The sequence below is a fragment of the Cupriavidus sp. GW823-FHT07A04 genome, from assembly GCF_058794615.1.
The window spans coordinates 55820-110699 of sequence record NZ_JBXAHA010000013.1; the positions used below are offsets into that span (position 1 = coordinate 55820).

Annotated in this window: 54 protein-coding genes (1 of these 54 only partly in view); 27 read left to right on the top strand and 27 right to left on the bottom strand. The window is 66.1% G+C overall.

The window, feature by feature from the left end:
• Positions 1-80 precede the first annotated feature (80 nt).
• The 4 genes from AC1Q7Q_RS22675 to AC1Q7Q_RS22690 form a co-directional block, all read right to left on the bottom strand.
• On the bottom strand, positions 81-1256 hold the full coding sequence (locus tag AC1Q7Q_RS22675) for an L-rhamnonate dehydratase (protein ID WP_492370940.1): 1176 nt from the start codon (positions 1254-1256) through the stop codon (positions 81-83).
• Positions 1257-1311: 55 nt separating this feature from the next.
• Positions 1312-2343, bottom strand: coding sequence for a 4-hydroxythreonine-4-phosphate dehydrogenase PdxA (locus AC1Q7Q_RS22680; protein WP_492370939.1), 1032 nt, complete (start codon positions 2341-2343; stop codon positions 1312-1314).
• Between the two features lie 31 nt (positions 2344-2374).
• Positions 2375-3340: a Bug family tripartite tricarboxylate transporter substrate binding protein gene (locus AC1Q7Q_RS22685; protein ID WP_492370938.1), complete on the bottom strand. Its 966-nt coding sequence runs from the start codon at positions 3338-3340 to the stop codon at positions 2375-2377.
• Between the two features lie 159 nt (positions 3341-3499).
• Positions 3500-4435, bottom strand: a complete 936-nt coding sequence (locus AC1Q7Q_RS22690; protein ID WP_492370937.1) for a LysR family transcriptional regulator — start codon at positions 4433-4435, stop codon at positions 3500-3502.
• Positions 4436-4607: 172 nt separating this feature from the next.
• Here AC1Q7Q_RS22690 and AC1Q7Q_RS22695 point away from each other — a divergent pair, with 172 nt between their 5' ends.
• Entirely contained in the window at positions 4608-5534 is a 927-nt protein-coding gene (locus tag AC1Q7Q_RS22695) for a dihydrodipicolinate synthase family protein (RefSeq protein WP_492370936.1), read from the top strand.
• A gap of 110 nt (positions 5535-5644) precedes the next feature.
• Positions 5645-7225, top strand: coding sequence for an aldehyde dehydrogenase (NADP(+)) (locus AC1Q7Q_RS22700; RefSeq protein ID WP_492370935.1), 1581 nt, complete (start codon positions 5645-5647; stop codon positions 7223-7225).
• A 104-nt stretch (positions 7226-7329) separates the two neighbouring features.
• On the opposite strand, the gene AC1Q7Q_RS22705 is transcribed toward AC1Q7Q_RS22700, so the two are convergent.
• Positions 7330-7788, bottom strand: a complete 459-nt coding sequence (locus AC1Q7Q_RS22705) for a hypothetical protein (RefSeq protein WP_492387216.1) — start codon at positions 7786-7788, stop codon at positions 7330-7332.
• 361 nt (positions 7789-8149) lie between these two features.
• On the opposite strand from AC1Q7Q_RS22705, the gene AC1Q7Q_RS22710 reads away from it, so the two are divergent.
• Both AC1Q7Q_RS22710 and AC1Q7Q_RS22715 read left to right on the top strand, forming a co-directional pair.
• On the top strand, positions 8150-8401 hold the full coding sequence (locus tag AC1Q7Q_RS22710) for an AbrB/MazE/SpoVT family DNA-binding domain-containing protein (RefSeq protein WP_492370933.1): 252 nt from the start codon (positions 8150-8152) through the stop codon (positions 8399-8401).
• Positions 8395-8751, top strand: coding sequence for a type II toxin-antitoxin system ChpB family toxin (locus AC1Q7Q_RS22715; RefSeq protein WP_492370932.1), 357 nt, complete (start codon positions 8395-8397; stop codon positions 8749-8751). Before AC1Q7Q_RS22710 ends, AC1Q7Q_RS22715 begins: the two co-directional genes overlap by 7 nt.
• 265 nt (positions 8752-9016) lie before the next feature.
• Here AC1Q7Q_RS22715 and AC1Q7Q_RS22720 read toward each other — a convergent pair whose 3' ends face one another.
• From AC1Q7Q_RS22720 to AC1Q7Q_RS22730, 3 genes are all read right to left on the bottom strand, one after another.
• Positions 9017-9349 (bottom strand): 4Fe-4S binding protein, encoded by a 333-nt coding sequence (locus AC1Q7Q_RS22720; protein ID WP_492370931.1) that lies wholly within the window; start codon positions 9347-9349, stop codon positions 9017-9019.
• Positions 9346-10977, bottom strand: coding sequence for an FAD-dependent oxidoreductase (locus AC1Q7Q_RS22725; RefSeq protein ID WP_492370930.1), 1632 nt, complete (start codon positions 10975-10977; stop codon positions 9346-9348). Before AC1Q7Q_RS22725 ends, AC1Q7Q_RS22720 begins: the two co-directional genes overlap by 4 nt.
• Positions 10978-11144: 167 nt before the next feature.
• On the bottom strand, positions 11145-11978 hold the full coding sequence (locus AC1Q7Q_RS22730; protein WP_492370929.1) for an oxidoreductase: 834 nt from the start codon (positions 11976-11978) through the stop codon (positions 11145-11147).
• 123 nt (positions 11979-12101) lie between these two features.
• Here AC1Q7Q_RS22730 and AC1Q7Q_RS22735 point away from each other — a divergent pair, with 123 nt between their 5' ends.
• Positions 12102-13004: a LysR family transcriptional regulator gene (locus AC1Q7Q_RS22735; RefSeq protein WP_492370928.1), complete on the top strand. Its 903-nt coding sequence runs from the start codon at positions 12102-12104 to the stop codon at positions 13002-13004.
• A 98-nt stretch (positions 13005-13102) separates the two neighbouring features.
• Here the strand turns inward: AC1Q7Q_RS22735 and AC1Q7Q_RS22740 are convergent, their stop codons facing one another.
• A complete protein-coding gene (locus AC1Q7Q_RS22740; protein WP_492370927.1) occupies positions 13103-14812 on the bottom strand; it encodes a serine hydrolase in 1710 nt (569 codons plus the stop codon).
• A gap of 284 nt (positions 14813-15096) precedes the next feature.
• Between AC1Q7Q_RS22740 and AC1Q7Q_RS22745 the strand changes: the two genes are divergently transcribed.
• From AC1Q7Q_RS22745 to AC1Q7Q_RS22755, 3 genes are all read left to right on the top strand, one after another.
• Positions 15097-15744, top strand: coding sequence for a TetR/AcrR family transcriptional regulator (locus tag AC1Q7Q_RS22745; RefSeq protein WP_492370926.1), 648 nt, complete (start codon positions 15097-15099; stop codon positions 15742-15744).
• Entirely contained in the window at positions 15741-16982 is a 1242-nt protein-coding gene (locus AC1Q7Q_RS22750; RefSeq protein WP_492370925.1) for a glycosyltransferase, read from the top strand. Before AC1Q7Q_RS22745 ends, AC1Q7Q_RS22750 begins: the two co-directional genes overlap by 4 nt.
• Positions 16983-17159: 177 nt before the next feature.
• Positions 17160-17486 carry a cupin domain-containing protein gene (locus AC1Q7Q_RS22755; RefSeq protein WP_492370924.1) on the top strand — a complete coding sequence of 109 codons (327 nt, stop codon included), beginning with the start codon at positions 17160-17162 and terminating at the stop codon, positions 17484-17486.
• A 9-nt stretch (positions 17487-17495) separates the two neighbouring features.
• Here AC1Q7Q_RS22755 and AC1Q7Q_RS22760 read toward each other — a convergent pair whose 3' ends face one another.
• The 5 genes from AC1Q7Q_RS22760 to AC1Q7Q_RS22780 form a co-directional block, all read right to left on the bottom strand.
• A complete protein-coding gene (locus AC1Q7Q_RS22760) occupies positions 17496-17783 on the bottom strand; it encodes a DUF6881 domain-containing protein (protein WP_492370923.1) in 288 nt (95 codons plus the stop codon).
• Between the two features lie 39 nt (positions 17784-17822).
• On the bottom strand, positions 17823-18188 hold the full coding sequence (locus AC1Q7Q_RS22765; protein WP_492370922.1) for a glyoxalase superfamily protein: 366 nt from the start codon (positions 18186-18188) through the stop codon (positions 17823-17825).
• Between the two features lie 17 nt (positions 18189-18205).
• Positions 18206-19402 (bottom strand): enoyl-ACP reductase FabV, encoded by a 1197-nt coding sequence (gene fabV, locus AC1Q7Q_RS22770; RefSeq protein WP_492370921.1) that lies wholly within the window; start codon positions 19400-19402, stop codon positions 18206-18208.
• Positions 19403-19480: 78 nt separating this feature from the next.
• Positions 19481-19822, bottom strand: coding sequence for an FKBP-type peptidyl-prolyl cis-trans isomerase (locus AC1Q7Q_RS22775; protein ID WP_150984937.1), 342 nt, complete (start codon positions 19820-19822; stop codon positions 19481-19483).
• A gap of 109 nt (positions 19823-19931) precedes the next feature.
• The gene (locus tag AC1Q7Q_RS22780) at positions 19932-20240 is read right to left on the bottom strand and encodes a DUF1272 domain-containing protein (protein ID WP_492370920.1); all 309 of its coding nucleotides are present in this window, start codon (positions 20238-20240) and stop codon (positions 19932-19934) included.
• Positions 20241-20379: 139 nt separating this feature from the next.
• Here AC1Q7Q_RS22780 and AC1Q7Q_RS22785 point away from each other — a divergent pair, with 139 nt between their 5' ends.
• Positions 20380-21339, top strand: coding sequence for a GlxA family transcriptional regulator (locus tag AC1Q7Q_RS22785; protein ID WP_492370964.1), 960 nt, complete (start codon positions 20380-20382; stop codon positions 21337-21339).
• Between the two features lie 15 nt (positions 21340-21354).
• On the opposite strand, the gene AC1Q7Q_RS22790 is transcribed toward AC1Q7Q_RS22785, so the two are convergent.
• The 5 genes from AC1Q7Q_RS22790 to AC1Q7Q_RS22810 form a co-directional block, all read right to left on the bottom strand.
• Entirely contained in the window at positions 21355-22716 is a 1362-nt protein-coding gene (locus tag AC1Q7Q_RS22790) for a serine hydrolase domain-containing protein (RefSeq protein ID WP_183034918.1), read from the bottom strand.
• A gap of 35 nt (positions 22717-22751) precedes the next feature.
• Positions 22752-23849: a CaiB/BaiF CoA transferase family protein gene (locus AC1Q7Q_RS22795; RefSeq protein WP_492370919.1), complete on the bottom strand. Its 1098-nt coding sequence runs from the start codon at positions 23847-23849 to the stop codon at positions 22752-22754.
• Between the two features lie 17 nt (positions 23850-23866).
• Positions 23867-24850 (bottom strand): Bug family tripartite tricarboxylate transporter substrate binding protein, encoded by a 984-nt coding sequence (locus AC1Q7Q_RS22800; RefSeq protein ID WP_492370918.1) that lies wholly within the window; start codon positions 24848-24850, stop codon positions 23867-23869.
• Positions 24851-24913: 63 nt separating this feature from the next.
• Positions 24914-26095: an acyl-CoA dehydrogenase family protein gene (locus tag AC1Q7Q_RS22805; RefSeq protein ID WP_183034921.1), complete on the bottom strand. Its 1182-nt coding sequence runs from the start codon at positions 26093-26095 to the stop codon at positions 24914-24916.
• 11 nt (positions 26096-26106) lie between these two features.
• Positions 26107-27660 (bottom strand): AMP-binding protein, encoded by a 1554-nt coding sequence (locus AC1Q7Q_RS22810; RefSeq protein ID WP_492370917.1) that lies wholly within the window; start codon positions 27658-27660, stop codon positions 26107-26109.
• Between the two features lie 100 nt (positions 27661-27760).
• Here AC1Q7Q_RS22810 and AC1Q7Q_RS22815 point away from each other — a divergent pair, with 100 nt between their 5' ends.
• The gene (locus tag AC1Q7Q_RS22815; RefSeq protein ID WP_492370916.1) at positions 27761-28651 is read left to right on the top strand and encodes a LysR family transcriptional regulator; all 891 of its coding nucleotides are present in this window, start codon (positions 27761-27763) and stop codon (positions 28649-28651) included.
• 9 nt (positions 28652-28660) lie between these two features.
• Here the strand turns inward: AC1Q7Q_RS22815 and AC1Q7Q_RS22820 are convergent, their stop codons facing one another.
• On the bottom strand, positions 28661-29596 hold the full coding sequence (locus AC1Q7Q_RS22820) for a LysR family transcriptional regulator (protein ID WP_492370915.1): 936 nt from the start codon (positions 29594-29596) through the stop codon (positions 28661-28663).
• Between the two features lie 192 nt (positions 29597-29788).
• Between AC1Q7Q_RS22820 and AC1Q7Q_RS22825 the strand changes: the two genes are divergently transcribed.
• Together AC1Q7Q_RS22825 and AC1Q7Q_RS22830 are read left to right on the top strand one after the other, a co-directional pair.
• Positions 29789-30958: a mandelate racemase/muconate lactonizing enzyme family protein gene (locus AC1Q7Q_RS22825; RefSeq protein ID WP_492370914.1), complete on the top strand. Its 1170-nt coding sequence runs from the start codon at positions 29789-29791 to the stop codon at positions 30956-30958.
• A gap of 215 nt (positions 30959-31173) precedes the next feature.
• Entirely contained in the window at positions 31174-33360 is a 2187-nt protein-coding gene (locus tag AC1Q7Q_RS22830) for a TonB-dependent siderophore receptor (RefSeq protein ID WP_492370913.1), read from the top strand.
• 44 nt (positions 33361-33404) lie between these two features.
• Here the strand turns inward: AC1Q7Q_RS22830 and AC1Q7Q_RS22835 are convergent, their stop codons facing one another.
• The 5 genes from AC1Q7Q_RS22835 to AC1Q7Q_RS22855 all read right to left on the bottom strand — a co-directional run bounded on the left by AC1Q7Q_RS22835 (position 33405) and on the right by AC1Q7Q_RS22855 (position 38237).
• On the bottom strand, positions 33405-34382 hold the full coding sequence (locus AC1Q7Q_RS22835) for a lysozyme inhibitor LprI family protein (protein WP_492370912.1): 978 nt from the start codon (positions 34380-34382) through the stop codon (positions 33405-33407).
• A complete protein-coding gene (locus tag AC1Q7Q_RS22840) occupies positions 34367-35059 on the bottom strand; it encodes an N-acetylmuramoyl-L-alanine amidase family protein (protein ID WP_492370911.1) in 693 nt (230 codons plus the stop codon). The genes AC1Q7Q_RS22835 and AC1Q7Q_RS22840 overlap by 16 nt, the downstream gene beginning before the upstream one ends.
• Positions 35060-35237: 178 nt before the next feature.
• Positions 35238-35921, bottom strand: a complete 684-nt coding sequence (locus AC1Q7Q_RS22845; protein ID WP_492370910.1) for a hypothetical protein — start codon at positions 35919-35921, stop codon at positions 35238-35240.
• Between the two features lie 51 nt (positions 35922-35972).
• Positions 35973-37367: a selenium-binding protein SBP56-related protein gene (locus AC1Q7Q_RS22850; RefSeq protein ID WP_492370963.1), complete on the bottom strand. Its 1395-nt coding sequence runs from the start codon at positions 37365-37367 to the stop codon at positions 35973-35975.
• A 126-nt stretch (positions 37368-37493) separates the two neighbouring features.
• Entirely contained in the window at positions 37494-38237 is a 744-nt protein-coding gene (locus tag AC1Q7Q_RS22855) for a YoaK family protein (protein WP_492370909.1), read from the bottom strand.
• Positions 38238-38384: 147 nt separating this feature from the next.
• Here AC1Q7Q_RS22855 and AC1Q7Q_RS22860 point away from each other — a divergent pair, with 147 nt between their 5' ends.
• The 11 genes from AC1Q7Q_RS22860 to AC1Q7Q_RS22910 all read left to right on the top strand — a co-directional run bounded on the left by AC1Q7Q_RS22860 (position 38385) and on the right by AC1Q7Q_RS22910 (position 49027).
• Entirely contained in the window at positions 38385-39314 is a 930-nt protein-coding gene (locus AC1Q7Q_RS22860) for a dioxygenase family protein (protein WP_492370908.1), read from the top strand.
• Positions 39315-39338: 24 nt separating this feature from the next.
• Positions 39339-40106, top strand: a complete 768-nt coding sequence (locus tag AC1Q7Q_RS22865; protein ID WP_492370907.1) for an SDR family NAD(P)-dependent oxidoreductase — start codon at positions 39339-39341, stop codon at positions 40104-40106.
• A 50-nt stretch (positions 40107-40156) separates the two neighbouring features.
• A complete protein-coding gene (locus AC1Q7Q_RS22870) occupies positions 40157-41041 on the top strand; it encodes a beta-keto acid cleavage family enzyme (RefSeq protein WP_183034932.1) in 885 nt (294 codons plus the stop codon).
• Positions 41042-41102: 61 nt separating this feature from the next.
• Positions 41103-42080: a quinone oxidoreductase family protein gene (locus tag AC1Q7Q_RS22875; protein WP_492370906.1), complete on the top strand. Its 978-nt coding sequence runs from the start codon at positions 41103-41105 to the stop codon at positions 42078-42080.
• Positions 42077-42415 carry a cupin domain-containing protein gene (locus AC1Q7Q_RS22880; protein ID WP_492370905.1) on the top strand — a complete coding sequence of 113 codons (339 nt, stop codon included), beginning with the start codon at positions 42077-42079 and terminating at the stop codon, positions 42413-42415. Before AC1Q7Q_RS22875 ends, AC1Q7Q_RS22880 begins: the two co-directional genes overlap by 4 nt.
• Before the next feature lie 195 nt (positions 42416-42610).
• On the top strand, positions 42611-43693 hold the full coding sequence (locus AC1Q7Q_RS22885) for a porin (protein ID WP_492370904.1): 1083 nt from the start codon (positions 42611-42613) through the stop codon (positions 43691-43693).
• A 79-nt stretch (positions 43694-43772) separates the two neighbouring features.
• A complete protein-coding gene (locus tag AC1Q7Q_RS22890) occupies positions 43773-44741 on the top strand; it encodes a tripartite tricarboxylate transporter substrate binding protein (RefSeq protein WP_492370903.1) in 969 nt (322 codons plus the stop codon).
• Between the two features lie 100 nt (positions 44742-44841).
• Positions 44842-45870, top strand: coding sequence for a LacI family DNA-binding transcriptional regulator (locus AC1Q7Q_RS22895; protein ID WP_492370902.1), 1029 nt, complete (start codon positions 44842-44844; stop codon positions 45868-45870).
• Positions 45871-46336: 466 nt separating this feature from the next.
• Positions 46337-47008, top strand: a complete 672-nt coding sequence (locus tag AC1Q7Q_RS22900) for a response regulator transcription factor (protein ID WP_492370962.1) — start codon at positions 46337-46339, stop codon at positions 47006-47008.
• Between the two features lie 80 nt (positions 47009-47088).
• Entirely contained in the window at positions 47089-48204 is a 1116-nt protein-coding gene (locus AC1Q7Q_RS22905) for a PAS domain-containing sensor histidine kinase (protein WP_492370901.1), read from the top strand.
• Positions 48205-48253: 49 nt separating this feature from the next.
• Positions 48254-49027, top strand: a complete 774-nt coding sequence (locus AC1Q7Q_RS22910) for a helix-turn-helix transcriptional regulator (RefSeq protein WP_492370900.1) — start codon at positions 48254-48256, stop codon at positions 49025-49027.
• A 64-nt stretch (positions 49028-49091) separates the two neighbouring features.
• On the opposite strand, the gene AC1Q7Q_RS22915 is transcribed toward AC1Q7Q_RS22910, so the two are convergent.
• Positions 49092-50024, bottom strand: a complete 933-nt coding sequence (locus AC1Q7Q_RS22915) for a LysR family transcriptional regulator (RefSeq protein ID WP_492370899.1) — start codon at positions 50022-50024, stop codon at positions 49092-49094.
• 185 nt (positions 50025-50209) lie between these two features.
• Here AC1Q7Q_RS22915 and AC1Q7Q_RS22920 point away from each other — a divergent pair, with 185 nt between their 5' ends.
• Together AC1Q7Q_RS22920 and AC1Q7Q_RS22925 are read left to right on the top strand one after the other, a co-directional pair.
• Positions 50210-51226 (top strand): tripartite tricarboxylate transporter substrate binding protein, encoded by a 1017-nt coding sequence (locus AC1Q7Q_RS22920; protein WP_416050847.1) that lies wholly within the window; start codon positions 50210-50212, stop codon positions 51224-51226.
• A 10-nt stretch (positions 51227-51236) separates the two neighbouring features.
• On the top strand, positions 51237-52313 hold the full coding sequence (locus AC1Q7Q_RS22925; RefSeq protein ID WP_492370898.1) for a maleylacetate reductase: 1077 nt from the start codon (positions 51237-51239) through the stop codon (positions 52311-52313).
• Positions 52314-52359: 46 nt separating this feature from the next.
• Here the strand turns inward: AC1Q7Q_RS22925 and AC1Q7Q_RS22930 are convergent, their stop codons facing one another.
• Positions 52360-53295: a LysR family transcriptional regulator gene (locus AC1Q7Q_RS22930; protein WP_492370897.1), complete on the bottom strand. Its 936-nt coding sequence runs from the start codon at positions 53293-53295 to the stop codon at positions 52360-52362.
• Between the two features lie 142 nt (positions 53296-53437).
• Here AC1Q7Q_RS22930 and AC1Q7Q_RS22935 point away from each other — a divergent pair, with 142 nt between their 5' ends.
• Complete coding sequence (locus tag AC1Q7Q_RS22935) at positions 53438-53845, top strand: VOC family protein (protein ID WP_492370896.1); 408 nt, start codon at positions 53438-53440, stop codon at positions 53843-53845.
• A 33-nt stretch (positions 53846-53878) separates the two neighbouring features.
• On the top strand, positions 53879-54880 hold the 5' portion of the coding sequence (locus tag AC1Q7Q_RS22940; RefSeq protein ID WP_492370895.1) for an acyl-CoA dehydrogenase family protein. The gene runs 210 nt beyond the window's last position; 1002 of the gene's 1212 nt are visible here — the first part of the coding sequence; its start codon is at positions 53879-53881; the stop codon falls past the right edge of the window.

The window sequence follows — 54880 nt, forward strand, 5'->3', positions numbered from 1 at the left end:
GAGTATGGGGCCGGCGGCGCTTGTCGCAGGGCCCCCCCGGCCCTGTCCGATGCGCTCGGGCGCCGCAGACGGCTTCGGCCTCACTCAATAATCTCGAACTCCCCGAAATACGCTTCATTCAACGTCAGTCCCAACCCCGGCAAGTTATCGTCCAATTGCAGGTACCCCCTGTCCGGCGCCGGCTCCCCCTTGAAGATGTAATAGAACAGCTCATTGCCCACTTCCACGTCGTGCACCGGGAAGAACTCGGACATCGGCGATGCGGTCGAGGCCATGGTGAGGTGGTAGTTGTGCATCTGGCCCGCGTGCGGGATGACCGGCACGGACCAGGCCTCGGCCATGGCGTTGATCTTCTGCGCGGCGGTGATGCCGCCAACCCGGTTGGTGTCGTACTGGATCACGTCCACCGCGCGGCGCTCCAGCAGGTCCTTGAAGCCGTAGGAGGTGAACTCATGCTCGCCGCCGGAGATGGGGAAGGGGCTCATCTTCTTGAGTTCGGCGTAGCCTTCGATGTCGTCGGCAATCACCGGTTCTTCCAGCCAGCGCGGGTTGAATTCGGCCAGGCGCGGAATCATGCGGCGGGCGTACTCCAGCGTCCAGCCCATATAGCACTCCAGCATGATGTCGACGCTGTCGCCCACCAGCTCGCGCAGCAGGCGCACTTGCTCGATGTTCTTCTGCATGCCGGCGGGGCCATCCTTCGGGCCATAGCCAAAGCGCATCTTCATGGCGGTGAAGCCTTGGTCGAGATAGCTCTGGGCTTCGGCCAGGAACGCGTCGCGGTCGTCGTTGTTGTAGAGCTTGGAGGCGTAGCACCAGAGCTTTTCCTTGGTGCGCCCGCCCAGCAGCTTGAACACCGGCTTGCCCACGGCCTTGCCCATCAGGTCCCACAGCGCGATGTCGACCGCCGAGATCGCTGCCATGCCGATGCCCTTGCGGCCCCAGGCATGGGTGCGGCGATACATCTTCTGCCACAGGTATTCATTGTCGAAGGGGTCCTGGCCGATCACGATCGGGGCCAGGTACTGGTCGATGATTTCCTTGGCCACGCGCGGCGCCAGCGCGCAGTTGCCGATGCCGACGAGGCCCGTGTCGGTCTCGACTTCCACCACCAGCCAGCCGTGGAAGCGGAAGGAGCCCATGGCGTCGCCGCGCTCGAACAGGATGTCGGTGGCGTTGGTGCAGAAGTGGGCCTGCGGGGGCACCGTCTTGCCCTTCCATTCAAAGACGCGGGTGCGAATGCTGGTGATTTTCAAGAGAGTCTCCGTGGGTTTGGTTGCCAGTGGCGAATGGGTGGCGGGCTTAGTGGGCTTACTGGCCTTGGCGGGCTGCGCGGCTGCTGCCCATCTGGCAGGCAATGCGGAAAGCCTGCAGCGTGGCGCCGAGGTCGGCGCGGCCTTGCTGCGTGATATCGAAGGCGGTGCCGTGGGCCGGCGTGGTGATCGGCACCGGCAGGCCGCCCTGTACGGTGACCCCGCGCGAGAAACCCATCAGCTTGATGCCGATCTGGCCCTGGTCGTGATACATGGTGACGATGGCGTCGAACTGCCGCTGCGCCGGGCCACCCTGCACCTTGAGGAAGATGGTGTCGGCGGGGAACGGGCCATCGGCCGCCACGCCGCGCGCCTGCGCGTCGGCCACGGCCGGCGCGATGATGTCGATCTCCTCGCGTCCGAAGGCGCCGTTGTCGCCGTTGTGCGGGTTCAGGCCACACACGGCAATGCGCGGGCGGGCCATGCCGGCGCCGCGCAGGGCCTGGTCGATCAGGTCGATGGCGTCGCCCACGCTGGCGCGGTTGATCATTGCGGGCACGTCCTTGAGCGCCACGTGCGATGTCACGCGGGAGGTCCACAGGCCATCGAGCACATTGAACTCGCAGAAGGCGCCGTGGTAGCCGAGCTTCTCGGCGAACCAGTGCAGCTCGTCGTTATGCCCCATGCCGGCGGCATGCAGCGCGCTCTTGTTGAGCGGGCCGAACAGGATGGCATCGGCCTTGCCGGCGTCGGCCAGCTCCAGCGCCAGTGCCAGCGTGCCGAGGCTGTAGCGGCCGCCTTCGGCGCTGGCCACGCCGCGCTGGTAAGCGGGCTTGCCGTCGAGCTGCCAGTGGAACAGGCGCGCCGCATTGTTGCTGTCATTGCCGGCGAACACCAGCGCATCGGTTTCGCGCAGTGCGATGTCAACACCGGCCACCTGCATGCCGTGACGCCATTCGTCGCGATCGGCAATCAGCAGGATATCGGCGCGCGCCGCGGTATCGGGGTCCGCGAGCAGCTTGGCGATCAGTTCGGGGCCGATGCCGGCGGGGTCGCCGAGCACCATGGCGATTCTGGGTCGTTGGGTCATGGGGTTCTCAGAGTGATCGGGAGATATTGGTTCAGTCCAGCTTGACGCCGAGCTCGGCGATCATCTTGCCGTAGCGTGCATATTCGGCGCGCGAGAAGGCATCGAACTGGGCGGCATTGAGCGTGCCTGGCAGCGCGCCTACGTCGTTCAGGCGGCGCACGGTGTCGGGATCCTTGAGTACGGTGGCTAGCGCGGCGCCCAGCTTTTGCAGCGTGGCGGGTGGCGTGCCGGCGGGGGCGTAGACGCCGTACCAGGCATTGGTCTGGATGCCCGGCACGCCGGCTTCGGCCAGCGTGGGCACGCTCTGCAACAGCGCCGAGCGCTGGTCGGCGGTGACCGCCAGCGCGCGCAGCTTGCCGGCCTTGATATGGTTGATGACGGACGGCATGGTCTCGAAGCTCATGTCGACCTGTCCGCCCATCAGGTCCACCAGCGCGCTGCTGCTGCTCTTGTAGGGCACGTGCAGCAACTTGCCATGGATCTGGTGCGCAAACGCCGCGCCGGCCAGGTGCTGGGTGCTGCCGACGCCGGAGGAGCTATAGCGGAATTTGTCGGGATTGGCCTGGATCTGCGCCACCAGCGACTTGACGTCGCGCGCCGTCACCTGGTTGTTGACCACCAGCACATTAGGCACCGACGACACCAGCGCCACCGGCACCAGGTCCTTGAGCGGATTGAATTGCAGCTTGAGCAGGTGCGGCGCGATGGCTTGCGAGGTGACCACACCCATCAGCAGCGTATTGCCATCGGGCGCGGACTTGGCGGTAATGTCGGCGGCGATGGTGTTGGAAGCGCCGGGCCGGTTGTCCACCACCACGGGTTGCTTGAGGATGGCGGCGAGCTTGTCGGAGACGATGCGGGCCATGACGTCGGTGCCGCCGCCGGGCGCGGCACCCACCATCAACCGTACCGGGCGGGTGTCTTGCGCGTAGGCGCAGGTCATGGCGGCGGCAATTCCCAGCAAGCCGGCGAGGGCGCCGGACATCCATCGTTTCATCGTTGTCTCCATCATTGTTATGGGCCTGCGCTGATGCGCTGATGCGCGGATAGCCAGACTATAGGGATGGCAGTGATATCTGACTAATGATGTTTATTGAATGGGTGATTACCTGCGGGAATACGTGGGGAAGCCCCCCGGTGTGTCTTGAATGCCCTTTCAGGCTGGCGAGCACCCGGCATGCAGCAGCTTGATCAGCTGGCCGGCCGCGGCGGACAGCGTGCCCCCGCGCCGGGTTACGATGCCGAAGGTCTGTTGCCGGGACTGCATCCGCACCGGCAGGATCCGCAGCAGCTTTTGCCGGGCAAACAGCTCCGCCACGCTGGTCGGCAGCAGCGATACCAGCCTGGCACTGCGCTGCAGCATGGTCACCGTGACAAAGGTGGAGGAGGTGGAGATCGCGTTGGGCGGCATGCCCAGTCCCGCCATGTCCAGCTCCCGCTGCAGCAGGGCATGCATGGGCATCTGGCCGGGATAAACGATCCAGCGGTAGCCGGCAAGGTCGGCAAAGCCCAGTTCCCGGCCGCGCGGCGCCGCGTGGGCATAGCCCACCACCACGGAGATCGGCTCGTCGCCCAGCGGCTCGTATTGATAGCTGGCGGGCTGGTCGCTTACCAGCGCACGACCGATGACGAGGTCCAGCCGGCCATCGTCGAGCAGCGTCAGCATGCGCAGGCTGGTGTCCTCGACGATCTCGATGGACAGATTCGGCTGGTCGGCCTGCATGGCATCGAGCGCCGGCACCAGCACCTGCGGCACCGCGCCCATGATGGTGCCCACGGCCAGGTGCCCGCCACGGCCCGAGCGGATCTCGGCCATGTCCTGGCACAGCGACGTCAGGTCCGTTGCCAGCAGGCGGGCATAGCGGATCACGCAGTGGCCGAACTGGTTCGGCCGCATGCCGGTCTTGGAGCGCTCGAACAGCGGCGCATCGAGCATGCCTTCCAGTTCCTGCAAGGCCTTGCTGGCCGCGGACTGCGTCATGGCCATGGCCGACGCGGCCTGGTGCAGCGATTTGTGGTCGTCCAGCGCGATCAGCAATTGCAGTTGCTTCATGCGCAGGCGGGACATCAGCACGTCCAGCGTGGCTTTCATGTGCGTTCTGGTTCCGGAAGGATGACGGTCATGTGAGCGGCCATGTGAAGCGGCCATGTGAGTCGTAAAAGCGATCACGAGATGGAAATGTTTCAATATACAGCGCGGCGTGGCGCGCCGTATATTCATTCCCTGCCGCAAGTCGCCCAGCCATAACAAGGAGAGAGACACCATGCCCGATATCCATCCCGCCTACCGTGGCGTATTCCCGGTGGCGCCCACCATCTTCGACGAGCAGGGTGGCCTCGACCTCGACGGCCAGCGCCGCTGCATCGATTTCATGATCGACGCCGGCTCCAACGGCATCTGCATCCTGGCGAATTTCTCCGAGCAGTTCGTCCTCACCGACGATGAGCGCAGCCTGCTGATGACCACGGTGCTCGAGCACGTGGCCGGCCGCGTTCCGGTGATCGTCACCACCACGCATTTCAGCTCGCGCATCTGCGCCGAGCGCAGCCGTGCCGCGCAGGATGCCGGTGCCGCCATGGTGATGGTGATGCCGCCGTACCACGGCGCCACCATCCGCGTGCCCGAGCGCGCCATCCACGAGTTCTTCGCGACCGTCTCGGCGGCGATCGATATCCCCGTCATGATCCAGGACGCGCCTGTCAGCGGCACCACGCTGTCGGCGCCGTTCCTGGCGCGCATGGCCAAGGAGATTGCCAACGTCTCGTACTTCAAGATCGAGGTGCCGCAAGCCGCGGTAAAGCTGCGCGAGCTGATCGCGCTTGGCGGCGACGCCATCGTCGGCCCGTGGGATGGCGAGGAAGCCATCACGCTGATGGCCGACCTCGATGCCGGCGCCACCGGCGCGATGACCGGCGCGGGCTTCCCCGATGGCATCCGCAAGATCGTGGATGCCTACCAGGCCGGCGACACGGAGCTGGCCGCGCAGCATTACCAGCAATGGCTGCCGCTGATCAACCATGAGAACCGGCAAGGCTGGCTGGCAACCGCCAAGGCGCTGATGAAGGAGGGCGGCGTGATTGCCTCCGACGCGCTGCGCCATCCCTTGCAGCCCATGCACCCGGCCACGCGTGCCGGCTTGCTGCAGATCGCGCGCCGGCTGGATCCGATGGTGCTGCGCTGGGGCAAGTGAGGCGAGCCGTGGCTGACGCGAGCCGCTAACCCCTATCCCCTATCTCCTAACCCATATCGAACGACTGGCGGCGCCGCTGACGCGCCGCTTTTTCATTTCAAGGACCCAAGATGAACCTCACAGGCGAACTGCTCATTGGCCGCCAGTCGGTGCGCGGCACCCATGGCGAGATCCGGGCCATCGATCCCGCATCCGGCGAAACCCTGACACCGGCTTTTGGCGGCGCCACGCGCTCGCAACTGGACCAGGCTTGCGCGCTGGCCGCGCAGGCGTTCGATGTGTATCGCGAAACGCCGCTCGCGCAACGCGCTGCGCTCCTCGAGAAGATCGCTGCCAATATCCTGGAGCTCGGCGACGCGCTGATTGCGCGCTGCGTCAGCGAGAGCGGCCTGCCGCGCGCCCGCATCGAAGGCGAACGGGGGCGCACCGTGGGCCAGTTGCGCCTGTTTGCCGGCGTGGTGCGGCAGGGCGACTTCCTCGGCCTGCGCATCGATCCCGCGCAGCCCGAGCGCATGCCGGTGCCGCGCGTGGACCTGCGCCTGCGCCACATCGCGCTGGGCCCGGTGGCCGTGTTCGGCGCCAGCAATTTCCCGCTGGCGTTCTCGGTGGCGGGTGGCGACACGGCGTCGGCGCTCGCCGCCGGCTGCCCGGTCGTCGTCAAGGCGCATCCGGCGCATCCCGGTACCTCGGAGCTGGTCGGCCGTGCGATCCAGCGGGCGGTGGAAGAACTTGGCTTGCCCGAGGGCACGTTCTCGCTGCTGTTCGACTCCGGGCTGGAGATCGCGCAGGGGCTGGTCAGCGATCATCGCATCAAGGCGGTCGGCTTCACCGGCTCGCGCGCCGGCGGCACCGCGCTGATGCAGCTTGCCGCGGCCCGCAACGAGCCGATTCCCGTCTACGCGGAAATGAGCAGCATCAACCCGGTCCTGCTGTTCCCGCACGCGCTGGGCAACCGCGCTGATGCCATCGGCAAGGCATTCGCTGCCTCGCTGACGCTGGGCGCGGGCCAGTTCTGCACCAATCCCGGCCTGATCCTTGCCGTTGACGGCCCGGATCTGGAGCGCTTCCTGGCAGCGGCCGAAGCGGCGATCGCGCAGATCCCGGCTTCAACCATGCTCACGCCCGGCATTCACCGCGCTTACGGCGCCGGGGTGGAAACCATCGGCTGCCATCCGCAGGTGAACACCGTAGCGCGTGGCCAGGGGGGTGTGCGATACCAGGGGCAGGCCGCATTGTTCTCCACCACCGCGCAAGCGTTCCTTGAACACGAGGCCCTGCGCGCGGAGATTTTCGGCGCGGCGTCGCTGGTGGTGCGTTGCCCGGACCTGGCCACCATGCAGCGCGTGGTGGAATCCCTCGAAGGGCAATTGACCGCCGCCATCCACGTCGATGAAGCCGATTACGACACCGCGCGCAGCTTCCTGCCAGCCTTGGAGCGGCGCGTGGGCCGGATCTTGGTGAACGGTTTCGCCACGGGTGTGGAAGTCAGCCACGCCATGGTGCACGGTGGCCCATATCCGTCCACGTCGGACGGGCGTTCGACTTCCGTTGGCTCGCTGGCGATCGCGCGTTTCCTGCGTCCGGTCTGCTACCAGGACATGCCCGCGGCTTTGCTGCCGCAAGCGCTGCGCGCGGGCAATCCGCTGGGCCTTGCGGTGCGGGTGGACGGCGAAATGCAATCCAGCCGTTAGCCGTTAGCCGTTAGCTCACCGGTTCCATCTCGCTTCAAGGCAAAGCGCGCGGCGCGGCTGTCAGCCGGCACCGCGCGCGGTGAAACCTCTTGCTAACGGATGCATCAGGCGTTGGCGCCTTCGGTGAAGACATTGACCTTGCCGCTGCGAGCGCCGTCGGTGTAGGCATCGAAGCTGCGGGCCGGTGTAGCCGAGACGCCGGTGCGATCCAGGCCGGCAACCAGCGCGCCATCGGTGTACGGGTCAAACTTGCCGGCACGTGCGCCGTCGGTGTAGGCATCGAATCCGCGGGCCGGCGAAGCCGAAACCCCCGAGCGGTCCAGGCCGGCGATGCGGGCGCCGTCGGTGAAGGTATCCAGCTTGCCGCTGCGCGCACCGTCGGTGAAGGTGTCGGTGGACCGGAAGTCGTAGCCATACTTGTCGGCGGGGACCGAGGTGCGGAATGCATAGCCGTACTTGTCGCCGGCGAGGGTGTCCTTGGCGGAAGCGGCCTGGGCGGCGCCAATGGCGGCGAGCGACAGCACGAGGGTGGAAGCGAGCTTGAGGGCGAAGGTCTTGGTCATGATGTTCTCCAGTATCTTAAAATTCGTTGAATTTCGTTGATTGTTCGCTGCGACTGCCAGAACGTTGCTTTGTTTGTGCGCGCCGTCCATGTAACGAACTATAGGAGAGTCATCGGCGCGTTAGATTAGCCTTATCCGGATAGATTGTTCAATATTTTTGAATTTATGGGCAGGCGGCGCAGCGCGGTGCGGACACCGCTTCGGCGGTGGGGGTGCCATTAGGGCGCGGCTATGGACAGGCGCATGTAGCGCGGTCCGATGCTTCAAGCAACCCTGAACAAGCCGTATCTACGATGTAGATACAGGATTTGACGTCCGAGGCTGGCGTATCTACAATGGATATACGCTAACGGAGCCTGTTATGGAACTGTCGATTCAGAAGTGGGGCAACAGCGCGGCTGTGCGTTTGCCCGCTACGTTGCTTGAACAACTCAAGGTTGCTCTGGGCGACAAGCTCGCCGTCGACGTGCGCCCAGAGGGGATCATGCTCAAGCCGGCGCGGCACAGGTATGCGCTTGATGAGCTGGTTGCGCAGTGCGATCCCAATGCGCCGCTGCCCGCAGATCTGACCTCGTGGAACAACCTCGAGCCGGTCGGACGTGAAGCATGGTGAGGCGCGTCAAGTTTGATCGGGGTGACATCGTGCGGGTGAACCTGAACCCGACTGCGGGCCGCGAACAGCAGGGTGATTTCCGCCCTGCGCTTGTGCTGTCACCCGCCGCGTTCAACGCGCTCGGCGTCGCGCTGGTTGCACCGATCACGCAGGGGGGGGACTTCGCCCGTTTCGCCGGCTTCGCCGTGCCGCTGTCCGGTTCCGGTTCCGGTACCGAGACCCAGGGGGTCGCACTGGTGAACATGGTTCGCACGCTGGATCTTGAAGCGCGTGGCGCAAGGAAGGTCGAGCGGGCGCCGGCCGAAGTGGTAGACGACGCGCTGGCCCGTTTGCAAACGATCTTGGACTGATTGGGAGAGGACATCGGCGCGAGCGCCAACTTGGTATCAACTTCCCCAAACAAGGACGCATTGAATCCATCAGCTTGCAATCCGTAATGGCCTTCCTGACGCAACTCGCGCCCGAGTGCTAAAGGTCTTTGTCCTCATCCGTGGCGCCAAAGCGTGGCGGATAGAGCGGATAGCGCAGCGCCGCGTACACCAGCGCGACGGTGGCGATGGCGGTGATCCAGTCGATCAGGTCTTTCATGGCATTCCCTGGCTCATCCCTGGTTTGCTAGCGCCGGACCAGTCCAAGCAGCGCGTGGCTGCCGTCCTGCGCGGCGGTGGATGTGCGGCCGCTGCCCCAGCCTATTGCTGCGCGGTAGCTGCCGGCGTGGCGGGGCTGCGCGGTGGCTGCGTTGTCCGCCGGCTGACAGGCGTCGGCCAGCGGCGCCACGAAGAGTGCGTCTTCGGGGCAGTACAGCTCGCACATGAAGCAGGTCTGGCAGTCCTGCTGGCGCGCGATCGCTGGCGGCTGTCCGGGCACGACGGCGAAGACATTGGTGGGGCATACGCGCACGCAGATATTGCAGCCGGTGCAGCGCGCGCTGTTGAGCAGCTCGATCATGCGGCCACCTTCCAGGTGGTGCCGGCGATGTTCTCGCGCGCGGTCCAGACCTCGTCCAGCCCGCCGCTGATCACCCGGTGGCGCTGGCTTGCATCCTGGCCCGGATGATCGATGCGCCGGTGCATGCCGCGCGTCTCGGTGCGCGCCAGCGCGCTGCGGTACATCCAGCGCGCGGTGGCGAGCATGGCGATGGCCTCGCGTGTGCGCAAGGCATGCTCTGCGCCGGGTGGCGCAGCGGCGTCGCTCCATTGCCACCACAGCGCATCGAGCCGCGCCAGTGAATCGGTGAGCGCCTCGCCATGGCGGAACCAGTTGCGCGCGTAGGGAAACACTTCGGCTTGCACGGCGCTGACGAGTGCCGGTGCGTCAGGCTCGGCCGGGGTCGCCCGCGCGTGCGCGGGGTTGCCGTAGCCGGCGCTGTACAGGGTTTGCCCGGCAGTGAGGCGCGCATCCTGCGCGAAGGCGGCCGCGCCCTGGCCGGCCCACCAGCCGGACGACATCGCCCATGCGGCGTTATGGCTGCCGCCGCCGGTAAAGCCGCCGCAGATCAGCTCGCGCGTGGCGGCGTCGCCGGCTGCATACAGGCCGGGCACGCTGGTGGCGCATTGCGCGTCCAGGATACGCAGGCCGCCGGTGCCGCGTACCGTGCCTTCGAGCCGCAAGGTCACCGGGAAGCGTTGCGTGAAGGGGTCGATGCCAAGGCGGTCGAAGGGCAGGAAATAGTTCGGCTGGGCGCTGCGCATCCACGCACGCACCTTGGCGTCCGCGCGGTCCAGCCGTGCGTACACCGCTTGGGTCTGCAGCGCGCGGGCAATCACGCTGCGGCCCTGCGCGGAGCCCGCGCCTTCCAGCACCTGGCCTCGTGCGTCATAGAAGGTCGCCCATTGGTAGAACAGCGATTTGGTCACCGACGAGAACGCGGGCCCAAGGCCATACGCATTGGAGAACTCCATGCCGGACAGGTCGGCGCCGGCCTGGGCCGCCATCAGGTAACCGTCGCCGGTCAGCACGTTGCAGCCCAGTGCGCGGCTGAGGAAGGCGCAGCCCCCGGTGGCGATCACCACCGCGCTGGCGCGCAGCGTCCACTCGCCCGGCTGGTCCGCGCGGGGCTGGCGGTGCAGGCCCCGTGCGCCGCGCACCGCGCCGCCGGCATCCACCAGCAGGGCCAGCGCCGGGCTGTGGTCGAGAATGCGCACGCCCGCCGCCTTGGCGCGCCGGCGCATCAGCCGCATGTACTCCGGCCCTTGCAGGGAGATGCGCTGCGCCTGGCCGGAGGCGTCTTGCGGAAATGGGTAGCCCCATTCGGCAAGTTGTTCGAGTCCCGCGTAGGTGCGGTCCAGCACCCGGTCCATCCAGGCCGGCTCGGCCAGTTCGCCGCCAAGTGTGTAGCGGCTGGCCTTGGCCGCCGCGCGCGCGGCAGGGTCAGGTGCAACGTGCCAGATGGCGGTGCCGGCTGCCGCCGTCGCGCCCGAGGTGCCGCAGAAACCCTTGTCGGCCAGCACGACGCGCGCGCCGCTTTCGGCAGCGGCAATGGCTGCCCAGGTGCCGGCAGGGCCGCCGCCGATGACCAGCACATCGGTCTGTGGCGCGGGCGTCCTGGCGCGGTACTCGGTTCCGATGGATGGCATGCGGCGATTCCTCCCGGCAGTGGAAATTGGCAATTGGCAATGGGCATATCGAATGATCGAATGACAGTAGCCAACTGGCGCGGGCCGCGCAACGAAGCTTTGGTGCAATCCATATGCGCTCGCCGCAGCGGCGGCGAGCGCGGCAATGCGTGCCGGTGGCAACGAGTTCAATCGGTAAGGTCAGTACTGACGGTCAGCGCTTCCCACTGGTTGATTTCATCCTGCAATGCCTTGAGCTTCTCGCGAACGAAGCCGAGCGCATCGGTGCCCAGCAGAAGATGCACCGGCGGCCGGTCCGACGCTACCACCTTGAGGATCGCCTGCGCGGCCTTGCGGGGATCTCCCGGCTGCTTGCCGGATCTTGCCGCACGCGCGGCGCTCAGCGGTTCCAGCGTTGCCGCGTAGTCCTCGATCGTGCGCACCGTGCGTTGCAGGGAGCGGCCTGCCCAGTCCGTGCGAAAGGCGCCTGGCTCGATCGCGGTCACCTTGATGCCGAAGGGACGCACTTCCTTGGAAAGTGCCTCGTTGATGCCTTCCAGCGCGAACTTGCTTGCGTTGTAGATGCCCACGCCGGGAAACGTCATGAGGCCGCCCATCGACGTGACGTTCAGGATGTGGCCGCTGCGCCGCTCGCGCATGAAGGGCAGCACGGCCTGGATCACGCCGATCGCGCCGAACACATTCACGTCGAACTGCGCACGGATGTCCGTGGGCGTGGCTTCCTCGATGCTGCCCTCGTAACCGTACCCCGCGTTGTTGACCAGCACGTCGATCGGGCCAACCTCGCGCTCGATCTGCGCGACCACGCGCGGGATGTCCGGGCCGGACCGCACGTCGAGCACGTAGCCGAAAGACTGCCCCGGGGACATCGCGGAGAAGGCCGCGCGCTGCGCTTGCTGGCGCAGCGTGCCGGCGACCTTGTCGCCCTGCGCGATCGCGGCCTCGGCCAGCGCGCGCCCAAAACCCGTGCTTACGCCCGTAATGAACCAGGTTTTCATCATTTCTCCAGGAGAATCGTCAGGGGGAGCCGCCGTCCTCGGCGGCTCGGTACAACGGAGTATGGACGTTGCCGACCCTGTGAAGAAGGAAGATAATCGGCAAGGACTTTGCAATAAATTTGCATAATGAATCCAGCTGAATTCCAGGCCCTTTCGGTCTTTGCCCGCGTAGCGCAGGAGCAAAGCTTCAGCGCCGCCGCGCGCGCGCTGGGTATCCCGGTGACGTCCGTCAGCTATACGGTCAGGCGCATCGAAGAGCGCCTGGGAGCCCGCCTGCTTAACCGGACGACGCGCAGCGTCAGCCTGACGGAGGCCGGAGCGCGGTTCCTGACGAGGATCTCGCCGCTCCTGCAGGAACTCGAGCTCGCCATGCGCGATGCTTCCAGATCCTCCAGCGAGTCAATGGGCACGCTGCGCCTGAACGTGCCCCCGAGCGCCATCCCGCTGGTGATCCAGCCCATCCTGAAAGCGTTCCTGACGGCCTACCCCGACATCAATGTCGAGGTCATTGCGGATAACAGCCTGGTGGACATTGTCGGCAAGGGTTTCGATGCCGGCATCCGCTACGACAATGTGCTGGACGAGGACATGGTGATCGTGCCACTCGTCACGCAGATGCGCTTTTGCGTGGTCGCGTCTCCGGCGTACCTGAAAGACAAGGCAAAGCCACGGCACCCGCGAGATCTGCTCAAGCATCAATGCGTGAACTACAGGAGCGCCGATACCGGCGCGTTGTATCGCTGGGAGTTCGAGAAAGCCGGTGAATCCATGCAGATCGCCGTGGCCGGGCGCATCGCGACCAATGACAACGGCTTGCTGCTGCAGTCCGCCCTGGACGGGTTCGGCTTTGCCTACCTGCAATACCGTAACGCCGAGCCGCATTTGCGGGCTGGCGCGCTGGTGAACGTGCTGGACGCGTGGATACCGCGCACGGGGCTCTACCTCTACTACTACAACCGGACGGGGATGCCGAAGAAGCTGCGCGTCTTTATCGATTTTGCCAGGATGGCGCTGGCGGATAGCAGGTAACGGGAACGCCGCCATCAGTGCCAGGCCAGCGTTATTGGCATTGCCATGCGGTGCGGGCGGCAATGGACAAGGGCGCTGGCTCGCGGCCGTGATGCGATTTACGCTGACATAGCCTGCCGCAGTGCCAGGAAGGTGCCATCCGGCTGGTAGAAGATGACCGCGTCCACGATGTCTGGCGAGGGACGGCGAAACGCGACCCGATACCCCTGGAGGCCTTCCAGGTCAAAGGTCCGCCCGTCAAATGGCCGCAATGGCCAACTCTGCTGCCCGCCGATGCGCAGCGATAGCTGGCCCGCCGCATCGAGCGTGACGCTGATCTCCTGCACGCTGTGCATGAAGCTGCCAGCGCAGAGGGCGCGGAACGCCGGGTCGAGCACGTCGCCGCCCGCCGCGCGGCGAAATACGATATCCGCCACCATCGGCTCCAAAGGCGCGCAGATCCGGTCGATGTTGCCTTCCCGGTCATAGCCGAAGCTCAGTGCGAGATTGTCGGGATGGATCTCGGCCGGCTTGTCGGGGGTGGTGAACACATCGTAGTGGCGGTGTTCGAGCTGGCCCGACATGCCGCGCCAGCGCCATGCCAGAGCGTTGTTCTCTTTGGTGATGCCGATCCGCCCGTAAGCCGGGTGTTCGTACTCGCCCGCATAGTCGTCAAGCGGATGGCTCGGCGCGGTGCCGGTCCGGCGCAATTCGCTGCGCGCCTGCTGGTCGACCTTCTGCTGGGCAAGCGCCTGGCGGCGCATGGTGCGGAACCGGTCGAACCAGTCGATCGGCTTGTGGCCGCAAAGCTGATCGAGCGCGGTGTAGGTCAGCAGTTCGGTGACGGCACTTGGGGCGCGATTGGTCAGCACCGCGACGCCGATCCGGCGTTCCGGCAGCATCGCCATTGAGTTGGCCCAGCCGACCCAGCTGCCGGTGTGGGAGACCTTCCGTTCGCCGCGATAGTGTTCCAGCGACAGGCCGAGCCCGTAGTGGAACTCACCCACCTCTTTGAACACGGAGCGGCCCACGTGCACGCGCGGGGTCATCATTTGCCGGATGATGTCTGCCGACAGCAGCGGCTTGCCATCCACGGAGCCTTCATCGATCAGCAAGCGCATCCACTTCGCCAGGTCCGACACGCAGGCATTGAGCCCGCCGGCGGGAAGAGCCCGGATAGGTGTCAGCATTGCACGCTGGCTTTCGTCGCCTTGCATGATGTGCGGATGCGCATGGTTCGGCGCGGCGGCGAGCGCTTCGATGGATAGCCCGAAGTGCGCGAAGCCCAGCGCACGGAGCAGGCGCTCGGTGGTGAAATCCTCCCAGCGCTGCCCGCTGATGCGCTCCGCGATATGCCCGGCCACGAGATACCCCAGGTTCTGGTACTGGTAGGCCTCGCGCACGTCCCGGCTCGGCTCCAGATGGCGCAAGGCCGCCAGGATCTGCACCATGGACAGGTCGCCCGGCGAGTGGATCCAGTCGTGGCGCGGGACGCCGCTGTGATGGCAAAGCAAGTCCCGCACGGTCACGCGCTCGGTTGCAACCGCATCGTGCAGCCGAAACTCCGGTATGTAATCGCGCACGGGCCGGGTCCAGTCGAGCTTGCGCTCGTCCACCAGCAGGCCAAGCCCGGCGGTGGTGAAAGACTTGGTGAGCGAGCACAGCAGGAACTGGGTGTCCGCCGTCACGGGCGCCGGCGCTTGCGTGTCGCGCACGCCATAACCTTTTACCAGCACCGTTTCACCACCCCGGATCACGGCGAGCGCAAGGCCCGGCACCTTCCATTCTTGCATCGACGCCTGAACGAGATCATCGAAATCACTGAGCATGGTGCGGGGTCCTTGTCTCTGCAACGGCGGCTTACTGGACGTCGGCGCGGCTTGCGTTGCGCGTTGCGCGCCGGATCGCCAGCGGGAATCGCAGCGTGCGCCAGACGTTAGCACCGCCCCAGCAATCTGCTATCGCCACCAAGGAGGGTGTGTTGTGGCCGCGCGACGGGCAGGCCGCAGCGCAATCCCGCACGGTTCCCGGCCGGATTGATTTACCGCCAGGATCGCGCTACGATATTTTGAACGTCGTTCAATAATGTTCATCGTTCATTTATATGGATGAGATGGCCGCCCCCGACATGCCGGGCCGCCGCGCCCGAAAGCGCGCGCAAACGCTGGATCTCCTTGCCCGGACCGCCATGGGCCTGTTCGAGGCGCAGGGGTATGACGCCGTGACGATGGAGCAGATCGCGACCGGGGCCGACGTTGCCAAGGGAACGCTCTACAACCATTTCCCAACCAAGGAATCCGTGCTGGCGCACTGGATCCACATGCAATTGGCCGCCGATCTGGCGCATCTGCAGCCCGAGGTCGAACAGCAGGCAGGCTTCCGGCCGGCGATCTCGCTGCTGCTCGATGCCTCGGCCGCCTGGTGCGAGGCGCATCGCGCCTACCTTTCGCCCTACCTTCGCTTTCGTTTCCTCAGCCTGGAAGCTGCGCCACCGCCGGACGAGGCCGTGCAGGCCAGCGACATGACCGATGTGTTCGGGCTGCTGATCGCCCTGGGCCAGCGCTCGGGTGAACTGCGGGACGATCTCGATGCGGCGCATCTGGCGTCGCTCTTCCATCACCTCTATCTCGGCGCGCTGATGCGCTGGCTGACCTTGCCGGGGCGCACGCTGCGCGAGGAGTTCGCGGTGGTGGTGACACTGTTCGTGGAGGGAAGCGCCCGACCGCTGGCGCCGCGTGCAAGGAGCCGCAAGACACCGTGAAATTCATCGTCGCAACCTACGGCACGGAGGGCGACGCCCGCCCGCTGGCTGCACTGTGCCGCGCATTGATGGATGCTGGCCACCAGGCTCGGCTACTTGCCGACGACGCAACGCTTGGCACGGCCAAGGTCCTTGGTGTTCCGACAACCTCGCTGGCGGGGGACATCAAGGGCGCGTTGCAGCCGGAGCTTGCGATCGCCGGCGTGGTGGCGCGCAATCGCGGTTTCACCAGCACGGCGAGCGCGCTGGCGCGCATTGCCAATGCCAATGCCGAGGCATGGCTGCGGGAGATCGTGGCGGCGGCGGGCGAAGGCTGCGATGCCATCCTGGTCTCGGGCCTGGCGGCTTTTGCCGGCTTTTCGGCTGCCGAGCATCTGGGCGTGAGGGCGATCGGCACCGGGCTGATCCCGATCACGCCGACGGCGGGCTTCGCCTCGCCGTTCCTGGCGCAGGCGCGGCTGCCGGGCTGGCTGAATCGCACGAGCCACCACTTCGTCAACGGGATGCTGTGGCGGGCGTTTCGCAAGCAGACCAATGCCGCGCGCGCGGCCGTATGCGGGCTGCCGCCGCGGCGGCAGCTGTGGACCCGGCATCCGATGCTATACGGGGTTTCGCCCAGCCTGTTGCCCGGGCCGGCGGACTGGCCGGGCAATGCGCGTGTCTGCGGCCAATGGATCGCGCCGTCACCGGACTGGACCGCGCCGCAGCCGCTTGCGGATTTCCTCGCCGCGGGGGAGCCGCCGATGTACTTCGGTTTCGGGAGCATGGCCGGGTTTGACCGGCAGAGGATGCTGGACGCCGTGATCACGGCGTGCGCAGGACGGCGGGCGCTGTTCTATCCCGGGTGGAGCGGGGTGGACACCGCCGGGCTGCCGGCGAATGTGTATGTGGTTGGCGACACGCCGCACGACTGGCTGTTTCCCCGGACATCGCTCGTTGTCCATCACGGCGGCTCCGGCACGACCCATTGCGCCGCGCGGGCGGGCGTGCCATCGGTGGTGGTGCCGTTCGCGGGTGACCAGTTCTTCTGGGCGGACCGGCTCAGGCTGGCGGGCGTCGCCGGTGAAGCCGTGAACGGAAAGCACCTGCAAGCTTCGGCACTCGCGCGCGCCATCGCGTTCGCTCAAGGCGCCGAGGCCCGTTCGCGGGCGCGCGAGCTCGGCGCCAGGATGGCGGGCGAAAACGGCCTGGCCGATGCGGTCTCGGCCATCGAGGCCATGATGCGGGATGGCACCTGATGTTACTGGGGTCCGCGGGTGGCCAGGTATCGGGGTTTTTCCGTGTCCGCTAATTTCCGGATCGCTGGCGGGCACGACTAGAATGGATTGTCCGGAGCGAGGCGCTTCGCCCTGAAGTGCCCGCCACGCCCCACATCGCTCACGTCGCTCACGCCGTTCACACCAGAGGAGCCGCCCATGTCCCTGCCTCATCTAGCTTCCGGCCAGGTGGCCAGCGTGCTGCCGCTAGGCGAGCGTCTCAGCAAGACGCCCACGACCGCCTTCTTCAAGGAAAGCCGCCTGGAGGTCATGCGCCTGGTGCTGACCGCCGGCAAGCATATGCCGGCCCATGCGGTAGCCGGGCCCATCACGGTGCAGTGCCTGGAAGGGGAGGTCGATATCGGCGTGGAGGGGGCGCACCGGCTGTTGCGCCAGGGCGACCTGATCTATCTGGAGTCCAACGTGATGCACGACGTGACGGCGATCAGCAACGCGTCGCTGCTGGTGACGCTGGTGCTGCTCTAGCGCAAACGCTCAATGCCTGGCCGGGCGCGCGTGCAATAACCAGAGGACTTCAAAATCCTCCGGCGCCATCGTCGCGCCGTCGAACTCCGGGTCTGCGTTGATCTCGGCCAGCGCCGGCACGGGTACCAGCCCGAGGTTCGTGCTCCCGGTTGCCGCATCGGCGCACGCGAAACCTACGGTTCCATCCCGGAAGAATTCCAGCTTCCGGGTTTCGAAGCGCTCGCCGTCAAGCTCCGACACGAGCCGAACCGGCTCGGAGGGAAGCTCGTGCCGCCAGATGACGTCGATGTATTCCATCTGGGTCTCCCCTCAAGCCGCGTGTCGCCAAACAAAAACCTAGTCCTTGGATAGCTCGCAGAACCGCAGGCGGTTGCCAAACGGATCCGCGACTTGCAACTGCCGTCCCCAGCCCACCAAGTCGATACCAGGTTTTGCATAGCGATACTGCCTGGCATCCAGTTCGCGATGCAGGGCATCGATATCCTCCACGGGGACGAACACCGTTGAACCTGGCGTGGCGTCTCCATGGTGCTCGCTCAGGTGCAGCGTCAGGCCGGATCGCCTCACCTGGGCGTAGAGCGGAAATTCCTCACCGAAACGATGCTCCCAATCGAGGGAAAAGCCAAGATAGTCCAGATAGAATTCCTTGGCCTTCTCGACCGAGAAGATCCGGATGATGGGGATGGCGGGGGACAGGTTCATGGCATTGTGCCCGCGGCTTACGCTTCGACCAGGTTGGGAATCTCCACGGCAGGATTGACGTCGGCCGCATAGTCCACGCCGTCGATGCCGAACCCGAACAGGCGCAGGAACTCCGCCTTGTAGCCCGCAAAATCGGTGAGCGCGTAGATATTGTCGTCGGTGACCTGGTCCCACAACTGCGTCACGCGGGCCTGGACATCCGGGCTGAGTTCCTTCTCATCCGTGCGCAGGCGGCCTTCCGTATCCTGGCGTGGCGACTGGCTGTACAGGCAGTCCTGGTAGAGCGAGTAGACCTGCTCGATGCAGCCTTCGTGGGTGCCGGTTTCCTTCATGACCTTGAACAGCAGCGACAGGTACAGGGGCATCACCGGGATGGCGGAGCTGGCCTGGGTCACCACGGCCTTGAGCACCGCGACGCGGGCGTCGCCGCCGGTGGCGGCCAGCTTGCTGCGCAGGTCCAGCACCTTCTGGTCCAGGTCTTTCTTGGCGGCGCCGATGGAGCCGTTCCAGTAGATGTCGTGGGTGACCTTCTCGCCCAGGTAGGTGAACGCCGTGGTCTTTGCGTTGTTGGCGAGCACGCCGGCGGCGAGCAGGGCGTCGATCCACATTTGCCAGTCTTCGCCGCCCATCACGGCGACCGTGTGATCGATCTCTTCCTGCGTTGCCGGTTGCAGGGCGATTTCCTTGATCACCTCTTTGTCGGTGTCCAGGCCGCGCTGCCGGATTTCCTTGCCAATGGGCTTGAGCGTGGAATTGAAGATTTCCCCCGTCTTCGGGTGCTTTCGCCGCGGCGCAGCAAGGCTGTAGACGACCAGGTCGACCTGGCCAAGATCACGCTTGATGATGTCGATGGTTTGCTGCTTGATCTCGTCGGAAAAGCCGTCGCCATTGATGCTCATGGCATAGCGGCCTTCGGCCGTTGCCGCCTTGTGAAACGCCGCCGTGTTGTACCAGCCTGCGGTGCCAGGCTTGCTCTCGGTGCCGGCGCGTTCGAAGAACACGCCGAGCGTGTCGGCGCCGCAGCCGAACGTTGCCGTGATGCGAGCGGCAAGCCCATAGCCCGTGGAGGCGCCGATGACGAGGACCTTCTTGGGTCCGTTGGCAACCGGGCCGTTCGCTTTCACATAGGCGATCTGCTGGTTGACGTTGGCTTCGCAGCCGGCGGGGTGGGCGGTGACACACATAAAGCCGCGCACGCGGGGTCCGATGATCATGGTGGGTTCCTTGCAATTTTGGTGGATTGTAATGGAACCCTGGCCTGCGGCATGCGCCAGCTTGCATTGCCGCCTGTATCAATCGTCCCGCGTCAGCACCTCCAGCAACTCGATCTCGAAGACCAGGTTCGAGTTCGGTTTGATATGGGCGCCGACCTGGCGTTCGCCATAGGCAAGGTGAGCTGGCACATGGAGCTTGCGCTTGCCGCCGACTTTCATGCCCATCAGCCCCAGGTCCCAGCCCTTGATCACGCGCCCGGTGCCGATCACGCACTGGAAGGGCTTGCCGCGATCATAGGAAGAGTCGAACCTGGTGCCGTCCTCCAGGTAGCCGCTGTACTGGGTGGTGATCAAGGCGCCTTTGACCACGGCCTTGCCGTCGCCGAGTTGCATGTCTTCAACCTGTAGTTCGTTGCTCATCCGCTGCTCTTCTTTCATGGTCATGGGTGCATTGACCGAGGAAGCAGAGTTTACATCCCGTGGCAGTGCCACCAGAAGGGGCGCGGGCGGATTTCTGCAATCGGGCCGGCTATCGCTGCTCGGGAGGAAGCCCGCGAATGGCGGCTGCAAACTGCGCATGCGTGGCCGGATCCACCGGCCGGTGCTTGGTTTTCGTGCTCGCCGGATCGTTGCCCAGGAAGTTGTTGCCCTTCCAGTTGCGCGCCGGCCGGATCGGCCTTGGCATGAAGCCGCCCCCACAATTTGGGCAGACATTGCCCAGGACATCGTCCACGCATGACGCGCAGAATGTGCATTCATAGCTACAGATGCGCGCTTCCAGCGACGCCGGCGGAAGCGCCTTGTTGCAATGCTCGCAGCTTGGCCTGAGTTCCAGCATGTTCAGTCTCCTCCGCTATGGCATGTCATATCAGTAAATTCCCTGCCATACTAATCACAAGGGAATATCGCGGCAATTCGAAAATATGACAGGCATGATAAAAATCATGCCATCCGAAGATGAACGATCGGGGGCAACGATGAAGCGCATCTTCCTTGTGCTGCCGCCGCAGGTGCACATGCTGGATCTTGGCGGGCCGATGCAGGTGCTGGGCTCCGTGGCCGCGCTCGGGATCTCGCCACTGGCGCTTCACTGTGTCGGGCCGCTGCAGGCGCTGACAAGCTTTCAAGGCCTAGCCTTGAGCGGGGTACAGGCCTTGCCGGCACGGCTGGCGCCCGGCGACGTGGTGATCGTGGTTGGTTTCAAGCTCGAGCTCAGCGCGCTGTCCACGCCGGAGTACCGGAAGATCGTTGACTGGCTCCAGGCCGTGGTGCAGCCCCGCCTTGGCGAGGTGACGCTGGCCAGCGTCTGCACCGGGGCATTCCTGCTTGGCGCGGCCGGCCTGCTCGACGGGCGCAGCTGCACGACCCACCACGAGCACCTGGCGCGGTTGCAGCAACGCCATCCGCACGCCCGGGTGCTGGCCGGCCGGGTGCTGGTCGAAGATGGCGCGTTGATCACCTCGGCCGGTGTGACGGCGGGCATCGACCTCGCGCTGCACCTTATCCGGCACGCGTTCGGCGCCCTGGCCGCGATCCAGGTCGCGCGCGAGAACGTCGTGCCGTTCCGCAGGCTGGGCCAGGATCCGGCGCTCGATGCGCAGCTGCGCTACCGCGATCATCATCATCCGGTCATCCACGCCGTGCAGGATTTCCTGACCAGGCAGCCTGCCTGCGAATTGTCGTACAGCGAGCTGGCCGGCCGCTTCGCGCTGAGCTATCGGCATCTGGCGCGGTTGTTCCAGCAGGAGTGCGGCGTCACGCTCAAGCAGTACCAGCAGCAATTGCGGCTGGATCTGGCACGCAGGTTGCTGAAGGACAGCGACTGGGCAGTCGAGCTGGTTGCGCAGCGCTGCGGCTTTGCCAGCCCGCAGGCGTTGCGCGCCGCGTGGCGGCAGGAAGAGGCCGTGCCGCCGTCGCGCTGGCGGTCACAGGCTTGAACGCTTCAGCGGCGCCTAATGCGGGATCGCCGCATAGAGTGCCTTGACGGCGTTGGCGAATGCCGCCGGAGATTCGGCCGGCCGGCGCTGGGTCGAGCCGGCGGACGTGGCGTTGGCGCTGGTGGGCCGCGGCGCGGTGTCGGGGCTCGACGAGAACTTGACGATGGTCAGCGCCTTCTTCGGGTTGATGTAGATCTTTTGGCCAAAGCGCCCGCTTGCCTCGATCGATCCGTCGCCATCGTTGACTTGGTACCAGTAGTCGCGGTAGGCGTAGTTGGCTCTGCCGGCTGCCAGGTTCCCGGTGGCAAACAGCGCCTGGTTGTCATTGGGCTTCAGCGCGAGGCGAACGGCTTTGCCGGCGATGGCGCCCGGGTTCTCGCCTGAGCTGGCCTTGCGAATCGCTTCGGCAAAGCGGGCAGCATCGCGCAGCGTGCTGTTCATGCCGCCACTGGCCATTTCCGTGCCGAGCTGGTCGACCTGGATATAGGCATCGTCCTCGGCAAAGCGGGACCAGATGCGCTGCGCAACCAGCTCGCTCCACGATTGGCCGGTGATCCTGCGCAGCGCCCAGGCAAGTGCCTCCGGGGAACCGTTCTGGTAGTACCAGACATTGGTCCCGGCAGCTGGCTGCGGGACCTGGGCGGCCTTCAGGAAGTCGTAGATATTGTCGGGCGCGCCGTCGCGGCGCGCAATCAGGCCAACGGCGCCAAACAGGCCCAGATCGGGCGGCAGGCTTGCCGGGTAGCTGACGGCTACCTCCATGTCTAGGTTCTTCTGGATCGTGGCTTCGCCGAACGGGTTGCCGGCCAGCTCCGGCACGTAGCTGGCCAGCTTCGCGTTGGGGTCCAGCTTGCCTTCGTCGATCAGCATGGCGGCAAGCAAGCCGGTGATCGACTTGGTCATCGAAGCCCAGATATGAGGCTGCCGGGGACCAAAGGAATCGAAGTAGCGCTCGTAGATGACTTGTCCCTTGTGCAGGACGATAAAGCCGTCGGTGTACGTATCGTGCAGGTAGCTCGACAATTTGACCTGTTGCCCCTCGAGGTCGAACGTCACATCGTCAAGGCGCGCAACCGGCGCAGCCGGCAACGCGTGCGGCGACGCGGCGCGCGTGATGCCGGCGGTGGGCGAGGTCTCCCGCGCATGGCGGAACGCCCATCGCAGGTTGGGGAGCTGGAACGCGTTCGCCTTGGTCACGCGCTTGTCCGGCGCGGGTGGAAAGCCCTGCATGATGCCAAGCCTGACCGGGTCGGTGGTCTCGGGCGGGTTTGGCGTTTGCGCGCCAGCCAGGGGGGATGCGGATGCGAGCATCGCGGCGATGGCGATCGATGCGCCGTAACGCGCCGCGCTGGCGCCATGCCTGCTTCCAGGATGCATGCCTGTCTCCATGTTCTATCGTTTGGCCTGAATTGCTACCCGTTGTGTTCGCCAAGCGCGGGAACGTGATCGTCGCTTGCTGGCAGCCCAAGGGAAAACCTGACCGGGAAGCTCAGCGCGACGGCGTTCTCCGCGGGCACCTCGCGCACCATGTTTCGCGCCTTGACGTGCGGGTCCGCGAATAGCTCCTGCGCGCTGAGCGCGGGAGAGAACGGCAGGTCGAAGGGCGCGAAGACTTCCGCCCATTGCGCGAGGGACCGCGACCGGAAGATCCCCTTGAGCAGGCCGTTTACTTCCGGCTTGTGCTGCTGGCGGCCAGGCCGCGACGTGAAGCGGGCATCGCGCAGCGCTGGATAATCCGCACCGATCGCCTCGCACAGGTTGAGCCAGAACTTGTTTTCCAGGATGCCCATGGCGAGATGGCGGCCATCGCTGGTCTCGAAGAGATCGTTGTCCGGCATGACGGTTGGCGATTCGTGCGGGCGATCCTCGTACCCGCGCGCGGCCCAGGCGCCATGCGCGGTCCACGACAGGATGGCGTCATGGATCGACACATCGAGATGCTGGCCACGTCCATGCTGCCGCGCGCTCATGACCGCCACGGCCAGCGCCAGCGCCGCATAGCCCGAGGCCGCGTAGTCGGAAACGCGCACGCGCGGCCGGGACACCTTGTCGTCCACCTGCACCGGCACGGACCAGTAACCCGCCAGCGCGAGATAGTTCAGGTCATGGCCGGCATGGTCCGCATACGGGCCGGTCTGGCCGAACCCGGACACGGAGCACAGCACGATGGCCGGGTTCACTTGCGCAAGGGCGTCATAGCCCAGGCCAAGGCGCTGCATCACGCCGGGCCGGAACCCTTCGACCACGGCGTCTGCCGCTTTCACCAGGCGCAGGAATGCCGCGCGGCCCTCATCGGATTTCAGGTCGAGCGCGACGGATTGCTTGCCGCGATTGAACTGCGCGAACACGGCGGGCCCGAGCTGGCGGGCGGTGTCGCCCGTGCCCGGCTGCTCCACCTTGATCACGTCCGCGCCCAGCTGCATGAGCAGGGTCGTGGCGTGCGGGCCGGGCAGGAGCTGGCTGAGATCAATGATCTTGACGTCCTTCAGGCAGGACCACTCTGGTTTCATTGCCGGCTCCCGGTGCTTTAGCTGACGTCGCCGTTCATGCCAATCGAGCGGATCAGCTTGCCATAGCGGGCGGTATCCGCGGCCACCATGCCGTTGAACTGCGACGGGGAAGCACTGCGGCGCAATTCCCCGGCGTTGGCCTTCAACTGCGCATCCAGGCGCCCGCTGGCCTGCAACTCCGTGACCGCGGCAAAGAGCCGCTGGGTGAGTTCGGCCGGCAGGTGCGCGGGCGCGAACAGGCCGCTCCAGTTGTCCAGCACCAGGCCGGGGGGCAGGACCTCGGCAAGCGTCGGCACCTCCGGGAAATAGACGGAGCGTGTGGATGAGGACACCGCCAGTGCCCGTACCTGGCCATTGCGCAGGTACTGGGTCGCGGTGCCCAGCACGGGCATGCCGAACTGGGTCTGGCCGCTGAGCATGGAGGTGATGATCTCCGTCGCGCCCTTGTAGGGGATGTGCACGGCATCGGTGCCCGTCTGGTGCAGCAAGGCCTCCACCGCCAGATGCGCGATGCTGCCTTTGCCGCCCGAGCCGTAGTTGAGTTTGCCGGGCGCGCGCTTGAGCGCGGCGATCAGGTCGCCGGCGGTCTTGTATGGCGCATCCGCAGGCACGATGAGAGCGGTGGGGCCGCCGGAAATCGCCGCGATGGCGGTGAAATCGTGCGCGGGATCGTACGGCATGTTTCGGTACAGATGCACGTTGATCACATGCGTGTTCGCGAGAATGCCCAGTGTGTAGCCGTCCGCGGCGGCGCGCTTCAAGGCGCTCGCGCCGATCACGCCGCCCGCGCCGGGCATGTTCTCCACGACCAGCGGCTGGCCAAGCGTGCGGCCCAGTTCGACCGACAGCGTGCGCGCGATGTTATCCGGCGCGCTGCCCGCCAGGAACGGGACGATCAGGCGCACGGGACGATTGGGATAGGGGGCGGCGGCGCGCACCGGCGTGAGCATGCTGCTAAGTGCGGCAGCGCCAGCGGTGGCGAGCCAGGTTCGGCGTTTCATAGGGGTGTCTCCAGTTCTTGGCTGCGCAGTTTGCCTGCGTCGGTCTGATCAGCCGCTGCCGGCTCAGGCTTTCGCCTGCATGGGTTCGAGAATCGCGCGGGCGATGGTATTGCGCTGGATCTCGCTGGTGCCGGTGAAGATCCGGAACATGCGCAGCTTGCGGAAAGCCTGCTCCACCGGATGTCCTCGCGTCACGCCCACATTGCCGTGAATCTGTACGGCTTTGTCGGCTACCTCGAAGCAGCGCTCGGAGATGAACAGCTTGCATGCCGCGGCCTTCACCCGAAGATCGGCGCCACTGTCCGCCAGCGCGGCGGTTTGCGCGATCATGCTCTCGCATGCCCACAGCGCGGCGGCCATGTCCGCCAGCATGTGCTGGATGGCCTGGAAGCGCGCAATGGGCCCGCCGAACTGGCGGCGCTGGCCGGCGTACTCCAGCGAGGACGCATAGGCCTTGGTGGCCAGGCCCAGCATGGTGGGGCAGTGCAGCAGCCGGTTGACGTTGATGCGCGACATGCCGAGCTTGAAGCCGTTGCCTTCGCCGCCGAAGATATTGGCGCGCGGCACCCGCACATTGACGAACTCGATGTCGCCATCGATATGCTGGCCCGACATCGGCACGTACTCGGTGCTGACCTTGACGCCGGGCAGGTCCAGGTCGATCAGCACGGCCGTGATGGCCGGCGGCGAAGCGGTGGCATCGGTGACGCACATGACGATGGCAAAGTCGGCAAACGGCGCGCCGCTGATGTAGTGCTTGCGGCCGTTGATGACGAGGTCATCGCCGTCCACCACGGCCGTGGTGGAGATGCTCTGGGCATCCGAGCCGGAATGCGGCTCGGTCAGGGCGAAGCAGGTGGACTTCTCGCCCCGGATGACGGGTTGGAAGTAGCGCGCAAGCTGGTCCGGCGTAGCGTACTTGAGCATATTGCCCACGCGCGGCGGGCCGCCCAGGTCGCCCAGCACGTGCGGCGCCAGCACTGCGCCGCTGGCGGCAAGGTCTGCCTTCAGCGCGCATTGCTCGGCGATGTTCAGCCCCTTGCCGCCGAGCTCGACGGGCAGGCAGGCGGCATAGAGCCCCAGCTCGCTGGAGCGGCGCCACACGCCGCGCAGGACATCGCGCGGCCAGGCATCTTCGGACCCCAGGCCCAGCTCGCGCTCCAGCGGCAGCAGTTCCTCATGGATGTAGCGCTGGATGCTGGCGCGGGTTTCGACCAGCACGGGATTGGTGAGGTTGTCGAACATGGTGGTTCTCCTTAATTCACGCGGCGGGATACGCCTTGCCAGTACGGCTCGCGCACCAGTTTGCGAGCGAGCTTCCCGCTCGCGTTCTTGGGCAGTTCGCTGACGAAGTCGATGGTTCGCGGCGACTTGTAATCGGCAATGCGCGCGCGGCAGTGCGCGATGAGGTCTTCCGCGGTGCCTTGCCGGCCGGGCCGCAGGGCAACGACGGCCTTGACGCTTTCGCCCCAGGTGTCGTCGGGCACGCTGATCACGCAGGCTTCCATCACGTCGGGATGCTGGTAAAGCGCGGCCTCGACCTCGGTCGGATACACATTGAAGCCGCCGGAGATGATCATGTCTTTCTTGCGGTCGACCAGGTAGATGTAGCCTTCTTCATCCACCCGGGCCAGGTCGCCGGTGCGTAGCCATCCGTCCACCAGCACTTCGCGCGTCAGCTCCGGCTCGCCCCAGTACCCATGGAAGACATCCTCGCCGCGGATCACCAGTTCGCCGATGTCGTCGCCGGCCACTTCCTGGCCCTGCTCGTCGACCACGCGGACCTCTGTTTCGCCAAGCGCCCGCCCGCAGGAGGCCAGCCGCTCGGGCCGGTGCGCCAGTGCGTAGGCATGATCGTCGGTCGATAGGCGGGTCACGCCGGAGGTGGACTCGCTCGCGCCATAGCCTTGCGACAGGATGGGGCCGATGCGCTCCCACGCCTCGCGGATGCGCGCGGGCGCCATCGGTGCGGCGCCGTAGGCCAGGGTCTTGAGGCTGCTCAGGTCCGCGCTGGCCAGGGTTGGCTCGGTCAGCAGCATATTGATCATGGCCGGCACCATGAACACATGGGTGAGGCGCAGCCTGGCCACTTCCGCCAGGAAATGCGCGGGCTCGAACTTGTCGAACAGCACCAGCGTTGCGCCGGTGTACAGATACGGCTGCATCAGCATGCCGGAGGCGTGGGTGATGGGCCCGATCAGTGCCAGGCGGTCACCGGGCCGTGCCGGCTTGTCCATGCTCTGCAGCATCTTGCGCAACGCTGCCAGGCGGTTGCCATAGCTTTGCATGGCGGCCTTGATCTTGCCCGTGGAACCCGAGGAAAAATGCAGGACGGCGAGGTCGTCGGGCTGCGGCGCGATGTCGAGCGGCGCAGGGCTCGCGCCTGCGAGCAGGGCCTCGTAATCGCCATAGCCGTGCGCGGGTTTGCCAATCGCGATGAACGTTTGCACGGATCCAAATCCCGCGGTTTCCGGCGAGTAGCCGGTATATCCGGGGCCGGCAAACAGGATGCGTGGCGCGCAGTTCTCGGCCACATCCGATGCCTCTGCCGCCGTGAAGCGCGGATTGAGCGCGGCCTTGACGAGCCCGGCCTTGTACAGGGCGCACTCGATCTCGACAAGCTCGGGGCGGTTGCGTGATTGAATCGCCACGCGATCGCCCCGGGTGAGGCCGAGGGCCAGCAGTGCATTGGCGAGGCGGTTCGAGCGCTCGTCCAGCTCGCGATAGGTCAGCACGCGGTCGTTGTAAAGCACGGCAGCGTGATCCCCCCAATAGCGCGCCGCGCGGCGCAGGAAGAAAGCGAATCCCATGGGTTGTCTCCTTGATGGTTCTTCGCCGTAGTCTGTAAGATGCGAGACATCACTACAATGCCGTACCGGCTATAAAGACATAACCAACGGGAATGTCGCGATGGAGACGAGAGATCTTGAATACGTGCTGGCCGTGGATGCGCATGGCGGCATCGGCCGCGCCGCGGAGTCGCTGGGCATCAGCCAGCCGGCCCTGACCAAGGCGGTGCAGCGTGTGGAAGCGCAGATTGGCCTGCCCTTGTTCGAGCGCACGGCCCATGGCATGACCCCGACGCAGGCGGGCATGCAATTCATGGTGCGGGCGCGCCGCATCCGGCTGGAGTTCGACGACGCGCTCAAGGAGATGCAAGGCATCCGCACCGGCGAGCAGGGCATGTTGCGCCTGGGCTATTCGCCTTCGATCCCCAATGCCCTGGTGCTGGACGCCTGCCGTCAGCTGCTGCGGGAGCGGCCCGTTGCCCGGCTGCGGCTGCGCCGGCTGCTGGCGCGGGACCTCATGGAGCTGCTGCTGGCGGGCGAGCTGGACCTTGCCATCGCCCCCACACCGAGGGAGCGCGCGAGCGAGTTCGCGGTGGAGGCACTGTTCGACGACCGGCTGGTGGTGGTGGCCGATGAAGCGCACCCGCTGCAGCGCCGCCGCAAGCTGACCCTTGCGGATCTGGTGGGTCAGGACTGGCTGCTGCCCGGGCCGCATATCATCTTGCGCCAGCAGGTCGACGCGGCGTTCCGCAAGCAGGGGCTGGCCGCCCCGAACCTGCGCATCGAGACCGATTTTGGCAGCTCCTCGCTCTTCGACCTGATGCGCGGCACGCAGATGCTGAGCATATCGGGCACGAACTCCAATGCGGTGACGACCGGGCTGCACCCGCTCGACCTGGGGCTTGAAGAACTGGACCTGCGCCGGCGCGTAGGCGTGATCACCCGGGCCGGCGCCTATCTCTCGCCGCTCGCGCAGCGCATGACGGCGCTGGTGCGCGAGCAAGGCGCCTGACCTGCCCGGCTATGCGCCACCGCCTGGGGCCGCCGGGGCCACCGGGGTGAAAGGGGCACGGAAATGATCGACCAGGAAATCGATGAACGCGCGCGCCCGCGTGGTCTGGTCGCGCTGGCCCGGATAATAGACGAACAGGTCGGCCGGGGGCAGGGCGGCGTCGGGCAGCACCAGCCGCAAGCGCCCGCTCTCCAGGTACTTGGCCAGATCCCACTCGGAGCGCATCAAAATCCCATGCCCGTCGAGCGCCCAGCCCAGGACGATGTCGCCATCGTTGCTCGACAGCGTGCCATGTACCCTGACCATCTCGCCTTGGGTCCCTGCCATGAAGCGCCATATGCCATGTGCGTCGTCGTTCTGGCGGTGGATGATGCAGCGGTGATTGGCCAGCTCGGCCAGGCTCGCCGGGGTGCCATGCCGGTCAAGGTAGGCGGGTGACGCGCACAGGAAGCGCCGGTTCGACATGATGCGACGCGCGTTGAGGCGGCCGTCCGGCAGGGCGCCAAAGCGGATTGCGAGGTCGAAGCCGCTCTCCACGAGATCGATTGCCTTGTCGGTGACTTCGAACTGCACCTCCACGAACGGGTAGCGCCTGGCGAATTCGGAGACGAGCGGGGCGATGGTCGTCCGGCCGAAGCCGAGCGTGGCGTTGATGCGAAGCAGCCCGCGTGGCTCGGCGCGGCTGCTGGAAATGGCATCCTCCATCTCGCGCAGCTGGGCAAGGATCTGCGTGGCATGCACAAGGTAAATCTCGCCCTCGCGCGTCAGGCTGGTGCTGCGGGTGGTGCGGTTCACCAGCCGCGCGCCAAGTCGTTCTTCCATTAGCGCGAGCCGCTTGGTGGCTGCCGGTGGCGTCAGGTTCAGCGCCCGCGCGGCGGCCGAGAGATTGCCGTGTCTCGCAATCAGCACAAAGAACTCGAGGTCCGAGGTGATATCGGTTTTCACTGATGGAGAAGAGTGATGGGTGTCCCGGTGGATTTTAAGCGGGTTATTGCCGCCCGGAGCCGCACCAGTATTAACCATAAGTGAATAGTGAAATGCGTTCTGGCGAAACTCAGCCATGCGCCGCCTCGCTACGCTGGAGCCTTCCTACCACTCAGCGCACGCACCGCGTGCCACGCTCCAGGAGACGCTCCAATGAACATCGTGGAAATTCGCGAGAAGACGGTGCCCATCAGCTCGCCGATCCGCAACGCCTATATCGACTTCAGCAAGATGACGCTGAGCGTCGTCGCCGTGGTGACCGACGTCATCCGGGACGGCAAGCCCGTCATTGGCTATGGCTTCAATTCCAATGGCCGCTACGGGCAGGGGCTGCTGATGCGCGAGCGTTTCATCCCGCGCGTGCTCGAGGCGGATCCCGCAACCCTGATCGACGACAACGGCACCAACCTCGATCCCCACAAGATCTGGGCGGCGATGTTCGCCAACGAGAAGCCAGGCGGCCACGGCGAGCGCTCGGTGGCGATCGGCACCATCGACATGGCGGTGTGGGATGCGGTGGCAAAGATCGAGGGCAAGCCGCTGTTCCAGTTGCTGGCCGAGCGCTACGGCGATGGCAAGCCGGAGCGCAAGATCTTCGTCTACGCGGCGGGCGGCTACTACTACCCGGGCCAGGACCACGGCAAGCTCAAGGACGAGATGCGCAGCTATATCGATCGCGGCTATACGGTGGTCAAGAAGAAGATCGGCGGCGCCTCGCTCGACGAGGACCTGCGCCGCATCGATTCGATTCTCAGCGTGCTGCAGGATGGCCAGAAACTCGCGGTGGATGCCAACGGGCGCTTCGACCTGGACACCGCGATACGGTATGCGAAAGCCCTCTCGCAATACGATCTGTTCTGGTACGAGGAGCCGGGCGATCCGCTCGATTTCGAGCTGCAGGCCACGCTGCGCAACTACTACGACAAGCCGATGGCAACGGGCGAGGACCTGTTCTCCATGCAGGACGCGCGCAACCTGATCCGCTATGGCGGCATGCGTCCCGACCGGGACTGGCTGCAGTTCGACTGCGCGCTGAGCTACGGCCTGGTGGAGTACCTGCGCACACTGGACATGCTGTTTGAGCACGGCTGGTCGCGCACGCGCTGCATTCCGCATGGCGGCCACCAGATGTCGCTCAATATCGCGGCCGGGCTCGGCCTTGGCGGCAACGAGTCCTATCCGGACCTGTTCCAGCCCTATGGCGGCTTTCCCGATGGCGTGACGGTCGATAACGGCTACATCACCATGCCGGACCTGCCGGGCATCGGCTTCGAAGGCAAGGCCGACCTGTATCGCGCCATGCGGGCACTGGCGGGCGGGTGACAGTCCATAGGCCGGCTTGCCGGCCTATGTTGCGTACAGAATACAAATCCTTGGGAAATTTCTTACGGTCGTTGAGCTGGCATCCTGCTTTATGATAAAAAAGCGAACCATTCTCATTTTCATTCGTATTCGTGTTTGAGAATGGCTTGGCGCTTCGCACCACACTGCAGCCCAGGTTCCCGCCAGACCCAACCTTCCCAAGGACGTTTCCGCCGATGTTCAATCACCGCCGCTTGCCGCTGCGCGCCGCCGCATGCCAGGCAATGCCCCGCCTTTCGCCCATTGCCAGCGCTGTATTCGGCCTGACCGTCGCGTTCGCCACGCTGCCGGCCACCAGCCTGGCGCAGACCGCCACGCCGGCTGCCACGCAAGCCGATGCCACCTTGCCAGTGGCCACCGTCAAGGCCGAGCGGCTGACCGAGCCGGCCAAAGCGGAGAGGATTGGCGGTGGGGCGCTGGGTGAGCGCAAGCCTGTCGACACGCCGTTCTCGGTGGTGGCGGCAAGCAGCGAGGAGATCCAGGACCGCATGGCGCAGACCGCCAGCGACGTGTTCAAGTACGATCCAGCGGTGTCCATCCTGGGCGAGAACGGCCGTACCGAAAACTCCTACTTCGCCGTGCGCGGCATGGCCATCGACCTGCTCAACGGCACCAAGGTGGACGGCCAGAACTTCGTCTCCTGGAACACCGACCTGCCGCTCGAACCGTTCGAGCAGGTAGAGCTGCTCAAGGGCCTGTCGGGCTTCATGTACGGCTTTGGCAGCCCCGGCGGCATCATCAACTATGTGGTCAAGCGCCCCACCGACGAGCCATTGCGCCAGTTCACCGTGGGCTACCAGGCCAACAACGTGTGGAGCGAGAAGATCGACCTGGGCGGGCGCTTCGGGCCGGACCAGCGCTTTGGCTATCGCCTCAACGCGGCCCATGAAGAAGGCCGCACGGCCGATCCGGGCGTGCAGCTGCGTCGCGATGTGGTATCGCTGGCCGCGGATTTCCGCATGACGCCGGACCTGACATGGAGCGCCGACGTGATGTACTGGAAGCGCAAGACCAACGGCACCCTGTTTGGCCTGGGGTTCGACGCCAGCCTGCCGGTCGCCGATGCCAGCAAGGTCTCGCGCCGCTTCGTCCAGCCCTACAGCTTCCACGAGACCGAGACCACCACGGTGGGCACCGGCGTGGACTACCGCATCAACGACAAGTGGAAGACCAGCTTCAAGTACCGCTTCGCGCGCGAGAGCCGCTTCAGCGGGGACAGCTACATCTTTGTCAACGATGCCGCCGGCAACTTCTCCGACACCCAGTACAACTGGAAGTCGGCGTTTTACTACCAGGCCTATGACGGCATGGTGCAGGGCAGGTTTTCCACCGGCAGCATCCAGCACGATGTGGTGTTCGGCGTGGGCTACCAGTCCCAGGTGCGCGTCAACGATGCAGGCGTTGGCGCCACCGATGGCATCTTCCTGGGCGAGAACAATCTCTACAATCCTACGCTGCTGAGCAACCAGGCTTCCGGCCTGGTGTATGTACCGTACCGCGACTACAAGATTACGCAAAAATCCGTCTACGCCAGCGATACCATCCAGCTCACCCAGCGCTTCTCGGTCTTGGCCGGCCTGCGCTACACCGATTTCAGCCAGGACAATTTCGACAGCTCGGCCAATGTCACGGCGAGCTACAGCGCCAAGCCGGTCTCGCCCACCGTGGCCCTGATGTTCAAGACCGACAATGATTCCACCGCTTACGTCAGCTATGTGGAGTCGCTTGAGCAAGGCGGCTCGGCCAGCAACACCAACGCCAACTTCCCGCAGACGTATGGCCCGCTCAAGAGCAAGCAGTATGAGGTTGGCTACAAGACCGAGCGCCGCGACTGGGGTGCCAACGTAGCGCTGTTCCGCGTCGACCGCGGCTACGAGTACACCAACACGGCCAACGTCTTCGTGCAGGACGGCACCCAGCGCTACACCGGCCTGGACACCAGCGGCTGGGTGCGCGTGGCGCGCGACTGGCGGGTGATGGGCGGCGTGCTGTGGCTCGACACCAAGGCCACCGGCATCGACGATCCCGCGGTCAACGGCAAGCGCATTTATGCCACCCCCAGCTACATCGTCAGCGGCCGCGTGGAGTATGACGCGCCCTTCCTGCGCGGCCTGACGCTGGCGGCCGGCGCCAAGGTCACCGGCGCCATGTGGGTGAATGCGGCCAATACCCAGTACGTGCCGTCGTACACCACCGCGGACCTCAGCGCCAGGTACACCACGCGCTACGCTGGCAAGACGGTGACGTTGCGGGCCGCGGTCAACAATGTGTTCGATCGTCGCTACTGGACTACCACCTACGGCGGTTTTGTGTTGCCGAGTGCGGCGCGCACATTCCTGGCAAATGCCACTGTGCAGTTCTAAGGGGATGGGGGCGCGGCGCATGCCGTGCGACGACGCTCTTGCCTCTACCGCCCGCTTGCCCTGTAAGGCTCGCCGCGAGCCTGCTGGATGCTCTTCAGCTTTCCCTGCAGTTGCACGATGCGGGTCTCCCACAGGCCGATGGCGCAGTTCATGTCGACCTGCCCGCCTCGCGCGCAATCCGTCGCCAGGCGGTCATCCCGCCAGCGGATCCAGCGCCGTTCGTCGTCCCTCACCTGGATGAATTCGGCGCTGTTCAGGAAGAAACGCAGATTTTCGTAGATGGCCCCCAGCCGTCCATCCGCGTCGCCAAGCCGGCGGTCATTGCAGATCAGTTTTTCCGGCCCGGTCCTGGCGTTGCCGCAGTTGAAGCTCGGCGGCAGCATCGCCGCTCCCGCGTTGTACGTCCCCGACCCCGCGTTGTACGGCGCCACCGCGCGCGGGGGCGGCGTATCGATCTGCGCCACGCGCGTCTTCAAGGCGTTCAGGTCGCGCTCCAGGGCGTCCAGCCTGCGCTCGTGTTCGTTGATCACGGTCAGGATCCGCTGCATGCTGTCCTCGACCTGGTCACGCAATTGCTTCGTATCGGCCGCGCTCAGGCGCTGGGTCTGCAATTGGCGCAGCGCCGCCAGCTGTACGTCGGCGGCGTGGAGTTGCTCGCGCAGCTCCGCCTGCTTTGCCGCGCTGTTCTCGGCGCTGGCGGCCAGGCTGGCCTCCAGCTGTTTTTCGAGTGTCTTCAGTTCTTGCTCATTGGCCTTGGCTTCGGTGATGCCGAGCACGTCGAGCCCGAAACCGATGGCTTCGTGGACCGCGTATTCCCGCAACTGATGCACCAGCCATTCGCCGGTGCGCAGCAGCGTGCCCACGACCCGCCCCGAGGGCGCGGCATGCGCCACCGGTGCCACGGCGCATAGGGCGAGCAGGGCGATGACTGTCGCCCATGCGGCATGCCGCGCAAGTTGCGAGCACTGGCCGGTCCGTCGCGTTCGCGCGCCGCCGCCCGGCGCCATCAGGGAGGAAAGCATGATTGAGCACCTGCTGTTGCCGCACCGTTGTCGCCGGCACAGAACCGGGCGACCGCCGCGCCGATCGACTCGGCCATCATCTGCCTGTACGCGGGATCTCCAAGCCGGGCTTCCTCGGCGCGGTTGACGATCACCCCGGCTTCGAACAGCACCGCCGGCATCTTCGTGGTAGCCAGGACCTTGAGTGCATCGAACCTGTAGATGCCCAGATCCGGGTCGACCAGTTCCCTGTTCTCGCCTTCGATCTTTTCGGCATGGTGCAAGGTGGGGCGCAGGCAGTGCCCGTGCAGCTCGGACCCCAGCACGCGCGCGAACCGCAGGCTTTCGTCTGGCTGCTGGTTTTGGCCGGAGTAAAAGATCGAGTAGCCGCTGAAGTCGTCGCTGTAGCGCTGCGGCCTGGCCTCATAGGTCCATGTGGAAAGATAACGCGGCTGGACCGAGTCGTGATGGAGCGATAGGAACAGATCCGCCGCGCGGCGATTCGCCAGCTCGGAGCGGTCTGTCAGCGAGATATCCGCGCCGCGCTCGTTGGTCAGCAATACGTTGGCGAACCCCATGCCCGCCAGCACCGGCACCAGCGTTGCGGCGAGGCGCGTGTTGAACTCGAACTCGGGCACGCCGCGCGCGCTCGTTGCGCCCGGGTGGCTGGCTGTATGTCCCGCATCAATGGCAATCACGAAACGGCTCCTGTCGCACTGTTGCGATGCCGGGCTTGCCGGGAGCGACAAAGCCAACGCCAGGCCGGCGAACACCAGCCGGGCCAATCGCACCGGAGTCAGAGACTGCATAGCTTGCATAGGCGCTAAAACCTGCGCTAAATCGATAGGCCCACGATTCTATCGGGTTGCCATCGGCCTACGCCATCAACAGCAATGCCGTGCCGCACCCCGTCAACGCCACCGTCCACACCCGGTCCAGGTTGATCCAGCCGGTGCGCAGGAAACCCACGCCGATGCGGTCGTACACCAGCAGCGCCACGGTGCCGATGGCAAGCAGCATGGCCAGCGTGTGAAGCCCGAGCGCCAGCAGCGCTGGCATGAGCGGTCCGCCTGCCGCCGGTGCGCCGGCGGCGCGGCACAACGGCAGCAGCACCGGCACCAGCATCAGCCCCGCGCCGTGCGTGCCCGCCATCAGGAACGACCATAGCGCCAGCCCGGCCATGCCGGCCTGCATGCCTACGCGGGGGCGCTGGCGATGCCCGCGCAGCGCATGCCAGGCGGCCCAGCCGATCAGTAACGCGCCGCCGGCGCGCGCCAGCCATTGGGGATCTAGCAGGCTGCCAAGCGTGAGCGTGGCGGCCAGCACCAGGGCCACCGCGATGGCGTGGCCGAGCGCGATCGGCAGCAGCGCCAGCAGCACCACCTTGCGCCGCCCCCGATGCAGCCCTAGCGCCACGGCAAACAGCCAGCCCATGGCGGGATTGATGCCGTGAAACAGGCCCAGCGCGGCGATGGCCAGCCATGGCCACCAGAGTGGCCACAGGGCGGACCACTGGGTGGCGAACTGCGTGCCCAGCGGCACGCCTGTGGTGGCAAACATGGCGGGGGCGCTCTCGGTGCGGCGGTGTTATGGCGCTATGACGTTATGCGTCTATGGGTAGCAGTACGAATCCGACGAGCAGTCACCCCCTTCCAGCCTGACCTGGTGCGGGCGATGGCCCGCCGGCCAGCGCAGGAAGAACCGTGGGTCGAAGCGGATGCCGCCTTCGGGCGCGGCGTCGAGCTTGACCATCCAGCCCTCGATGCCCTCCGGGTAGAACTGCGCATCGACCGCGCCGTAAAGCGAGTTGGTGAAGTAGATGCGCCGCCCGTCGCGGCTGACCTCCACCATTTGCGGGCCGCCGTTGAGCGCGGCGCCACCTGCTCCCGGGTGCGTGGCGCGCGAGACGATGCCGCCGATGCGCACGCAGCCGGTCTGCCTGGGCGCGAACGGGTCGGAGACGTCGTACTGCAGCAGGTCGCCGGTGCCCCAGCAGGACACGTAGAGGAAGCGGTCGTCCATCGACAGGTCGATATCGCTGACCAGCGGCGGCACCGCCTTGAAGCCCTTGAGGATGGGCGGCAGCAGGTCGGGGTCCGCAGCCTCCGCCGGGATATCGATGATCTTGCGGATCGCCCATTTGCCTTCGTCCCGATACCAGACCCAGATGGATGAGGACAGGTCCTTCAGGCTGATCACGCAGTTGACGAAGCCGTACGCCTTGGTGGGGTCGTGCGCGGGGCGCAGCTCGAACACGAGCTGGTATTCCTCGCCGAAGTCGATCTCCTGCAGGTGCTTGCGCTTGGTCATGTCCCAGAAATGCAGCCGCCTGCCATAGCGCGAGCCGAGCAGGATCTCCGGCACCAGGCCATCCTCGATCATGTCCGGCGTGCCCCATTCGCTGGTCACCAGCGTGTCGAAGCCAAGGTGCCACCAGCCGTCATAGGCAAAATGCTGCGGGCCGCGCTCCACTTCCCATTGCCCGAGCGGATCAAAGCCCTGCTGGTCCAGCAGCATGATGCCGCCCGGCCCCTTGCCCTCTGCGTTGCCCAGCGCGGTCACGTAGATGCCGCCGGGGCCGCAATGCACGGTATGCGGGCGCGAGTAACCGGTGCGCTCGGCCAGTTCGCCCGGCTCGATGATCTTGGCAATGGCTGGCCGCAACGGATCAGGCTTGGTGTCGATGATGTAGATGCGCGACGAGCGCAGGCCCGGCACCACCAGGTAGCGCCGCTCCATATGCGGGTGCGGGGCGTTGGGGCACAGGCAGGACGAGCAGGCGTTCCAGCCGAAGTGATGCAGTTCGTCGCCCGCGTTGGGCACCATGACCTGGCCGACGATAGTGCCGTAGGCCTTGGAGGCGGGATCGACGTCGACTACGGCAATGCCGTCAGGCTGGGTACGTGTGGGATCGAACATCGCCACGTAGGCGAGTGCTTCGGGCGGCGCCTTTGCGGCCAGACGGGGCGACGGGTAGAAACTGGGATCGGGCTTCCAGGTTGCCATCATGCGTCTCCTTGTGCCTTGCCTTGCCGTGGCGCTTGCCGGCTGCCACTGGCTTTGAACTATAGGACACATCGCGGCGGACGTCGGGCGCCGGCTGAGGCATGCTCCAATGGCTTTGCCTTGGCGCTACGCTTGTCTGCCGGCCAGGGACGCGGCAGGGCCGGCCCGGTAGCTATACGCCAGCGCCAGCAGGATGAGGATCGGCACGGCAAGGCACCAGTACGACGCCTGCACATAGGCATACGCGCCCGACACGGCGCCGGCCGCGAATGCGGCGATGGCGGGGACCATCTTGCGCAGCCGGTTCTTCGCCGCGGCCACCTTGTCGGCCGAGGCGCTGCGCAGCTCGACCAGGTCGATGATGACCTGCGTGCTGTTGCCCGTCATGATGGTGGTCGGCACATGGTCGGTCAGCACGATCCGGGATTGCGCGTTCTGGACCGCCATGGCGGCCACCCCCAGCATGCCGGTTGCAATGGCCGATGGCATGTCGGGCGAGGCCATGGGCGAGGCCACGCAGCCCGCCAGCATGAAGGCGGCAAGCAACAATCCTTGCGTGACCAGCAGCGGCGGCAGCGGTGGCCTGCCGCGCGCCTGCATGGCATCGACGGCGATCTTCGTCGCCGCCACCGAAAGCGCGAACACCGGCAGCGCCAGCAGCTTGGCCAGCACGCCACCGGTCGCGTGCGCGAGCGCCACGCCGAGCATGACAAAGTTGCCGGTGACGTGCGCGGTGAACAGGCCGAACAGGGCGATAAAGCCGACTACATCGACGTAGCCCGCTACCAGGCTGAGCATGGCGCCCTTGAACACCTGGCTGGCGATTGCCTGCGGTTGCGTGGGCGGCGAGGACTGTGGCGTGGTCTGCATGGCGGGGTTCATGTTTGTGAAGAGGAGGGCGCTCGCCCGTACTACAGCATAGGACGCGCGGGCCTGTCCAATTGCAAATGTTCTTGATTTTTCCAGAACCCGGCCCATAATGCAAACGTTTGCAAAGAATGGAACCCAGAGATGAATATGGAGACGACACTTGCCTCGAAGCTCGGCCGCGGCCTGTCCGTGGTGGACGACGAACACACGCTCAGCCAACTGGTCAAGCAGGCGATGCGCGATACCACCGACCCGCGCCTGCGGGAGGTCGTCGACGCGCTGGTCGATCATCTGCACGCGTTCCTGAGGCAGGTGCGGCCCAGCGACGAGGAGTTCGAGTTCGGGCTGCGCTTTGTCGCGGCGCTGGGCCATGCGACCAACGCTACCAACAACGAGGTCGTGCTGGCGGCCGATGTGCTCGGGCTGTCGACGCTGGTGACGCTGATGAACAACGGCATCACCGATGGCCGCACGCCGGGCGCCCTGCTGGGCCCGTTCTATCGCGGCGGCGCGCCGGCTTACGCGTGCGGGGATTGCGTGGTGCAAGGCGAGACGCCGGGGCTGCCATTGTTTGTGAGGGGGCAAGTGCGCAACACCGCCGGCGTGCCCCTGGCCGGCGCGCTGGTGGAAGCGTGGCAGGCTTCGCCGGTTGGCCTCTATGACAACCAGGACCCCTCGCAGCCGGACAAGAACCTGCGCGGCGCCTTTCGGACCGATGCGCAAGGCCGCTTCCATTTCCGCTCGGTGCGCCCGGCGGGCTATCCCGTGCCGACTGGCGGCCCCGTGGGCCAGTTGCTGGCCGAACAGAACCGCCATCCGTACCGCCCGGCGCACATTCATTTCATCGCCGCGGCACCGGGCTATCGCACGCTTGTCACGCAGGTCTTCGCCGACGATTCCGAGCACCTGGAGTCGGACGTGACCTTTGGCGTGCACCGCGAACTGGTGGGCCATTTCCGGCGTGTGGACGAAGGCACTAGCCCATGGGGCGGTTTCCCTGCGCCGTTCTACACGCTGGATTTCAACTTTGTGCTGGAGCCGGGCGAGCAGACCTTCCCGACGCCGCCGATCGACTGATTACCGACCACGGAAGAACTGACGATGACCATTCAACAACAAGCTCCGACGCCGCAACTTGCCGGCAAGGTTGCCGTGATCCTCGGCGGCACCGGCGGTATCGGCATGGCGACGGCGCGCAAGCTCGCAACCCTGGGGGCCAGCGTGGTGCTGGTCAGCCGCGACGCGCAGACTGCCGCGCGAGCGGTGGCCGAACTGCCGCCGGGCAACCATCTCGCGGCGGTGGCGCAGATCAGCGATACCGCTTCGCTCGTGCGCCTGGCCGATGACGTGCAGCGCAAGTACGGCCGCATCGACATGCTGGTCAACAGCGCTGGCTTCACCAAGGCGATAGCGCATGCCGACCTCGACGCGCTGGACGACGCGCTGATCGATGAGATGTTCGCGGTGAACTGGCGCGGCCAGTTCGCCGCGATCCGCGCCATGGCGCCGCACCTGAAGGCCACGGGCGAGGGGCTGGTGGTCAACGTGGGGTCCATCGCGGGGCGCACCGGCATGGGCAGCAACGTGGCGTACTGCGCGGTGAAGGCGGGGCTCGACATGATGGCCGTATCGCTGGGCCGCGTGCTGGCGCCCGAGATCCGCGTGCTTAACGTATCGCCCGGCGTGGTCGACACCGATTTCGTGCCCGGGCGCGACAGCGCCTTCAACGAGCGCGCGGCCAGGACCACGCCGCTCAAGCGCATCGGCAAACCGGATGACGTCGCCGATGCCATCGTGGCCTGTGCCACGTCGCTGCGCTTTTCCACCGGCACCACCATCGTGGTCGACGGCGGGCGCCAGCTTGGCTGATTCCGCCCCAGACACATTGTTCCAGGCAGCAAGACACCAACACGTTCACCATGCATAGCAGAAAGACCATCATTACCTGCGCCGTCACCGGCAATATCGTTACCCCGGAGCAACATCCCGGCCTGCCGGTGACGCCGGCGCAGATCGCCACGGCGGCGCTGGAGGCGGCCGAGGCGGGCGCGGCCGCAGCCCACATCCATGTGCGCGACCCCGAGACCGGGCGTCCATCGATGGCGCTCGAGTACTACGCCGAGGTGATCGAGCTGATCCGCAAGCGCAACAAGGCGCTCATCATCAACCTGACCACCGGCCCGGGCGGGCGCTTCGTGCCGGGCGAGGACGAACCCCGCAACGCCGCCCCGGGCACCACCCTGGTCCGCCCGGAAGTGCGCGTCGCGCATATCGCCGCGCTGCGCCCCGATGTGTGTTCGCTGGACCTCAACACCATGAATTCCGGTGCGGACGTGGTTATCAACACGCCGCGGAACGTCCGCAAGATGGCGGCCATCATCCGCGAGGCGGGTGTCATGCCGGAGCTTGAAATCTTCGACTCCGGCGACCTCCATATGGCGCGCGACTTCATCCAGGAAGGCGTGCTGGACGGCCCCGGCCTGTGGACCTTCGTGCTCGGCGTGAAATACGGTTTCGCGGCCACGCCGGAGACCTTGTTCTACGCGCGCAATATGCTGCCGCCGGGCGCGCACTGGTCCGCCTTCGGCGTTGGCCGGGCGGAGTTCCCGATCGTGGCGCAGGCGTGGCTGGCGGGCGGGCATGTCCGGGTTGGCCTGGAGGACAACATCTACCTGGAGAAGGGCGTGCTCGCCCCGGACAACGCAGCGCTGGTCGCCAAGGCGCGCGACATCATCAAATCGCTGGGCGGCGCGCTGGCGTCGCCACACGAGGCCCGGGCCACGCTCGGCCTGCGGGCGGCATGAACGAGCAGGGCAGCACATACACAAGCAAATACACGAACACATACACAAACATCACATCATCATGAACACTATCCGCGTCTCCCAGAAGGCAGCGAACATCGACGCGCTGCAACTCGAGTTCGTCGGCATTCCCAAGCCCGTGCCCGGCTCCGGCCAATGCGTCATCGAAGTCGCCAGCGCGGGCGTCAACCCGAGCGATGTCAAGGCCACGCTGGGATTGATGCCGCACGCCGTATGGCCGCGTGTGCCCGGCCGCGACTACGCCGGCGTGGTGGTGGACGGCCCCGCGCACCTGCTGGGCAAGGAAGTCTGGGGCAGCGGCGGCGAGCTTGGCATTCGCCGCGATGGCACGCACAGCCGCTACCTGACGCTCGACGTTGCCGCGGTGCGCGAGAAGCCCGCCAATGTAACTTTGCAAGAAGCCGGCGCGGTTGGCGTGCCGTTTGTCACCGCCTATGAGGGCCTGCGCCGCGCCGGCCTGCCGAAGGCGGGCAGCGTGGTGCTGGTATGCGGCGGCAACGGCAAGGTTGGCCAGGCCACCATCCAGATTGCCACCGCGCTGGGGGCGCGCGTCTTCGCCGTGGAGCGCGAGGCCGGGCCGTTTCGCGGCCACGCCAGCAGCATCGTGCGCATGCTGGACGCCAGCCGCGACAACATCGCCGAAGTGGTGCGCGACGAGACCGACGGGCACGGCGCGGATATCGTCTACAACACGGTCGGCAGCCCGTACTTCGAGCAAGCCAACAAGGCCATGGCGATCGGTGCCGCGCAGATTTTCATCTCGACCATCGACCGCGCCGTGCCGTTCGACATCTTCGCCTTCTACCGCGGGCAGCATACGTATGTGGGCATCGACACGCTGGCCATGGACAGCATCGCTTGCGCGGCGGTCTTCGATCAGCTCGGCCCCATGTTCGCGGCCGGGCAGCTCAGGCCCTTCCCGGTGCACGCGGACTACACCTTCGCGCTGGCGCGCGCCGCCGAGGCTTATCGCGCGGTGCTGCAAGGCGCCCCGGAACGTGTGGTGCTGATGCCATGAACACGACCCGGTTCGCCGCCGCGCCGGCCTATTTCCCGCCCGGCCACGAGGGCATGCGCTGCCTGCGCCTGCAGGGGTTTGAGGCCGGGCCGTCGGCATCGCTCTGGCTCGGTGTCTCGGTGATCCTGCCGGGCGGCCATACCGGGCTGGATGCCTCGCCCATGGAAAAGCACTATGTGGTGCTGGAGGGGGAAGTCACCATCAGCACCGGGGAGCAGGTCGCGCATCTGTCGCAGTACGACTCGGTCTGCCTGGCGCCGGGTGAAGCCCGCAAGGTGGAGAATCCCGGCAACCGTCCCGCCATGCTGCTGCTGGCCATGCCGTACCCGCCCTGAACTTTTACTTTGATTGCAAACGTTTGTATCTACTTCAAATCGACCAGACGGACGCGCCACGCCGCGAATCCGCAATAGGGGATGAGAGATATGGGAAATGCCTGGAGGCATAGGAGGTACCGGTTGCATGGGTGGCAGGAGACAACAAAGGACAGCGCGGCGAGCCCCGCGCCCCGGCACCCGTGGCCGGGTCTGATGGCTGGCGCTGGGGCGCTCGCTGTGGTGGCGGTGTGCGGGCCCACTCATGCGCAATCCACGGTGACGGTCTACGGGCGGCTCAATACCAGCATCGAGTATTCGCGAGCCAGCACCGCTACCAACGGCGCCGTGATGGGCGGCACCGGACGGCTGACCAACAACCGGTCGGTCTTCGGCTTGCGGGGCGAGGAGGGCCTTGGCGGCTCTCTCAAGGCAATCTGGCAGATCGAGAGCAACCTGTCGATTGATAACGGGGCCGGGCAGATTGCGGGACGAAACTCTCGCATTGGATTGAGCGGTGATTACGGTACTTTCTTCATGGGGCACTGGACCACGCCTTACACCGAAGCCACCATGGAGTACGACCCCTATTACCCGACCACCGCCGGGTATATGGCGCTGATCAGCAACGGCTCGGCATCGAGCACCAACAACATCCAGGACACGCACTCCTTCGATCGCCGCGAGCAGAACATCGTGCAATACCGCAGCCCGGAATGGAGGGGCTTGCGCGCGGGCGTGGGCTGGGGCGTGCCCGAGGAAAAGCTCACCACGCCGCGCAACCCGGCGCTGTACTCGTTCGCCACCAGCTATGAGCGCGGGCCGCTCAGCGTGGCGCTGGCCTACGAGGTTCACCAGCACTACCAGACGGCGGGCCGCAACGACGATGCCATCAAGGTGGGCGTGTCCTACCAGCTTGCCAGCACCAAGGTCTCCGCCTTGTATGAGCGGCTGCACTACCGCACCGCCACGGGCGACCTGACGCGCAACGGCTACTACACCTCGGTGGTGCAAAAGCTCGGGCCCGGCAGCATCAGGCTGGGTTTCGCACTGGCCAGCAACGGTGCCGGCAATGCCACCGAGACGGTGGGGTTTTTTCGCAGCGGCGCGCAGACCGGCGCCACCCAGATCACGGTCGGTTATGACTACCTGCTGTCAAAGCGCACCGCGCTCTTTACCTACTACAGCCGCATCAACAACAGGAAAAACGCTATCTACGACTTCGCCATCAACAGCCTCGGCGTTTCGGCAGGCGCCGATCCGCAAACCTTTGCGCTAGGCATGCGCCACAACTTCTAACCCTCGAACCTGACCATCGCGCCGCCCAGCCCGGCCGGACCACGATCCGGCCGGACCCGAGGCGGTGGAGGAGACAACCGTGATTCGAAACATCCTGCTGAGCGCCACCCTCGCGGTGAGCGCCGTGGGCGCGCTCGCCCAGCCGCCCCAGTATCCCGCCAAGCCGATCCGTCTGGTGGTGCCATTCTCATCCGGCAGCGCGACCGACATCCTCGCCCGCATCATCGGCAACAAGCTGGGCGAATCCGGCCGCTACCAGATGATCGTGGAGAACCGGCCCGGTGCGGGCGGCACGCTCGGCGCGGGGCTGGTCGCCAAGGCCGCGCCGGATGGCTACACCCTGATCCTGGTATCGGTCGGGCATGCCATCAATGCCACGCTCTATCCCAAGCTGTCGTACGACACCGTCAAGGATTTCGCGCCGGTGACGCTGGTGGCGACGGTGCCCAACGTGCTGGTGGTGAACAGCGCCAGCAAGCTGGGTTCGGTCAAGGATGTGGTGGCAGCGGCCAAGGCCAAGCCTGGCACGATGAACTTCGACTCCGCCGGGTCCGGCAGCTCGACCCACCTGAGCGGGGAGCTGTTCAAGATGGAAGCTGGCGTGGATATCGCGCACATTCCCTACAAGGGCACGGGCGAGGCGCTGACCGATGTCATGGCGGGCCGTGTCGACCTGATGTTTGCGCCCACTGTCTCCGCCATGCCGTTCGTGCGCCAGGGCAAGCTCAAGGCGCTGGCGGTCACCACGCCGAAGCGGGCTACCGCCTTGCCGGACATCCCGACGGTGGCGGAATCAGGCTTGCCGGGCTACGCCTTCGAGTCATGGTTCGGCGTGCTGGCGCCCGCGGGCACGCCCAAGGAGATCGTGGCCGCGCTCAATGGCGAGATCGCCAAGGCGCTGGCCACGCCGGAGGTACGCGAGCGGCTGTCGGTGCAAGGCGCCGAAGCGCGCACGTCCACGCCCCAGGAGTTCGAGCGCTATATCAAGGCAGAGATCGCCAAGCTGGCGCCGGTGGTGCGGCAGTCCGGCGTGCAGGCCGGGCAGTAGGAGGCGCGAGAGGGCGGTTGGCGAGGATGCGGGCGCGGCGCGTGCGTCTTCGCTTAAAATGGCTTGTTCTCACTCACTGCACACCAGCCTCCCTGCCCGCATGGACCAGCGCAAGCGCATTACCCTGAAGGACCTGGCGGCGAAGGCGGATGTCCATTACTCCACCGTTTCCCGGGTGATGAATGCCGCCACGCGGCACCTGGTTGCCGATGAGGTGGCCGAGCGCATCCTGCGCATGGCCGACGAGCTCGGCTTCCGGCCCAACCGCATCGCCGCCGGGCTGCGCACCAAGCGCTCCGGGCTCATCGGCGTGGTGCTGCCGGATATCTCCAACCCCGTGTTCCCGCCGATCCTGGCCGGGCTCGAGGGCGTACTGGCCTCGCATGGCTATGTGCCCATCGTGGTCAATGTGGGCGCCGACAAGACGCGCCAGCGCTTTGTCATCGACCAGATGATGGGCCGCCAGGTCGACGGCCTGATCCTGGCGACCGCCGAGCGCGAGGATGCCGTGCTGGACTACTGCGTCAAGCAGAACATCCCCGTGGTGATGGTCAACCGCGGGGAGGATATCGGCCGGGTGCCCTGCGTGGTCAGCGACAACCTGCTCGGGATGCGGCTCGCCGTCGATCATCTGGTGGCGCTCGGGCATCGCCGCATTGGCCATATCGCCGGGCCGGACTCGCTGTCCACCGGCCACCAGCGCAAGCAGGGTTTTATCGATGCGGTGCGGCGCAACAAGTTGCGCAAAGACGAATGGATGATCGTGGAAGCGGCAAGCTACGGCCGCGAAGCGGGGCGCGAAGCCTGCCGCGCGCTGCTGGCGCGGTTTCCCGCGCTGACCGCGATCGCCGCGGGCAACGACCTGGTGGCGCTGGGATGCTATGACTACCTGCGCGAGGCCGGGATTGCATGCCCGGCGCGCGTCTCGGTGATCGGCCACAACGATATGCCCTTTGTCGATGCGCTCACGCCTGCGCTCACCACCATCCGGATTGCCGTTCACGAGATGGGCGTGCAGGCGGCGACGCTGCTGCTGGCGCGCATCGAGAACGCGAAGGCCGAGGCTGCCAGCGTGGTGCTCCGCCCGGAGCTGATCGTACGCGGCTCGACGGCACCGCCGGCGCACTAGGCGGCACGCGCAGGCGAGCAACCCGCATTTTCCGGGAATCGCGACGGTGGTCAACTACACATCCTTGTAGTGGGCACGGGCCGTCGGTTTCAAAGCCATGCGCAGCAAGGGCTGCAGCCCATTTTCGGATTGTGCGGACCCGGCGCGGCGGCGTTTTCGGCCTTGATCTTTCGGTGCTTTCATTCACAATGCAAACGATTGCAAAATCGACGCGAGGCAGCCGGAATCAGCCGGAGTTGTGAAGCTGGCGAGGTGTCCTTTGCATGGGCTCACGCCCCGGCTACACCCAGGGATGGGCTGTGCACACCCCTGGACAATGGCCGGCCTCATGCGGATAGGGAAGAATCGCGCTGCCCGCCATGCAGGTTGGCGCATCTCGCGTTGCCGCTTTTCCCGGAGTTTGAGAATAGAGGATTCAAATGATCGTCGCATGCCTTTTCTCCAGGTGCCGGGCATAGGACGCGGCATGGCGATATCCGGCAGCTATCCCAGTCCCGGCGGCGCCTGGCTCGTCGACGACGGCGTGGTGCTGGTCGTCGACGATGACGCGGCCTTGCGCGATGGCATTGCCAGCCTGTTCCGCTCGATGGATATCCAGGTCAGGACCTTTGCTTCCGCGGCCGAGTTCCTGTGCTTTCCGATTCCCGATGTGCCGTGTTGCCTGGTGCTGGATGTGCGCCTCAGGGGTGCCAGCGGGCTGGAACTGCAGGCCATGCTGGCCGAGGTGGGCTGCCCGGTGCCGGTGGTGTTTATCTCCGGCCACGCAGACGTTGCCATGTCGGTCATGGCGATGCGGGCCGGTGCAACGCATTTCCTGACCAAGCCGTTCCGCGACCAGGACCTGCTCGATGCGGTGACGGAGGCCATCGGCAGGGACGTGCAGCGGCGCGCTTGCGAACGGCGCGGGCGCGAACTGAAGGCTGCGTTCGAGACGCTGACATCGCGCGAGCGCGAAGTCATGGCGCTGGCGGCGGCGGGCCTGATGAACAAGCAGATTGCCGACGACGTGGGCCTGAGCACGGTCACGGTCAAGATCCATCGCGCGCAGGCCATGAAGAAGATGGGCGCGCGGACCTTTGCCGAACTGGTGGTGATGGCGCACGTGCTCGGCCTGACCAACGCGGCGGCGCAGGCGTGATCACGATGCGCAGACCCTATTCCCCGCGTCATGCGCTGCGCAAAGGCAGCTTGGGCAACGCCCGCGCGAGGCGGCGCGGCTTGCATGAAAGCGAGGCCTCCCTGGCCGAGGGCCAGCGCATCAGCAAGACCGGCAGCTGGCAATGGTGGCCGGCGCGGCGCGAGATGCGCTGGTCGGCGGAGATGTACCGGCTCTTCGGGCTCGACCCCGCGCCTGGCGCACCGGGCATGCACACCTTGGTGGCGATGATCCATGCCGGCGAGCGTGCCCGCGTGCTCGCCGGCATGGCCCGCGCGTGCAAGGAGGGCACGCCGTTCCAGCAGGAGTTCCGCATTCTGTGCCACAACGGCGAAGAGAAGCACCTCATCTGCGTGGGACAGCCGCGCCGGGGCAGCGAGCACAGCCTGGGCTTTGTCGGCACCGTGGTCGATATCACGGAGCGCCGCCGCGCCGAGGAAGTGCTGCGCGTGGCGCAGGCGGAACTGGCGCACGTGTCGCGCATCGCCGTGCTGGGCGAACTGACGGCATCCATCGCGCACGAAGTCAGCCAGCCGCTGGCGGGCATCATCACGCATGGGGAAGCCTGCCTGCGCTGGCTGGACCGGGCGCAACCCAACCTGGAGGAGGCGCGCAGCGCGGTGCAGCGCATGATCAGCGAGGGCCGGCGCGCCAGCGCCGTCATCGGCCGCACGCGCGCGCTGGCGGCCAAGAGCGTGCCGCAGCGCGCGCCCGTGGACCTGGGTGCCGCCCTGGCTGAATCCCTGGCGCTGCTGATGCCGGAAATGGGCAACCAGGGTGTGGCGGTGTCCGCCCATGTGGCGCCGGGCTTGCCGGCGGTGCTGGGCGATCGCATCCAGCTGCAGCAGGTGCTGATCAACCTCCTGCTCAATGCCATGCAGGCCTGCGCGGCGGTGCCAGCCGGCCTGCGTTCGATCCTGGTGCGGTGCGAACGGCTCGGCGCCGCGCCGCCGCGGGTGCTCTGCACGGTGCAGGACACGGGCCCGGGCATCGCGCCGGCGAACATCCCGAACCTGTTCGACGCATTCTTTACCACCCGGCCCGAGGGCCTCGGCATGGGCTTGTCGATCTGCCGCTCGGTGGTGGAGTCGCACGGCGGGCGCATCTGGGTTGACGAGCAGCCGGGTCCGGGCGCCACATTCCGCTTTACGCTGCCCGTGCGGGAAACGCGCTTATGATTGGCGTCTGACAGATGCCATCCCGCAGCAAGAGCGGCGGTTTTCACACATGCGTTCTCCCGATATTTCGCTTGGCGCCGCGATTCCCGCGGATGCGCCCTCCGCCCTGGCCGTGCTGCTGGGCGACATCGACCGTGCCCAGGATATCGAGGGGCTGGCGGGTGCTGTCTGCACCGCCGCCAGGCTGCTCGGGTTCAATCATTTCTATCTGCGTTACAAGGGGCTGCCGGGCTCCGGCGCGGCCCATGCCGGTTCGCTGACCAGCCTGCCTGGTGGCGCGAGCTTGGCGCTGGAAGCCCACGGCGAGGCCCTCGCGGCGCTGGTGGTCAAGGCGCGCGATTCCCTGGGGCCGGTGGTGTGCAGCAGCGCGGAACCCCTGGTGCGGCCCCCCGATGACGCGGCGCTGGCACGGGCCGAGCTGGACCGCCGGCTGACCGCGGCCATTGCCTTTTCCGCCAGCATGCCAAGCCACGAGATGGGCACGCTGGCGCTGCTGTCGCTCGATGGCAGCGCGGGCGACGACGAGGCCGCCGTCTGTCGCGCGCGCCTGTTCGGCCCGGCCATCACGCAAGCCGTGCTCGATCGTTTCTGCGCGATCGCGCGCGGGCGCGCCGAGCCGGCGGTGTCGCTGACGGCGCGGGAGCTGGAGGTGCTGCGCTGGGTGGCGCTGGGCAAGACTTCCTGGGAGGCCGGGCAGATCCTCGGCATCTCCGAGCATGGCATTTCCCACCACATGCGCAACGTGATGCGCAAGCTGGATGTGGGAAACCGCTTGCAGGCGGTGCGCACGGCGATTGCCCTGGGGCTGCTGCCAGGCGAATAGCGCGGCCGGCGCGGCCAGGGGCGCCCGCGCGATCCTGCGCGCTCCCGTGTCATCCAGCCCGGCGTTATTCGCCCACCGGCGCCATGGCCACCTGCCAGCGCGGCGGGCTGCCGATGTTGGCGCTCAGGTGCTCGCAGAACGCCCGCACCTTGGCGCTGGCGCGCGGCAGCGCGCGCAGCAGGTAGATGCCGGTTTCCGGTTGCGGGGCCAGCCCATCCATCTCCAGCTCGATCAGGCGGCCATCGCCGATATCGCCGCCGATCGACCAGTCCGGCATCAGGGCAATGCCCAGCCCTTGCAGCACCGATAGCCGCCGCGCATCGCAGTCGTCGCACTCGAAGGCGAACATGGCCTGCTGCGCGACGTCGCTGTCCAGCAACTCCCGCCAGCCGCGCATGCTGGTGCTGTGGCGGCGGTCGATCAGCCGGTGGCTGCCCAGCTCGCTGGCGTGCCCCGGCTTGCCATGGCGCGCCAGGTAAGCCGCAGAGGCGCAGATCACGTAGCGCTGGCTGGCCACGCGCTGGGCGATCAGGCTGCTGTCCGCCTGCTGGCCCACGCGGATCACCAGGTCGATGCGCTCCACCACGGGGTCGACGATGCGCTCGGTCAGGTCCAGCTCGATGGCCAGGCGCGGGTACTTGTCATAGAGGGCGGCCAGGTGCGGCACCACGTGGCGCCGGCCAAAGGCGGGCAGGCAGCTTACGCGCAGCAGGCCGCTCACGCCCTGCTCCAGCGAGGTGACCTCGCTGCGCGCGTCGGTCATGTCGTGCAGGATCTTGACCGCGCGCTCAAACAGCAGGTTGCCGGCGTCGGTGCGGACCAGCGCGCGGGTGGAACGGGTAAACAGCGCTACCTGCAGCTCGTTCTCCAGGGAGTCGATCTGGCGGGCTACCGATGAGGCCACCATGCCCTTGCGGCGGGCCACGGCGGAAAAGCTGCGCGCCTGCGCCACCTCGACAAAGATCGAAAGATTCTCCGCAAATTTTGCCGATTCCATTTGTGCGTCCTGTGCAAAGGCGTTTCGCGGCCGGACTGGATTGCCCCTGCCGATGCGGCAGGTTAGCATCGAATCCACGCCTTTCGCCCGGGCTATCTTCGCAATTTTGGCAAAAGCACGCCATCGTGCACCTGCCTTGGCGTGCACGATGGGGAGGTGCGGTCACCGCAACAGGAAGAGACAAAATGACAACAAGACTGGAGACAAGCCATTCCGATCAACCCCACGCCGCACGCGGCCAGGCGCTGCTGCGGCGCCTGGCGGCCACCGCCGCGCTGGCGCTCGGCCTTGTTGGCGGCGCCAACGCGCAAACCTACCCGGCCAAGCCGGTCACGCTGATTATCCCGTTTGCGGCCGGCGGCACGGTCGACAAGGTAGGCCGCATGGTCCAGGAGGACTTCCGCGGCCGCCTTGGCCAGACGGTGGTCATCGAGAACCGCGCTGGCGCGGGCGGCACCATCGGCACGGGCGCTATCGCCCGCAGCGCGCCGGACGGCTACACGGTGGGGATGATCTTCGACTCGTTCGCCACCGAATCGTCGATGTACCCCAAGCTGCCATACGCGCCAGAGCGTGACCTGACCGGCGTGTCATACATGGTGCGCTCGCCCATGGTGCTGGTGGTGCCGGCCAGCTCGCGGTTCCAGACGCTGCAGGATTACGTGGCCGCCGCGAAGAAGCCGGCCACCGTTTCCTATGCATCGGTGGGTGCCGGCAGCTCCAACCAGCTAGCGGCCGAGTTGTTCCACGAGACCGCGGGCACCAGTGGCATCCACACCCCTTACAAGGGCGGCGGCCCGGCCATCTCGGATCTGCTTGGCGGCCACGTCGATTCGATGATCGCCAGCCTGCCGCTGGTGCTGCCGCATATCCAGGGCGGCAAGCTGCGCGCGCTGGCGGTGACCTCGCCCAAGCGCGATGCGCACCTGCCCGCGGTGCCGGCGATCGCCGAGACCTACAAGGGCTTCGAAGTCTATTCGTGGGTCGGCATGATCGCACCGGCCAAGACGCCGGAGGCCATCCTGAACCGGCTGGCGGCTGACATGAGCGCTACCCTGCGCGACCCCAAGGTGGCGCAGCGCCTGGCCGACGGCGGCTTCGAGGTGGTGGCGGGTGGCCGGCAGGAGATGAATGCACTGGTCAAGAGCGAGTCGCAGCGCTGGTCCCGCGTGATCAAGAGCCGCAATATCGTGGCCGACTGAGCATCGCATCATGAAATCCTTCGTCTACCAAAGCCATCCGCAGCGCGTGGTGTTTGGCGCCGGCGCGCTGGCCCGGCTCGGCGCCGAGATCGACGCGCTGGGCGCGCGTCGCGTCCTGGTGCTGTCCACGCCAGGCCAGCGCGGCCAGGCCGAGCATGTGGCGGACCTGCTGGGCGAGCGTGCCGCGGGCGTCTTCGACGGTGCCGTGATGCACGTGCCGATCGAATCCGCGCGCGCTGCCCGCGAGCAGGCCGCGCGCCTGGGCGCGGATGGCGCGGTGGCGATCGGCGGCGGCTCCACCATCGGGCTGGGCAAGGCTATCGCGCTGGAGTCGGGCCTGCCGATCGTGGCGGTGCCAACCACCTACTCGGGGTCCGAGATGACGCCGATCTTCGGCCTGACCGAAGGCGGCATCAAGCGCACCGGCCGCGACGCGCGCGTGCTGCCGCGCACCGTGGTGTACGACCCCGAGCTCACACTCGGCCTGCCGCTGATGCTGAGCGTGACCAGCGGCATCAACGCCATCGCGCACGCCGCCGAAGGGCTCTACGCGAGCGATGCCAATCCCGTCACCAGCCTCATGGCGCGCGAAGGCATCGCCGCGCTGGGCCGTGCGCTTCCCGCCATCCGCCAGGCGCATGCCAGCGGCAGCGCGCCGGACAGGCTGGCCGCGCGCAGCGATGCGCTGTATGGCGCGTGGCTGTGCGGCAGCGTGCTGGCCAACGTTGGCATGTCGCTGCATCACAAGCTGTGCCATACGCTGGGCGGCAGCTTCAACCTGCCGCACGCCGAGGTGCACACCATCGTACTGCCGCATGCGCTGGCCTATAACGCGAGTGCCGCGCCGGGGGCGATCGCCACGGTAGCATCGGCGCTTGGCGTGCTCAGCGCGCCACAAGCGCTGTTCGATCTGGCCCGCGACAATGGCGCACCGGTTGCGCTGCGCGATATCGGCATGCAGGACTACGATCTGGATCGTGCTTGCGAGCTTGCCTTGCTGAACCAGTACCCGAATCCGCGCCCGCTGGAGAGGGCGGCGATCCGGCAGTTGCTGCAGGATGCGTTTGATGGGGCGCGGCCTGCCTGAGCGTGTTGCATGCGCGCTTGCGTGCATGCTTCCTGGGCAGCCCTGGCTAGGTTACTGCCGCACGCAGAGCGAGAACCAATCCCTCCAGCGCCCCCCTATGCTCCGCGCGGCGTAGCCAGATTGCTCCCACGGCAGGCAAATCCCACTGCAGCGCGTGAGGTAGCATGGCACTGCCTAGTGCGACCAGTTCTTCTGCCACGCCACGCGGCACGATGGTGATTGCCCGCGGCCGCATGCGCAGTAGTGCGGCCATTGTCTTGATCGAGAACGTTTCCACGATCGCGACCGGCGGAGCCGCGCCGGCCGTTGCGAACAGCGTATCGATCGTGCGCCGGATTGGCGTGTGGTTCGGGGGAAGGATCCAATCTAATCCCGCCAGTTGCGCCCAGTTCAGAGCCGACGCGTTCAAGCGCCGAGCCGCCGCCGCATGCACAACAATCGTGGGCTCCTCGGCATAGAGCTGCGTTTGCACGATATCTTCACCGGGAGAGCAGTAGATACGCGCAATGGCGCAGTCGAGCTCATGCGCGCGCAACGCTGCCACAAGTTCGTCAGTCGTCCCCTCATGCACCAGCACGGATACTGCGGGTGTCTGCCCCAGGCAGTGGGCGCAGACCGCATCCAACACCGCAGTGGACACGTACGGGATCACACCAAGACGTAGCCGTCCTTGCAGGCCTGCCTCAATGGCGGTCAGCTCGTGTCCCAGCGCCTCCGTATCCGCCATCACCAGGCGCGCGTGGGCCAGCACGGCCGCCCCGGTCGCGGTTGGCTCCAGCCCTCGCCGCGCGCGAATGAACAGCGGCGCCAGGAATATCTCCTCGACTTCGTGAAGCGCCTTTGTCACAGCCGGCTGCGACAGGTTCATCTCAGCCGCGACGCGCGAGACAGAGCGCTGCTTCTCCAGTGCAAGCAGCAAGGTCAGATGCCGGAATCTGAGCCGGGTGGCCAAACTGTGCTGAAGACGACCAGACGTTGTCATGATTCAAGTTCCCGATGTGAAATAACCGCAGGGTTATGCAACGATAATAAATATCAGTCAAAAAAATATGCGATTTCAATAAACTAAATCGCATTCACTATAAGTTCCATCTATTTCACGAAATCATCCTGAGTTATCCAAAATGCCACTGACGGACCTCAATCACTTTCTGGTTATCGCAAAAGATATCGAGGCGTCGCGTCGCTTCTATGTCGACGCCCTTGGCATGCGCGAGGGCCATCGTCCATGGGCGCCATTCCCCGGGTACTGGCTTGCCATCGGATCCCACGTCTGCGTGCATCTGGCCTGCGCCAGCGATGACGAGCAACTGCTGGCCTACTTCGACCGTAAGCCCGGAGCGTCTCCGACCGGGGGCGGTGCGGTGGACCATATTGCTTTCTTCGCCTCCGGGCTCGTGGAGTTTGAAGAGCGGTTCACACGCCTTTCGATCTCTATGCGCCGGCGCAGCCTGCCCCAATCCGGCCTTGAACAGATCTTTATCTCCGATCCCGATGGCGTCTCGATCGAGCTCAATTTCCCGAACCAATAAACCCCCAGTCAACCCTCACTACTCGAAGCCAACATGAACATGCGCGCCGAAGTTCCCTCCAACTTCTCCATGGTCAACGCTGATGAAGCTATGCAGCGCGCCAGCTCCCTGGTCGCCACGCTTAGAGAGCGCGCCCCGGCGTGTGAAGCCGACCGGGTTCCCTTGCCCGAAACGTTGCGAGATCTGCATCAGCTAGGCCTGTTTCGTTACCATCAGCCGCAGTCCCGCGGCGGCATGGAACTGGACTACGTCGCGATCATCGACATCTCCGCCGAAATCGCACGCGGGTGCCCGTCGACAGCCTGGAACGTGGCGAACCTTGGCTCGCATCACTTCCTGCTTTCGCTCTACCCGCAACAAGCGCAAGAGGATGTCTGGGGCGCGTCGCCGGATCACCTGATTGCCTCGGCCCTTGCGTTCCCGGCGGGACGCGGCAAAAAGGTGGACGGCGGCTTCGTCATCTCCGGCAGCTGGCCATTCTCCAGCGGCGTCGACGCAAGCGAATGGAACATGCTGGCCGTCACCATCAGGAGTGCTCCCGATGCGCCGCCTACCGATCACCGACTGTGCCTTGTGCACAAGCGCGACTACGAGGTCGTCGACAACTGGTTCGCGGCCGGCCTGAAAGGCACCGGCAGCAAGCAGGTCGTTTGCAATGAGATCTTTGTCCCCATGCACCGCGCTCTTTGCATGGCCGACATCCGTGGCGGCGAACATCCCGCGTCTGCGGCGAATCCGGGACCGCTGTTCCGGCTTCCCCTTGTGGCATTGGGTGGGCACACCCTTGCCGGCCCCGCCCTTGGCAACGCGCAAGCGGCGCTCGAGATCTTCCTGGAGAGCAACCGAAGCCGCAAGACGCACTACACGGCGGCCAAGATCAGCGATTTCCAGGCCGTGCAGATCAAGGTCGCCTCCGCCTCGGCGCAAATCGACGCAGCCCGCACGCTGTTGCGGGCGGACGCGGCCGAGGTCATGGCGATCGCCCGTGGCGGCCAGGTTCCTGACCTGCACGCGAAGCTGAAGTACCGCAAGAAC

Bases quoted from the DNA above. Each gene is read 5' to 3' on its own strand.
- AC1Q7Q_RS22680 (WP_492370939.1), bottom strand. From the start codon at position 2,343: ATGACCCAACGACCCAGAATCGCCATGGTGCTCGGCGACCCCGCCGGC.
- AC1Q7Q_RS22685 (WP_492370938.1), bottom strand. From the start codon at position 3,340: ATGAAACGATGGATGTCCGGCGCCCTCGCCGGCTTGCTGGGAATTGCC.
- AC1Q7Q_RS22690 (WP_492370937.1), bottom strand. From the start codon at position 4,435: ATGAAAGCCACGCTGGACGTGCTGATGTCCCGCCTGCGCATGAAGCAA.
- AC1Q7Q_RS22695 (WP_492370936.1), top strand. From the start codon at position 4,608: ATGCCCGATATCCATCCCGCCTACCGTGGCGTATTCCCGGTGGCGCCC.
- AC1Q7Q_RS22700 (WP_492370935.1), top strand. From the start codon at position 5,645: ATGAACCTCACAGGCGAACTGCTCATTGGCCGCCAGTCGGTGCGCGGC.
- AC1Q7Q_RS22705 (WP_492387216.1), bottom strand. From the start codon at position 7,788: ATGACCAAGACCTTCGCCCTCAAGCTCGCTTCCACCCTCGTGCTGTCG.
- AC1Q7Q_RS22710 (WP_492370933.1), top strand. From the start codon at position 8,150: ATGGAACTGTCGATTCAGAAGTGGGGCAACAGCGCGGCTGTGCGTTTG.
- AC1Q7Q_RS22715 (WP_492370932.1), top strand. From the start codon at position 8,395: ATGGTGAGGCGCGTCAAGTTTGATCGGGGTGACATCGTGCGGGTGAAC.
- AC1Q7Q_RS22720 (WP_492370931.1), bottom strand. From the start codon at position 9,349: ATGATCGAGCTGCTCAACAGCGCGCGCTGCACCGGCTGCAATATCTGC.
- AC1Q7Q_RS22725 (WP_492370930.1), bottom strand. From the start codon at position 10,977: ATGCCATCCATCGGAACCGAGTACCGCGCCAGGACGCCCGCGCCACAG.
- AC1Q7Q_RS22730 (WP_492370929.1), bottom strand. From the start codon at position 11,978: ATGATGAAAACCTGGTTCATTACGGGCGTAAGCACGGGTTTTGGGCGC.
- AC1Q7Q_RS22735 (WP_492370928.1), top strand. From the start codon at position 12,102: ATGAATCCAGCTGAATTCCAGGCCCTTTCGGTCTTTGCCCGCGTAGCG.
- AC1Q7Q_RS22740 (WP_492370927.1), bottom strand. From the start codon at position 14,812: ATGCTCAGTGATTTCGATGATCTCGTTCAGGCGTCGATGCAAGAATGG.
- AC1Q7Q_RS22745 (WP_492370926.1), top strand. From the start codon at position 15,097: ATGGCCGCCCCCGACATGCCGGGCCGCCGCGCCCGAAAGCGCGCGCAA.
- AC1Q7Q_RS22755 (WP_492370924.1), top strand. From the start codon at position 17,160: ATGTCCCTGCCTCATCTAGCTTCCGGCCAGGTGGCCAGCGTGCTGCCG.
- AC1Q7Q_RS22760 (WP_492370923.1), bottom strand. From the start codon at position 17,783: ATGGAATACATCGACGTCATCTGGCGGCACGAGCTTCCCTCCGAGCCG.
- AC1Q7Q_RS22765 (WP_492370922.1), bottom strand. From the start codon at position 18,188: ATGAACCTGTCCCCCGCCATCCCCATCATCCGGATCTTCTCGGTCGAG.
- fabV (WP_492370921.1), bottom strand. From the start codon at position 19,402: ATGATCATCGGACCCCGCGTGCGCGGCTTTATGTGTGTCACCGCCCAC.
- AC1Q7Q_RS22775 (WP_150984937.1), bottom strand. From the start codon at position 19,822: ATGAGCAACGAACTACAGGTTGAAGACATGCAACTCGGCGACGGCAAG.
- AC1Q7Q_RS22780 (WP_492370920.1), bottom strand. From the start codon at position 20,240: ATGCTGGAACTCAGGCCAAGCTGCGAGCATTGCAACAAGGCGCTTCCG.
- AC1Q7Q_RS22785 (WP_492370964.1), top strand. From the start codon at position 20,380: ATGAAGCGCATCTTCCTTGTGCTGCCGCCGCAGGTGCACATGCTGGAT.
- AC1Q7Q_RS22790 (WP_183034918.1), bottom strand. From the start codon at position 22,716: ATGCATCCTGGAAGCAGGCATGGCGCCAGCGCGGCGCGTTACGGCGCA.
- AC1Q7Q_RS22795 (WP_492370919.1), bottom strand. From the start codon at position 23,849: ATGAAACCAGAGTGGTCCTGCCTGAAGGACGTCAAGATCATTGATCTC.
- AC1Q7Q_RS22800 (WP_492370918.1), bottom strand. From the start codon at position 24,850: ATGAAACGCCGAACCTGGCTCGCCACCGCTGGCGCTGCCGCACTTAGC.
- AC1Q7Q_RS22805 (WP_183034921.1), bottom strand. From the start codon at position 26,095: ATGTTCGACAACCTCACCAATCCCGTGCTGGTCGAAACCCGCGCCAGC.
- AC1Q7Q_RS22810 (WP_492370917.1), bottom strand. From the start codon at position 27,660: ATGGGATTCGCTTTCTTCCTGCGCCGCGCGGCGCGCTATTGGGGGGAT.
- AC1Q7Q_RS22815 (WP_492370916.1), top strand. From the start codon at position 27,761: ATGGAGACGAGAGATCTTGAATACGTGCTGGCCGTGGATGCGCATGGC.
- AC1Q7Q_RS22825 (WP_492370914.1), top strand. From the start codon at position 29,789: ATGAACATCGTGGAAATTCGCGAGAAGACGGTGCCCATCAGCTCGCCG.
- AC1Q7Q_RS22830 (WP_492370913.1), top strand. From the start codon at position 31,174: ATGTTCAATCACCGCCGCTTGCCGCTGCGCGCCGCCGCATGCCAGGCA.
- AC1Q7Q_RS22835 (WP_492370912.1), bottom strand. From the start codon at position 34,382: ATGCTTTCCTCCCTGATGGCGCCGGGCGGCGGCGCGCGAACGCGACGG.
- AC1Q7Q_RS22845 (WP_492370910.1), bottom strand. From the start codon at position 35,921: ATGTTTGCCACCACAGGCGTGCCGCTGGGCACGCAGTTCGCCACCCAG.
- AC1Q7Q_RS22850 (WP_492370963.1), bottom strand. From the start codon at position 37,367: ATGGCAACCTGGAAGCCCGATCCCAGTTTCTACCCGTCGCCCCGTCTG.
- AC1Q7Q_RS22855 (WP_492370909.1), bottom strand. From the start codon at position 38,237: ATGCAGACCACGCCACAGTCCTCGCCGCCCACGCAACCGCAGGCAATC.
- AC1Q7Q_RS22860 (WP_492370908.1), top strand. From the start codon at position 38,385: ATGGAGACGACACTTGCCTCGAAGCTCGGCCGCGGCCTGTCCGTGGTG.
- AC1Q7Q_RS22865 (WP_492370907.1), top strand. From the start codon at position 39,339: ATGACCATTCAACAACAAGCTCCGACGCCGCAACTTGCCGGCAAGGTT.
- AC1Q7Q_RS22870 (WP_183034932.1), top strand. From the start codon at position 40,157: ATGCATAGCAGAAAGACCATCATTACCTGCGCCGTCACCGGCAATATC.
- AC1Q7Q_RS22875 (WP_492370906.1), top strand. From the start codon at position 41,103: ATGAACACTATCCGCGTCTCCCAGAAGGCAGCGAACATCGACGCGCTG.
- AC1Q7Q_RS22880 (WP_492370905.1), top strand. From the start codon at position 42,077: ATGAACACGACCCGGTTCGCCGCCGCGCCGGCCTATTTCCCGCCCGGC.
- AC1Q7Q_RS22885 (WP_492370904.1), top strand. From the start codon at position 42,611: ATGGCTGGCGCTGGGGCGCTCGCTGTGGTGGCGGTGTGCGGGCCCACT.
- AC1Q7Q_RS22895 (WP_492370902.1), top strand. From the start codon at position 44,842: ATGGACCAGCGCAAGCGCATTACCCTGAAGGACCTGGCGGCGAAGGCG.
- AC1Q7Q_RS22900 (WP_492370962.1), top strand. From the start codon at position 46,337: ATGGCGATATCCGGCAGCTATCCCAGTCCCGGCGGCGCCTGGCTCGTC.
- AC1Q7Q_RS22910 (WP_492370900.1), top strand. From the start codon at position 48,254: ATGCGTTCTCCCGATATTTCGCTTGGCGCCGCGATTCCCGCGGATGCG.
- AC1Q7Q_RS22915 (WP_492370899.1), bottom strand. From the start codon at position 50,024: ATGGAATCGGCAAAATTTGCGGAGAATCTTTCGATCTTTGTCGAGGTG.
- AC1Q7Q_RS22920 (WP_416050847.1), top strand. From the start codon at position 50,210: ATGACAACAAGACTGGAGACAAGCCATTCCGATCAACCCCACGCCGCA.
- AC1Q7Q_RS22925 (WP_492370898.1), top strand. From the start codon at position 51,237: ATGAAATCCTTCGTCTACCAAAGCCATCCGCAGCGCGTGGTGTTTGGC.
- AC1Q7Q_RS22930 (WP_492370897.1), bottom strand. From the start codon at position 53,295: ATGACAACGTCTGGTCGTCTTCAGCACAGTTTGGCCACCCGGCTCAGA.
- AC1Q7Q_RS22935 (WP_492370896.1), top strand. From the start codon at position 53,438: ATGCCACTGACGGACCTCAATCACTTTCTGGTTATCGCAAAAGATATC.